General features: G+C 41.8%; 40 protein-coding genes. 24 read left to right on the forward strand and 16 right to left on the reverse strand.

Annotated elements, in window-relative coordinates:
* Both AACS98_RS14780 and AACS98_RS14785 read right to left on the reverse strand, forming a co-directional pair.
* The coding region (locus tag AACS98_RS14780) for a URC4/urg3 family protein (protein ID WP_066381132.1) at positions 1-1185 on the reverse strand (1185 nt) is incomplete at its 3' end.
* Between the two features lie 174 nt (positions 1186-1359).
* Positions 1360-2616, reverse strand: a complete 1257-nt coding sequence (locus AACS98_RS14785) for a GTP cyclohydrolase II (protein WP_066381133.1) — start codon at positions 2614-2616, stop codon at positions 1360-1362.
* Between the two features lie 300 nt (positions 2617-2916).
* Between AACS98_RS14785 and AACS98_RS14790 the strand changes: the two genes are divergently transcribed.
* The 5 genes from AACS98_RS14790 (at position 2917) to AACS98_RS14810 (ending at position 7544) form a co-directional block, all read left to right on the forward strand.
* On the forward strand, positions 2917-3387 hold the full coding sequence (locus AACS98_RS14790; RefSeq protein ID WP_066381134.1) for a tetratricopeptide repeat protein: 471 nt from the start codon (positions 2917-2919) through the stop codon (positions 3385-3387).
* 51 nt (positions 3388-3438) lie between these two features.
* On the forward strand, positions 3439-4500 hold the full coding sequence (locus tag AACS98_RS14795) for an ABC transporter substrate-binding protein (RefSeq protein ID WP_066381136.1): 1062 nt from the start codon (positions 3439-3441) through the stop codon (positions 4498-4500).
* Positions 4497-5252 (forward strand): ABC transporter ATP-binding protein, encoded by a 756-nt coding sequence (locus tag AACS98_RS14800; protein ID WP_066381137.1) that lies wholly within the window; start codon positions 4497-4499, stop codon positions 5250-5252. The genes AACS98_RS14795 and AACS98_RS14800 overlap by 4 nt, the downstream gene beginning before the upstream one ends.
* A 13-nt stretch (positions 5253-5265) precedes the next feature.
* Positions 5266-6099, forward strand: coding sequence for an ABC transporter permease (locus AACS98_RS14805; RefSeq protein WP_066381139.1), 834 nt, complete (start codon positions 5266-5268; stop codon positions 6097-6099).
* A gap of 89 nt (positions 6100-6188) precedes the next feature.
* Positions 6189-7544 (forward strand): FAD-binding oxidoreductase, encoded by a 1356-nt coding sequence (locus AACS98_RS14810; RefSeq protein ID WP_084386917.1) that lies wholly within the window; start codon positions 6189-6191, stop codon positions 7542-7544.
* 250 nt (positions 7545-7794) lie between these two features.
* Here the strand turns inward: AACS98_RS14810 and AACS98_RS14815 are convergent, their stop codons facing one another.
* Positions 7795-7932 (reverse strand): hypothetical protein, encoded by a 138-nt coding sequence (locus AACS98_RS14815; RefSeq protein ID WP_156481600.1) that lies wholly within the window; start codon positions 7930-7932, stop codon positions 7795-7797.
* Between the two features lie 48 nt (positions 7933-7980).
* On the opposite strand from AACS98_RS14815, the gene AACS98_RS14820 reads away from it, so the two are divergent.
* From AACS98_RS14820 to AACS98_RS14830, 3 genes are all read left to right on the forward strand, one after another.
* Complete coding sequence (locus AACS98_RS14820) at positions 7981-8718, forward strand: hypothetical protein (RefSeq protein ID WP_197480134.1); 738 nt, start codon at positions 7981-7983, stop codon at positions 8716-8718.
* Positions 8719-8828: 110 nt separating this feature from the next.
* On the forward strand, positions 8829-9596 hold the full coding sequence (locus AACS98_RS14825; protein ID WP_066381142.1) for a DUF1350 family protein: 768 nt from the start codon (positions 8829-8831) through the stop codon (positions 9594-9596).
* Between the two features lie 131 nt (positions 9597-9727).
* Positions 9728-10864 carry a PP2C family protein-serine/threonine phosphatase gene (locus tag AACS98_RS14830; protein ID WP_066381143.1) on the forward strand — a complete coding sequence of 379 codons (1137 nt, stop codon included), beginning with the start codon at positions 9728-9730 and terminating at the stop codon, positions 10862-10864.
* Here the strand turns inward: AACS98_RS14830 and AACS98_RS14835 are convergent, their stop codons facing one another.
* The 4 genes from AACS98_RS14835 to AACS98_RS14850 all read right to left on the reverse strand — a co-directional run bounded on the left by AACS98_RS14835 (position 10865) and on the right by AACS98_RS14850 (position 13215).
* The gene (locus AACS98_RS14835; RefSeq protein ID WP_066381144.1) at positions 10865-11191 is read right to left on the reverse strand and encodes an STAS domain-containing protein; all 327 of its coding nucleotides are present in this window, start codon (positions 11189-11191) and stop codon (positions 10865-10867) included.
* 359 nt (positions 11192-11550) lie between these two features.
* Positions 11551-12225, reverse strand: coding sequence for a nucleotide exchange factor GrpE (gene grpE, locus AACS98_RS14840; protein ID WP_066381146.1), 675 nt, complete (start codon positions 12223-12225; stop codon positions 11551-11553).
* Positions 12226-12311: 86 nt separating this feature from the next.
* The gene (locus AACS98_RS14845; protein ID WP_066381148.1) at positions 12312-12803 is read right to left on the reverse strand and encodes a Dps family protein; all 492 of its coding nucleotides are present in this window, start codon (positions 12801-12803) and stop codon (positions 12312-12314) included.
* Between the two features lie 148 nt (positions 12804-12951).
* Positions 12952-13215 (reverse strand): ParB N-terminal domain-containing protein, encoded by a 264-nt coding sequence (locus AACS98_RS14850; protein ID WP_066381150.1) that lies wholly within the window; start codon positions 13213-13215, stop codon positions 12952-12954.
* 113 nt (positions 13216-13328) lie between these two features.
* On the opposite strand from AACS98_RS14850, the gene AACS98_RS14855 reads away from it, so the two are divergent.
* Positions 13329-14990, forward strand: coding sequence for a SpoIID/LytB domain-containing protein (locus tag AACS98_RS14855; protein ID WP_066381151.1), 1662 nt, complete (start codon positions 13329-13331; stop codon positions 14988-14990).
* 62 nt (positions 14991-15052) lie between these two features.
* Here the strand turns inward: AACS98_RS14855 and AACS98_RS14860 are convergent, their stop codons facing one another.
* The gene (locus AACS98_RS14860) at positions 15053-15352 is read right to left on the reverse strand and encodes a ferredoxin (protein ID WP_066381153.1); all 300 of its coding nucleotides are present in this window, start codon (positions 15350-15352) and stop codon (positions 15053-15055) included.
* Between the two features lie 435 nt (positions 15353-15787).
* Positions 15788-16087, reverse strand: coding sequence for a ferredoxin (locus tag AACS98_RS14865; RefSeq protein WP_066381155.1), 300 nt, complete (start codon positions 16085-16087; stop codon positions 15788-15790).
* Between the two features lie 361 nt (positions 16088-16448).
* Here AACS98_RS14865 and AACS98_RS14870 point away from each other — a divergent pair, with 361 nt between their 5' ends.
* Together AACS98_RS14870 and map are read left to right on the forward strand one after the other, a co-directional pair.
* Positions 16449-17438 (forward strand): Gfo/Idh/MocA family protein, encoded by a 990-nt coding sequence (locus tag AACS98_RS14870; RefSeq protein ID WP_066381157.1) that lies wholly within the window; start codon positions 16449-16451, stop codon positions 17436-17438.
* Positions 17439-17444: 6 nt separating this feature from the next.
* Positions 17445-18209, forward strand: coding sequence for a type I methionyl aminopeptidase (gene map / locus AACS98_RS14875; RefSeq protein ID WP_066381161.1), 765 nt, complete (start codon positions 17445-17447; stop codon positions 18207-18209).
* A 53-nt stretch (positions 18210-18262) separates the two neighbouring features.
* On the opposite strand, the gene AACS98_RS14880 is transcribed toward map, so the two are convergent.
* A complete protein-coding gene (locus AACS98_RS14880) occupies positions 18263-19618 on the reverse strand; it encodes a pentapeptide repeat-containing protein (RefSeq protein WP_066381163.1) in 1356 nt (451 codons plus the stop codon).
* A gap of 357 nt (positions 19619-19975) precedes the next feature.
* Here AACS98_RS14880 and AACS98_RS14885 point away from each other — a divergent pair, with 357 nt between their 5' ends.
* The 5 genes from AACS98_RS14885 (at position 19976) to AACS98_RS14905 (ending at position 25503) form a co-directional block, all read left to right on the forward strand.
* A complete protein-coding gene (locus AACS98_RS14885) occupies positions 19976-20719 on the forward strand; it encodes a tetratricopeptide repeat protein (protein WP_066381165.1) in 744 nt (247 codons plus the stop codon).
* Between the two features lie 51 nt (positions 20720-20770).
* On the forward strand, positions 20771-21646 hold the full coding sequence (locus tag AACS98_RS14890) for an SDR family oxidoreductase (RefSeq protein ID WP_066381167.1): 876 nt from the start codon (positions 20771-20773) through the stop codon (positions 21644-21646).
* A 180-nt stretch (positions 21647-21826) separates the two neighbouring features.
* Positions 21827-22054, forward strand: a complete 228-nt coding sequence (locus AACS98_RS14895; protein WP_157087522.1) for a hypothetical protein — start codon at positions 21827-21829, stop codon at positions 22052-22054.
* Between the two features lie 102 nt (positions 22055-22156).
* Positions 22157-24670, forward strand: coding sequence for a tetratricopeptide repeat protein (locus AACS98_RS14900; protein ID WP_066381171.1), 2514 nt, complete (start codon positions 22157-22159; stop codon positions 24668-24670).
* 263 nt (positions 24671-24933) lie between these two features.
* On the forward strand, positions 24934-25503 hold the full coding sequence (locus AACS98_RS14905; RefSeq protein WP_066381173.1) for a Uma2 family endonuclease: 570 nt from the start codon (positions 24934-24936) through the stop codon (positions 25501-25503).
* A 347-nt stretch (positions 25504-25850) separates the two neighbouring features.
* Here AACS98_RS14905 and gcvP read toward each other — a convergent pair whose 3' ends face one another.
* Together gcvP and gcvH are read right to left on the reverse strand one after the other, a co-directional pair.
* A complete protein-coding gene (gene gcvP, locus AACS98_RS14910; protein ID WP_232317158.1) occupies positions 25851-28688 on the reverse strand; it encodes an aminomethyl-transferring glycine dehydrogenase in 2838 nt (945 codons plus the stop codon).
* A 353-nt stretch (positions 28689-29041) separates the two neighbouring features.
* Positions 29042-29434: a glycine cleavage system protein GcvH gene (gene gcvH / locus AACS98_RS14915; protein WP_066381177.1), complete on the reverse strand. Its 393-nt coding sequence runs from the start codon at positions 29432-29434 to the stop codon at positions 29042-29044.
* A 717-nt stretch (positions 29435-30151) separates the two neighbouring features.
* Between gcvH and crtA the strand changes: the two genes are divergently transcribed.
* From crtA to hpsJ-A, 3 genes are read left to right on the forward strand one after another with little or no spacing between them, the layout of a single operon-like run.
* Positions 30152-31006 carry a cyanoexosortase A gene (crtA, locus tag AACS98_RS14920; RefSeq protein WP_066381179.1) on the forward strand — a complete coding sequence of 285 codons (855 nt, stop codon included), beginning with the start codon at positions 30152-30154 and terminating at the stop codon, positions 31004-31006.
* A 9-nt stretch (positions 31007-31015) separates the two neighbouring features.
* Positions 31016-31699 (forward strand): cyanoexosortase A system-associated protein, encoded by a 684-nt coding sequence (locus AACS98_RS14925; protein WP_066381183.1) that lies wholly within the window; start codon positions 31016-31018, stop codon positions 31697-31699.
* Between the two features lie 14 nt (positions 31700-31713).
* On the forward strand, positions 31714-32454 hold the full coding sequence (gene hpsJ-A, locus AACS98_RS14930) for an HpsJ-like protein, cyanoexosortase A-associated (protein ID WP_066381184.1): 741 nt from the start codon (positions 31714-31716) through the stop codon (positions 32452-32454).
* Between the two features lie 55 nt (positions 32455-32509).
* On the opposite strand, the gene AACS98_RS14935 is transcribed toward hpsJ-A, so the two are convergent.
* Entirely contained in the window at positions 32510-33772 is a 1263-nt protein-coding gene (locus tag AACS98_RS14935) for a bifunctional sterol desaturase/short chain dehydrogenase (protein WP_066381185.1), read from the reverse strand.
* Between the two features lie 577 nt (positions 33773-34349).
* Here AACS98_RS14935 and AACS98_RS14940 point away from each other — a divergent pair.
* The gene (locus AACS98_RS14940; RefSeq protein ID WP_066381187.1) at positions 34350-37433 is read left to right on the forward strand and encodes a sensor domain-containing protein; all 3084 of its coding nucleotides are present in this window, start codon (positions 34350-34352) and stop codon (positions 37431-37433) included.
* A 235-nt stretch (positions 37434-37668) separates the two neighbouring features.
* Here the strand turns inward: AACS98_RS14940 and AACS98_RS14945 are convergent, their stop codons facing one another.
* The gene (locus AACS98_RS14945; RefSeq protein ID WP_066381188.1) at positions 37669-39027 is read right to left on the reverse strand and encodes a lipid-A-disaccharide synthase-related protein; all 1359 of its coding nucleotides are present in this window, start codon (positions 39025-39027) and stop codon (positions 37669-37671) included.
* A gap of 308 nt (positions 39028-39335) precedes the next feature.
* On the opposite strand from AACS98_RS14945, the gene AACS98_RS14950 reads away from it, so the two are divergent.
* Positions 39336-41336 (forward strand): BamA/TamA family outer membrane protein, encoded by a 2001-nt coding sequence (locus AACS98_RS14950; RefSeq protein ID WP_066381190.1) that lies wholly within the window; start codon positions 39336-39338, stop codon positions 41334-41336.
* 6 nt (positions 41337-41342) lie between these two features.
* On the opposite strand, the gene crtH is transcribed toward AACS98_RS14950, so the two are convergent.
* The gene (crtH, locus tag AACS98_RS14955) at positions 41343-42863 is read right to left on the reverse strand and encodes a carotenoid isomerase (RefSeq protein ID WP_066381192.1); all 1521 of its coding nucleotides are present in this window, start codon (positions 42861-42863) and stop codon (positions 41343-41345) included.
* A 351-nt stretch (positions 42864-43214) separates the two neighbouring features.
* Here crtH and upp point away from each other — a divergent pair, with 351 nt between their 5' ends.
* The 3 genes from upp (at position 43215) to AACS98_RS14970 (ending at position 44704) form a co-directional block, all read left to right on the forward strand.
* Positions 43215-43865, forward strand: coding sequence for a uracil phosphoribosyltransferase (upp, locus tag AACS98_RS14960; protein WP_066381194.1), 651 nt, complete (start codon positions 43215-43217; stop codon positions 43863-43865).
* A 74-nt stretch (positions 43866-43939) separates the two neighbouring features.
* A complete protein-coding gene (locus AACS98_RS14965) occupies positions 43940-44287 on the forward strand; it encodes a hypothetical protein (RefSeq protein WP_066381195.1) in 348 nt (115 codons plus the stop codon).
* A 138-nt stretch (positions 44288-44425) separates the two neighbouring features.
* Positions 44426-44704 carry a YggT family protein gene (locus AACS98_RS14970; protein ID WP_066381196.1) on the forward strand — a complete coding sequence of 93 codons (279 nt, stop codon included), beginning with the start codon at positions 44426-44428 and terminating at the stop codon, positions 44702-44704.
* A gap of 206 nt (positions 44705-44910) precedes the next feature.
* Here AACS98_RS14970 and AACS98_RS14975 read toward each other — a convergent pair.
* A partial coding sequence (locus AACS98_RS14975; protein ID WP_066381198.1) for a hypothetical protein occupies positions 44911-45282 on the reverse strand: 372 nt, incomplete at its 5' end.

Raw genomic sequence — 45282 nt, forward strand, 5'->3', positions numbered from 1 at the left:
AATTGGCGGTTTACCTCCTGTTCTTAGTTCAGCCGCAATTTTTCTTCCTGCTGTCCATGTTCCGCCTTGCAGGATTTTGGCTAGGGGTAATTCTTCGGGACTCATGCCTAATTTTTCCCTGATTGTGTTGGCTATTTTATCTAATAAAATTACAGTTAAAGCTCGCCATTCGATAATAATTTCTGAGTCTACTGCATAAGTCGTCTGTAAAATCTCTGGATTTTTGACAATAATTAATCCTAAATCTAGACATAAACCTCCATTCCGATATTCTGGTAATCCTGTCAAAGCATCTAAATTAGTGATAGTTAAACCCAATTCTTGTAATGGTTCTAATAAAGAATATGTTAACCATTGGGAAAGTTTATGAAATGGTACTAAACCATCATCACTAATAGCAGAATGAAACCACACATCACCAAGATTTACCCCAGCCATTGTTAATCTTCCCGGCCAAATATTACTAAATCCCTCTAAAACAGCATTTAACACAGTGGTTGCTGCTAACTGTCCATTTTGGGATTTGCTCACTAAATAATTTACTAAATTCCCCGGTCGGTGGTTGCTTTTACCAAAGAAATGTGGTAATGAGACTAAGACTTGACCTAATTTTGATAATAATTGCGATCGCCCGGCAATTCCCACCAATGGATTTTCAGTATTGACTTGAAAACCTGAAGCTAGTTCTGCTGCTGTCAATGTTTGTAATCTCATAGCATCGACTTGAGGTAAACCATTACTGGCAAAATCCCCCCGACAAAACATTTGCAAACTAGCAATCGCCAACCCTTCCGAACGTCCCAAACTCAGCCCCGTTTCCTGTTCTTGATAACGCCAAGTCTCACCAGCACCAGCATCCAATAACACGCTAATAATTGCCAAGTCAAATTTAGCAATCGCTTTTTCCCTAGGAGTTAATCCAGCCAACTGTGCGTCTAACTTAGCTAAACGTGGTACACCCTGCGCCTCAAAATGTCGCCAACGGCTATGAAAAGGAATTTGCAAATCAGGGTACTCATTGCGTATGACTGCAATCACATAGTCTGCTACCCGTTCCAACTGCGTTAAATCACAAGCGAAATAACGAGACTTACCCGCATTCACCATAGTAAATATTTGCTGGCAACGCTCCCGAATAGCCACTGGGGAACGAAGATATGCAATTAATGTTGTTTCTGTTTCCACTCGTCAACTCCTGATAGGTGAGGGGGTAAGGGAGCAGGGGAGCAGGGGGAGCAGGGGGAGCAGGGGAGCAGAGGAGATTTTTCCCCAGAAACTCTTGAATTTTGAATTTTGAATTTTGTAGGCGCAGCCTTCCCGCAGGGTATTTTGAATTGATTTGTCCCCAATCCCCAGTACCTAATCTAAAGAACGCCCCTTTACCTCGGCTAAACCATCGGCTTCTAAAACATCGCCTGTGGTGTAGTAACCCGCGGCTTTTTTCGCCTCGATTTCTACCCGTGCATCTTGGGGAACTAAATCATCTGGTATCGGTACACGTTCCACAATTTCAATACCTGCCTCAGTAATAGCGTTGTATTTCATATTACTCATAGACACCATGCGGTCGATGCGAGTAATACCCAACCAATGCAACACATCGGGCATGAGTTCTTGGAAGCGCATATCTTGGACACCGGCAACGCATTCGGTACGGGCAAAATAGGCATCGGCGCGATCGCCTCCTTCCTGTCGCTTGCGGGCATTGTATACTAAGAATTTGGTGACTTCTCCCAAGGCGCGTCCTTCTTTGCGACAATAGACAATTACACCTACACCACCAGCTTGGGCTGTTTGTACACAGACTTCAATCCCATGTACTAAATACGGGCGACAGGTACAAATATCTGAGCCGAACACATCAGAACCGTTACATTCATCGTGAACGCGCACCGCTACAGGTTTGTTTGGGTCGGTAATGGCGGCGATATCCCCGACAATATAAACAGTTAAACCCCCTATTGGTGGTAGAAATACTTCTAAATCTGAGCGTGTCACCAATTCTGGGAACATTCCCCCAGTTTGCTCAAATAAGGCTCGGCGTAAGTCTCCTTCACTAATACCAAAGCGTTTGGCAACTCCTGGTAAATACCACACAGGCTCAATGGCGGCTTTGGTAACGACTAAATCACCTCCTGGCTTCATAATTTTGCCATCTACTTGCAAGCGTCCTTGACTGACTGCTGCTTGCAGTTCTGGCATATTAATGTGAGCTTTTGTGATGGCTATCGTTGGGCGGATATCGTAGCCTTGTTGATAATAAGATGTAAATACTTCGGGTGCGATCGCACCGAATGGATCTAAAGAAACTATTTTATCAGGGTCAGCCCAACTGGGATGCGGGCCTATCTGCTCAACTGGTGATGTATTGGTAAAATCAGGACGATGATCTGATTGTAAAGCTCCACTCGCCACCGCTAAAGCACGATACACCGCATAACTCCCCGAATGAGTGCCAATCACATTACGATGTGCTGCCTTCGTCAACGTCGCAATAATCGGGCCTCGCTGCATCGGCTCGGCTGCTCCCCACTGAATAGGGATAGGCTTAGGCCCGAAGCGGCTAGGATGAGATGTCAGAACAATATGCCGGGAAACACTGTTTTGCTTTGGCATAATTACTGGTTTTTGTGATGTTTTAATGAACTAATAGTTACCGAGCATTTATCATCTAGCTACAGATAGTTTTTAGTTTTGCAAGATTGGTATTTTCATCATCCATTATGGACAAGTTTATATACTTAAGTACGTTTTTATAGTATTACTTAATACAAAAACTCACAAATCAAGTGTCAAATTGAGGATTTTGGATACAAAATTTTTACGATGATTTTAAAAATCAATTAACCATTTTTGAGAAAAACTTGATACCTTAATACAAGGAGACAATTACTTAAATTTGCCAATTGAAAATTCATGGATTCTTTATTAATCAACTCCTTACTTGAAGATTTGAAAAATCCTGATGCTTTAGTCCGGGAGCAAGCAACAAAGAAACTCTGGCGGATTTGGTTTCAGCAAAAGGGAGTTTACGGGCTGGAAAAAATTGACAAGAGCCAAAAATTACTGGATGCAGGTAATACCAATGAAGCCGAAGAAATTCTGAGCGAATTAATTAAAGAACAACCTGATTTTGCTGAGGCTTGGAATCGTCGAGCTTTTCTCTATTACAGCCTAGGCGAGTATAAAAAATCTCTAGCCGACTGTCAGATGGTGATTCAGATTAACTCAGTACATTTTGGAGCGTTGCATGGCATGGGTTTATGTTACGCCGCTCTCGGCAAGTACAGCCAAGCCATCAAAGCCTTCAAACGAGCTTTAGAAATTCAGCCATACTCTTTAGTAAATCAAAAATTAATTTTAGAATGTACATTCAGACTCAGCTAGCACAGCATAGAGTTCTGATTATTACCTCACTAGAGGGCATTCTATTATTGTATGAATCTGTCACCATTTCTATCAACAGCTATTCCAGGCCTTAGCCGCCGTCGGTTTCTTCAGTATAGTGCTATTGGTTTAAGTAGTAGTCTGTTTGCTGCTTGTACCGAGAATAACCAAGCATCTACATCTAACTCTGGGTTAGATCAAGTCACCCTTGGGACAAACTGGTTAGCCCAAGCCGAACACGGGGGATTTTATCAAGCCATTGCTACAGGTATTTATAAAAACCACGGTTTAGATGTTACCATCAAAATGGGGGGGCCACAAGTACCGAATGGTACACAGCTGTTGATAGGCGGTGCGGTAGATTTTTTCATGGGTTACGGCATTGATGCAATCAACGCTGTAGCACAGGGAATACCTAAAATTACAGTAGCAGCAATTTTTCAAAAAGATCCCCAGTGTCTCATCGCCCATCCCAACACAGCTAAAACTCTTGCTGATCTTCAAGGCAAACCTATTTATGTGTCTGCGGCTGCTAATGTAACTTATTGGCCTTTATTGAAGGTTAAATATGGTTTTACAGACGAACAGAAGCGTCCCTATAACTTTAATCCGGCTCCGTTTTTAACCGATAAAACCTCTGCCCAACAAGGTTATATTACTTCTGAACCCTTTACCATAGAAAAGCAAGGCGGTTTTAAACCAACAGTATTTTTATTAGCAGATTATGGTTATTCAACTTATGCTACTACTATTGAAACCAAGAAAGAATTAATAGCAAAAAACCCTGATTTAGTTCAGAGATTTGTTGATGCGTCTATTAAAGGTTGGTACAGTTATTTTGAAAATCCCCAACCAGGAAATCAATTAATTAAAAAAGATAATCCCGAAATGTCAGACGAGCAATTAGCTTATGGTCTGGCAAAACTCAAAGAATATGGGATGATTATATCTGGAGAAGCCGAAACTCAAGGTATTGGTGCCATGACTGAGCAGAGATGGCGATCGCTCTTTGATAGCATGGTTAATGTCGGGCTTTATCAACCTAATCTCAACTATCAAGCCGCTTTTACCTTACAATTTGTCAATAAAGGCGTAGACTATTACCAGTCATGAGTAACCATCAAGCTATTACACTGACTCAGGTAAGCAAAGTTTACAGCAACGGTACTGTCGCCCTGCAAGACTTAAATTTAAACATTGCCAAATCGCAATTTGTCAGCTTGGTGGGTGCTTCCGGTTGCGGTAAAAGTACAGTCTTGCGGTTAATAGCTGGACTGGGGCGCGTCAGTTCCGGTACTATTGACTGGGGCATCACACCAGCACAACGCCAACTCGCGTATGTTTTTCAAGATGCTGCCCTGATGCCTTGGGCTACTGTGCAAGAGAATGTCCGTCTACCTTTAAAATTAGGGGGAATGTCGCCGCAAAATTCCCAGACTTTAGTACAGCAAGCGTTAAAACTTGTAGGTTTAGAAAAGTTTGAACATAGCTACCCCCGTGAGTTATCCGGTGGCATGAAAATGCGCGTCTCCATTGCCAGGGCTTTGGTAACTCAGCCAAATATCTTATTAATGGATGAACCATTTGGAGCGTTAGACGAAATTACCCGTAGTAAACTCAATAGTGATTTACTCAATTTGTGGTTACAACATCGTTGGACAGTGGTGTTTGTCACCCATAATATTTATGAAGCGGTATATTTATCAAATCGAGTGTTAGTCATGGGGACAAATCCCGGACGTTTGGTAGCAGATATCAAGATTGATGCAGCTTATCCTCGTGGTGAAGATTTTCGCACATCTTTATTGTATAACGAATATTGTCGGCAGGTTTCCCAGCATTTAGCGGCCGCTATGAGATTTTGAACCACTAATAACAATGAAAATGTTGTTTGTTCGTTCTGCTAACTCAAAAAAGAAATATCAAAAATTCATCTCGGCGGAGGTTTTCGCGCCGCTATTAGTTGGTATTTTAGCAATATTTCTCTGGGATGTTTTTGTGCGGGTGACACAATTACCACCTTATATTTTACCTAGTCCTTTATTAGTATTTCAAACCCTGATAGCTGACTGGAATCAACTTTTTCCTTCACTATTAATTACACTGCAAATTACAATTACTGCTTTGATAGCGGCGGTAATTTCTGGGTTATTCACTGCTATTTTATTCACTCAAAGTAAATGGATTGAACGTAGTTTATTTCCCTATGCAGTCATTTTACAAACAACTCCGATAGTAGCGATCGCACCCCTAATTATTCTCTGGTTGAAAAATAATACCTTTGCCGCCCTCGTCGTCTGTGCTTGGATAGTCGCCTTTTTCCCGATTGTCTCTAACACTACCCTAGGTTTAAAAAGCGTAGACCGTAATTTACTCAACTTGTTTCAACTTTACAAAGCCTCTCCTTGGCAAACACTCATCTATCTGCGCCTACCCAGTGCCATGCCATACTTCTTAGGAGGGTTGAAAATTAGCGGTGGTTTAGCTTTAATTGGGGCTGTTGTCGCTGAATTTGTCGCCGGTACTGGGGGCGCAAAGTCTGGGATAGCTTACCAGATACTTATCTCTAGCTATAACCTGCAAATACCCCGGATGTTTGCGGCTTTATCACTGACTACGGGTTTAGGTGTACTGATATTTATCGGCTTGAGTAGCTTATCTGAGTTTATATTAAGGAAATGGCACGATAGTGCTGTCAACTATGAAAATTAAGATTTTAAAACGCAGAGGCACGCAGAGGAAACGCGGAGGCACGCGGAGTCTTTGTCTACCTCTGCGTTAAAAAACAAGGATATAAGATGATGACAATTAAAAATTTGGATGCCTTAATTCATTCTTTGGCAGATATAGAAGTTATTACTGATGCTAGCCAAGTTGCTAAGTTATCTCAGGATTATCATACGTTTAGCCCTGTTCTAGTGCCTCTGTTGGCGGGGAAAGTCGGGGATTTGGTGGTGCGCCCCGCTAATGAGGAGGAGGTATTAAAGGTTGCTGCTATGTGTGCGAGATACCGTATACCTGTGACTGTTAGGGGTGCGGGAACGGGCAATTATGGGCAATGTGTACCTCTACATGGGGGTGTCATTTTAGATATGACGAAAATGCAAGATATTCTCTGGGTAAAACCAGGGGTGGCGCGGGTAGAAGCTGGGGTAAAATTGGCTGCTTTAGATAAACAGGCGCGGGAAATCGGTTGGGAGATGCGTATGGCTCCTTCTACCTACCGCACAGCTACTATTGCGGGGTTTGTGGCTGGGGGCAGTGGTGGTATTGGCTCAATTCAGTATGGATTGTTAGGCGATCGCGGTAATATATTAGCATTGCGAGTTGTCACCCTCGAAGATGAACCCCGTGTGATTGAGTTACGCGGTGATGATGTCCAAAAGGTCAATCATGCTTGGGGTATTAATGGGATTATTACACAAGTTGAAATTCCCTTGGCAGCTGCTTATCCTTGGGCGGAGGTAATTGTCACTTTTGATGACTTTATGAATGCCGCTAAGTTTGGGCAGAGTCTCGGTAATGCTGATGGGATGATTAAAAAATTAATTAGCGTGTTTGCATCCCCCATTCCCCAATACTTCCACGCCCTACATTCACATATCCCTGAAGGTAGTCACTCGGCTTTTTTGCTCTTGGCTGAATCTAGCTTAGAATTATTACCAGGGTTGGTGCAGCAATTTGGCGGACAAATTACCTACCAAAAACTAGCCCACGAAGCTGGTAAAGGTGTCAGTTTAGCCGAATTTACTTGGAATCACACCACTTTACACGCCCGCAGTGTAGATACTTCTATTACTTACTTACAAAGTGTCATTCCCCCAGACAAAGGTTTGCCATTAGTCGAACATTTGTATCATTACTTCGGCGATGAGGTGATGATGCACTTGGAATTTATGCGGATGAATGGTGTTGTAGTTGTTGGTGCTTTGCAATTGGTACGCTACACCACAGCACAACGTCTGAATGAAATTATTCGCTATCACGAAGCAAAAGGTGTGTTTATTGCTAATCCCCATACTTATATTATTGAAGATGGCGGCAGAAAAGTTATTGACCCTGAACAGTTAAAATTTAAGGAAATGGTTGACCCATATCGGTTGATGAATCCTGGTAAAAGTAAGATGTTACAATTTAATATTCCTGATGATAAATAGATTCTGGTAGGGTTTTTAAGAGAGGACTAAAGTCCTTTCTGCGAGACGCTACTTGTAGCTTGCTTCCCCGGAGGGGTACACTACAAACAGCAATTTTTCCGGTGCAGAAAGTAGCATAATTAACATGAAGTGGTTAATTAATGAAAAACTCAATTAGATAAAGTTTATCGATTATTAGCCATTGCGAAATTTGACTGTTATATTATCAATACCTTCGCTCAAATCTGACACCCTAGACGAGTGGGTTTTTTCAACCACGTTCACGGCTACTCGCTGAATTTTTCACAGTAGTAGCCACCGGGTAAGTACCTGATGAGGCTGTCAGGATTTCCGCCCAAATAGGCAAACTCTGTACGTGTATCTCGATTACCGTCTGTGGATGTTTCACAAATTTGGCGCAGGAATTGATTAGACTAAACCATTATTCCGGCTCAACATGGGGAAAGCTGTGCGGATTGATTTACATGGCTTGGAGATTAGTCAAAAGGAACTACAACAATTGACTAATTTACCTGTTAATGCTCAACTAATTATCATCATTAATCCTTTAAAAAATTTAATTAAGGATATTCTCAAAAAACTCAAAGGTTCGGAAGGTGCTACAGTAATTTTTCTGAGCTTTTCTATATTTGTTTTGGGGTATCTGATTTTTGATATTTTCATAAAAATATTCGCCGCTTGGATGACAATACCCTCTTGGTTATTATTAATAATATTATGTTTTTTAGGTGGCGGATTTACTCAAGGTTTTTTGTATTATTGGTGGCGCAGTCGGCTAAAATTTACTAAAAATAATCTGACGCATTCTCTGAAAATTCTTTTAAATGATGTTGTCAGATATAATGCTGTGATTAAAGCAATAGATATTAATGACCAAATCGAAGAGGCTGGTAATGCTGGGGTAAGTATTAAAGAACGAGAAAAAGTGATTGCTGCCTTAAAGTTGACAAGAGATGATTTAATTAGAGCTTTGAAAACCGAAAGAATCTTACGAGAGAATCAAAATTTTATCCTCAAAAATACAGAATTATTTGTGAATAATTTAGCAGCTTTAACCGCGATGCAAGTTACAGAAGAAGCTACAGAACATGGTAGGTTACTCAATGAAGCCTTGCAGATTGCTTTAGATGTACAACAAGAAATGAACAGCTTACAGAGTGAATCTCATTCATGAGGACAATAGTAGATCAGCCAGCACAAAGTCAAGATGTTTTGCCAATCTCTTCCAATCCGCAACTAACAGTTTAATATAAAGAAGTGTAAATCAAGCGATCGCCTACAGGCATGGATTGGAAAGAAATTAGAGGTAACTGGGTACTCATCCCCCCCAAACCCGTCGGTATTATCCATTTCTTGGGAGGTGCGTTTGTCGCTACTGCACCTCACCTGACTTATCGTTGGCTACTCGAACACTTAGCAGCTAAAGGATATGTCATCATTGCTACGCCTTTTGTGAATACTTTAGATCATATTGCGATCGCTCAATCTGTATTACTCAACTTTGATCGCACTATAGAACGACTACACGACTCTGGCGCACTCCGCAAGCTTTACCTTCCCACCTATGGACTCGGACATAGTATGGGGTGTAAACTGCATTTACTCATCGGTAGTCTATTTCCGGTAGAACGAGCAGGTAATATTTTAATATCCTTTAATAACTATGCCGCTAAGGATGCTATTCCCTTAGTGGAACAGTTCAATTCTACCTTGATGATTGAATTTACTCCCTCGCCACTGGAAACTAACAAGTTAGTACAGGAACAGTATAATATTCGTCGCAACTTATTAATCAAGTTTAATAACGATAACCTTGATCAATCAGCAGCTTTAACTAAAATCTTACAAACACGCTTTCCAGAGATGGTGACAACCCAAATCTTACCAGGAACGCACACGACACCGTTAGGTCAAGATATTAAATGGCAAACAGGTACATCTTTCACCCCTTGGGATGCTGTGGGACAATGGTTTAAACAAGAAGTATATCGTGACTTAAACCAACTAAAACGCTCTTTACTGTTGTGGTTGAATCCCCTCTCAGCACTATAAACTGGCAACGGGGAATCAATTTGATGCCATCCACAGATAATTAGACGTAGTTGAGTATTATCAATATTCGTCATAATACTCAACCTATATTTTTATGATTAATTTGTCAGAGATATTTATTAAAACTTTTTATGTTTAAAATCTTAGTTATTGATGATGACTTATCTATCCAAACACTACTCAAAAGAATATTGCAAAAACAGGGTTATGAGGTAGTTGCCGCTAGTAACGGTGAGGAAGGCATTACTCAAGCTATGTCTTATCAACCTGCATTAATCATTTGTGATTGGATTATGCCAGGGTTGAATGGTTTAGAAGTTTGTAACCGAATTAAGACAGATCCTAAATTATCTACGACTTTTTTTATTCTACTCACATCTTTAGATTCGGTAGCTGATCGTGTCAAGGGTTTAGATGCTGGTGCTGATGATTTTATCACTAAACCGATTGAACAACATGAATTGCAAGCCAGAGTTAGAGCCGGATTGAGACTGCATCAATTAAGTCAAGATTTGCAGAGTCAAAAACTTCGCCTCGAAGCAGAATTTAAAGAAGCAGCAGACTATGTGCGATCGCTTTTACCTGAACCCATCCGCACACCTTTTACTATTAACTCCTGCTTTATTCCTTCTCAGCAACTAGGTGGCGATTGTTTTGATTACTACTGGTTAGATGCAGATTCTCTGGCTATATACTTACTAGATGCAGCCGGACATGGACTAAAAGCTACTCTCCCTTCCATTTCCGTGCTAAATTTATTACGTTCCCGTGCGCTGAAAAATCTCAACTATTATCAACCGAGTGATGTCTTGAAAGGTTTAAATGAAACCTTCCAAATGAATTATCAAAATGACAAATACTTTACTATTTGGTATGGAGTTTATAACCGAGTCACACGACAGCTAACTTATGCCAGTGCTGGACATCCACCAGCTATATTAATATCTGGAACATCCCCAACTAGCACGGAAGTTCAAATTTTAAGAACTCCTGGTATGCCAGTAGGTATGTTTCCAGAAGCAAAGTATATTGATGCTGATTGTGATGTACCAAAGTCCAGCAGTCTTTATATTTTTAGTGATGGTGCTTATGAAATCAATCAACCAGATGGCACACTCTGGAGTCTAGACGCTTTTATTCAGATACTCGCCAGTGTACATCATACTGTTGATTATCAACTTGATCATATATTAAATTATCTCAAGGCTTTGAACTCCAAAGGTACATTTGAAGATGATTTATCAATTTTGCAAATCAAATTTGATTAATTAACTTTTAGACAGTATGGCTTGATTAAAGTCATCTTCACTATTAAATATTTCAAAAACTTTATCCATTCCCGTTAGTTCAAATAATATCCTGACTTGCTGATTAATTGAACAGAGAAATAAATCCGTCCCGGCTGCTTTTAAACTTTTGAAAGCCAACACCAACGCCCCCAAAGCAGAACTATCCATGAAAGTTACTTCTTGACAATCAACTAAAATAATTTTCGCTCCACTGTCTAGAAGTTGCGTGATACTCTCGCGCAATTCTAAAGAATTTCCAGCATTAATAATTCCGGCAAGTTTAATGACTTTGACTGGCTGATTCATGGTAGTTTTAACAAAAATCTAGTTAGATGGCAAACTAACGTTGCCAACATTATATAGCAACAAGTATCTTTTAGGGGTAAAAATTCAACTAGATCAAGATTTAGATGGATGATAAAATTTTGTCTATAATTTTAACTAATATCCCACATCTATTACTATTGTAAAATTATATTGACATACAATTTTCATCAGCATCAATAAGTTGTCATGAAAGTAGATGAAGTAAGAGCTATCAACATAACTTAAATTCAAAAAATAATTTTGTATCCTTTGTGCCAAAAACCTATTTTTCCCCACCAGCTATCCTAAAACCTACAAAAAATTAATAGTTGACTTCGCCAAATCCCCACCCCCAATATTTACAAAATAGGACTGACTTTAGCTCTATAAAGTAACTTATCACCTTGTAGGTAGCCTGTATAGCGAACCTTGACTATTTCGCCTGGCTGTGCGCTGCCTTCCAGTAATTGATGCAGTTGGGGATTGTAGGGTAGTTCTGCTCCTACGGGTGCGATCGCCTGCACTCCCCAGGCTTGTAATAATTTTTCTAAAGGTTTTTGTACTAAGGGTAAAATTTTGACGGCTGTTAGTTCCGGGTTCTCTTGCGCTTTGACTGCTGCTGTCGGCCATTGTAACAATAAAGACTCCAGTAGTTGCAAGCTCGATTGCTGGAATTCTTGCAGTAATCTTTCTCGCTGCTGCTGGAGTTGTAATTGCGATCGCTCGTATTCTTGTTTTAAATCAGCGATTTCTTGGGGACTGGGAACTGAGGAGTGATGATTTTGTCCTGCTGGTACGCTTGATACTTGATACTCAGGACTCAACACTAAAAAACTGGCTACTAATTCGCTCAAAGGTATCTGTAAGACTTGCGATAGCTTCAGTAATACATCCAACCGCATCTGCTCTAGTTTCCCCTGTCGTAGCCGCAATATTTGCCGTTCAGAAACACCAGCAGCACGACTCAGGGCTTTAAAACTAGAAATACCTACCTGCTGCATTAAGTTTTGCAGCTTTTGATTGTAATCGGACATAGGAGATTGGGAATTGGGGAATGGGAACTAGGTATTCAGAATAAATTCTATCTTGTCTGCCTCATCCCCCTAATTTCCCCTACTCCCTATTCTTCCAATAAACTTCTCAACATCCAAGCGGTTTTTTCATGTACTTGCATCCGTTGAGTTAATAAGTCGGCGGTGGGTTCGTCGTTCACTTCGTCAACCACAGGAAAAATTGAGCGTGCAGTGCGAACTACCGATTCTTGTCCTTCCACTAGCAAGCGAATCATGTCTTTAGCTTTAGGTACACCCGGAGTTTCGGGAATGGAACTGAGTTTGACATATTCGCTGTAAGTTCCTGGCGCGGGATAACCCAAGGCTCTAATTCTCTCAGCAATTAAGTCAACAGCTAAGGCTAATTCTGTATACTGGGTCTCAAACATCAGATGTAGTGTTTGGAACATTGGCCCGGTAACGTTCCAGTGGAAATTATGAGTTTTGAGATAAAGTGTATACGTGTCAGCTAGCAACCGAGACAAACCCTCAGCAATTTTCGCCCTGCTGTCTTCATCTATGCCAATATTGATATTTTTAATTGTGGCTTCAGGTGACATGATTTTTCTCCTAATTGAGTAATGATGGATTGGGGATTGGAAGGAAATAGCAGGAATTAGGTGTGAGATTCAGATTAACCCTTAAAGATTCAGATCAGGATCTGAATATTTCCCCAACCCCCACCCAAGAGTCCCTATTCCCCATGCCTTATGCCAAGTGCATCTTCAATACGCTCCGTGGAGCTTTGCGAATTCTGGCTACAATGGTTTCTTTACCTAAACGTTGGCAAGCTTCATATCTATGGCAACCAGAAAAGCCATAATACTGTCCATCTATTTCTAGGACATCTATGGGTTCTTGCTGTCCAATGGCTGCTATTGATTCCATCAAGGCTTGCACTTTGTTGGGATCGTTGCTCCGGGGCAACGGCCGCCGAATTTGATTTAATGGAATTTCTTGTACCCTAACCATGAGGAGTCAACCCCCTGCATTCTGTTTTGTCTTCTAAGTAAATCATACTCATTATGACTACGTTTTGCAACTAATCTGAGAGCAAAAACGGTAAGAGTATTATTGGAGCAATCATGCAACACAAGCAACACACTATCAAGCAATTGCCACCAGCCAAAAATACAGTAGGAAAGAAGTTGGCAAAAATTAAATATCCGTTTTACCGTTTTTCCTACACTGTAGTAATGACATTCTGTTTGTTGGGATTGACAGGTGCATCAGCGTCGGAGGACAAGGTTAAGGATTTAGAACTGGAAGTTGGGATTGTACAGCGATTTGGTGGGAAAGCGACGGACAAGTTGCAACTAGAACCGACCACAGGCGATCGCTTAAAATTAGAGTTTCAAGAGGGTGGCAAAGAGCAAATTATTTTTACTCAAAACCCGGTGAAGCTAGAAACAGTGATGCAAGCTGTACCCCAACCAGAAATTGCAGAGGTGTTGGTTTTAGGGACGTATAGCACCTACGAAACTGCTGAAGATAGTGCTAACCAGTGGCGCAAACAGGGGTTAAAGGTAGAAATTGCCCAGCCACATCGTTGGCAAGTTTGGGCGAAACGGGATGTTTACGATACTCATTTACTGCGGCGTTTGTTGTTGCAAAGCGTACAAGCTCAGGGGCATAAAACGGCTTATGTTGACACCCAGGTTTTATCTCAAGTACCGCGAGTTAGTTGGGTAGTAGATGGCAACCGCTACAGCCCCAAAAATGTCGAGGTGAGTACAATCAAAAATTTAATTCGGGTGAAAAAAGGCGAGAAACTCGATAAAAACAGAGTTTATGCCGGCAGAATAGATTTTCAGCCCAATGCCTATGGGACGTATACTTTAGTTAATCAAGTACCTTTAGAAACTTATTTGCGCGGTGTTGTTCCCCACGAAATAGGTACCACAGCCCCGAAAGCTTCCCTAGAAGCACAAGCAATTTTGGCACGGACTTACGCTTTAAGAAATTTACATAGATTTGCGGTTGACAACTACCAGTTGTGTGCAACCACCCATTGTCAAGTTTATTATGGCCTGTCTGGAAGCCATCCCAGAACCGATCAGGCGATCGCTGCCACCAGAGGCCAGGTACTCACCTATAATAATCAGCTAGCGGATGCCCTTTATTCTTCGACTACTGGCGGTGTAACTGCTTACTTTAGTGATGTGTGGAACGGAGAGGATCGTCCTTATTTACGCCCTGTAGTCGATAAACCCCATAATTCCTGGGACTTATCAAAGCAGAGTCTCGCAGACGAAAAAAACTTTCGAGAGTTTATTAACTTGAGACAAGGATTTAACGAAAGCACCTGGAATGTGTTTCGCTGGTCTAAAGAAACACCTTTAAATGAGATTATCGAACATTTGCAGAAATTTTTACGCGCTAAAAACCGCCCTTATGCCAACTTTCAGACTATTGAATCTATGGCTATTACTAAGCGTAGTCCCAGTGGACGCATTCTCGAACTGGCGGTAAAAACTGAGCTTGGCATATTTACACTACAAAAAGACGAAGTGCGTAGTGCCTTTGCTGCACCTACCAGTACATTTTTTTATATCGAGCCACTCAACAAAGGTAAATCAGAGTTATGGGGATTCGCTTTTATTGGCGGTGGTTTAGGACACGGTGTAGGCTTAAGTCAGACTGGCGCGCAAAATTTAGCCAAGTTAGGTTGGTCTACTGACAGAATTTTGCAGTTTTATTATCCTGGAACGCAAATTAAACTGCTGAATGAGGAAATTAAATTTTGAAGAATCCCCGCCCTTTAAGGGCGGAGATTGTCAATCTGGTTAATTATTGAGATGTCTCACTCTTAGTAGAGTTCTTCTTCTTTGTGAGTTTCAATCACGACATCAGAGGTGGGAGATGCCACACAGGTGAGTACATATCCAGCTTCGATCTGATCGTTGTCTAAGAAAGATTGCTGGGATTGGTCAACTGTACCAGAGACGATTTTACCTGCACAGGTAGAACAAGCACCAGCACGGCAGGAGGCTGGCAGATCAATACCTTGTTCCTCCGCAGCATCTAAAATGAATTCGTCATCGGCTACTTCGATGGTCTTGTTGAGATTTTCAGCTTCGTTGATCAGTGTAACTTTGTAAGTTGCCATTGTAGTAATCCTCTCTTTGTGAAAACGGCAGTAACTAATTTTTTCCGTAGTATAGCTAGCGGCTATTCTGGCGGAGTGAGCCGTTGTTTCAAATTTGCTTTCATCCTGATACTACGAGAAAAATTAAATCATGTAACAGAAAATCCACCATCATTAGTAATGAGATTGAGTTACTGAATAACAATAAGTTTTTTTTATGGTTATAGTGATTCTCGAATGCTGTTATGGAAAAAACTAATATTGAGAAATTGACACCAGTTTTTTTCGATATTTTCTCCTGCTTTCGCCCCGAAAATTACCCTTTCGACAGTTTCACCAGATTCAGGAGCTTCAGAAGTTCAGGGTAGTAGCTAGTGAATCCTTTGCTCAATATCATTAAAATTGGATGTGGAGTCAGAATTCCTGACTCCGGTCATTGATGAAGATGTCTAACTCTTAGTAGAGTTCTTCTTCTTTGTGAGTGTAAATTGTAACATCAGAAGTGGGAGATGCTACACAGGTAAGTATATATCCAGCTTCGATCTGATCGTCGCCTAAGAAAGATTGCTGGGATTGGTCAATGGTACCAGACACGATTTTACCTGCACAGGTAGAACAAGCACCAGCACGGCAGGAGAAAGGCAGATCATAACCTTGCTCTTCAGCAGCATCTAAAATGAATTCATCGTCGGCTACATCAATGGTGGTGGTTGTACCTTCTTCTTCGTTGATCAGTGTAACTTTGTAAGTTGCCATTTTAGTAATCCTCTCTTTGTGCAAACGGCAGTAACTAATTTTTCGCAAGGCATAGCTAGCGGCTATTCTTGCATGATGAGCCGTTGTTTCAAATTTGCTTTAATTCTGATACTACGAGAAAAATTAAATTATGTAACTCGAAATCCATCACGATTAGTAATGAGATTTAGTTATGAGATAATAATAAGTTTTTTTTATATAGTGGGAGAATCTCAAGTGTTACTATAATAAAAACATATAATTTAAAATAATAACATAATTTTTTTAGATAATTTCTCTGGTGTTCGCGCCAGAGGTTTACCGTTGAGGCAGCTTCAGAAGCTTCAAGAGGTGAGGATTTAGGTATAATTCAGAGGCAGCTTTGGGAAAAACAACAGTGCGTGTGGGTTTAGTTGGTACTGGATATGCAGCAAAACTACGAGCAGAGTCTTTAGTACAAGATGAGCGATCGCATTTAGTGGCTGTGGTGGGTAATACACCGGAAAAAACCCAGAGTTTTGCTCAAAACTACCAGGCTGAGGTGGTGGCTAATTGGCAAGATTTAGTACAACGAGCAGACTTAGATTTGGTAATCATCTCCACAATTAACAGTGAGCATGGAGCGATCGCTCGTGCTGCACTTTTAGCAGGGAAACACGTAGTTGTAGAATATCCCTTATCCGTAGATGTCGCAGAAGCAGAAGCCCTAATTGCTTTAGCAAAAACACAGCAAAAATTACTCCACGTTGAACATATTGAACTGTTAGGCGGCTTGCATCAAGCTTTAAAGCAAAACTTAGACAAAGTTGGTAATTTATTTTACGTACGATACAGCACCATCAACCCCCAAAATCCTGCACCCCGCAAATGGACATATCATCATGAAATGTTCGGTTTTCCCTTGATTGGGGCGTTATCTCGCTTACATCGACTCACAGATTTATTTGGTGAAGTTTTCTCAGTTAACTGTCATCAAAGATACTGGGAAACCGAACCAGACTATTACCAAACTTGCTTTTGTACAACTCAACTGTGCTTTAAAAGTGGTTTGTTAGCACAGGTGATTTATGGCAAAGGCGAAAGTTTATGGCAGTATGAACGAAAATTTGAAGTTCATGGTGAAAATGGTGGTTTAATTTTTGATGGGGATACAGGATTTTTTATCCAGGCTGGAGAAACCACACCCATAGAAGTAGGAACTCGTCGCGGCTTATTCGCCAAAGATACTACGATGGTGTTAGATCATCTCTATGATGGTACGCCGTTATATGTCACTCCAGAGGAAAGTTTATATACTTTAAAAGTTGCTGATGCTGCCCAAAGAGCCGCACAGACTGGTTTAACGATATTTTGTGACAGATACTTTCAATAAAAGTTCATGACAACCGAGCCAATCGTTATTTTATCCCAACGAGAAATAGACAAAATGCGGCAAGCAGGAAGCTTGGCAGCTAAACTATTACAGCATCTTGAGCCAATGGTTAAGCCAGGGGTGACAACTCTGGAACTCAACGATGAGGCGGAACGTTGGACACAAGCACAGGGAGCAAAAAGCGCGCCTTTAGGTTACAGGGGTTTTCCTAAGTCAATTTGTACCAGTATCAATGAAGTCATCTGTCATGGCATTCCCAATGCTAAACAGGTTCTCAAAGAAGGCGATATTATTAACATTGATGTGACACCAATTGTGGACGGCTACCACGGTGACACATCTAAGACTTTTATTGTGGGTGATGCTGCGCCAAAGGTACAAAAACTGGTAGAAGTTACCGAAAAGTGTCTTTACTTAGGTATTTCCGAGGTAAAACCAGGGGCGCGAGTTGGTGATATTGGCGCAGCTATTCAAGAGTATGCAGAAGCACAGGGTTTTTCTGTGGTGCGTGATTTTGTCGGACATGGTATTAACCGTATTTTTCATACAGCCCCGGATATTCCCCACTATGGAACAAGGGGGAAAGGTAAGCGTTTGCGTCCGGGTATGGTGTTTACTATTGAGCCGATGATTAATGAAGGTACTTATGAGGTGGAGATGTTGAGTGATGGTTGGACAGCAGTAACGCGCGATCGCAAATTATCGGCTCAGTTTGAGCATACTGTGGTTGTTACTGAGGATGGTGTGGAAATTTTGACGCAAGTTAATTGATTAAACGCGGAGGGGCGCGGAGTTTTTTTGAGGAGATTTGTTTGGTGTTGTGATTATCTTCCTAGTTGATTGGGAATTCCTTCACAACCTCCGGGAATTGTGCCTCTGGTTTTTTCTCCGCCCCACGCACAGCAGTATTGACGCGCAGATTCTGACATTCTTTGTACGTTGCTAAAGTCGGCATTTTCGACGACAGCCCCGGTAAATTCCCCGGTTTGGTAATCTGGGGGTTGGTTGCGGCTGCGGGGTGATGCTTTCTCTGGTGAGCCATAAAATAGGCGTACTCCATTTAGGTCAGCACCACTGAGGTTAGCATCGTATAAGATGGTGCGGGAAAGGTTGGCTTTGATTAAGTCACAACCACTGAGGTTAGCCCGGACAAGGTTGGCTTCGCTGAGGTCTGTCCAGCGTAAATCTGTGTTTGATAGGTCGGCGGCGGCTAGCATGACTCCTAAATCTATGACGCGCACACCTTCTAAACGGTCTTCTTCGTAACCGCCTATACCGTTGAGTATGGCTCTACCTAAACGGCGATCGCGTTTTAAGGGTGTGAGTAATTTGGAACGGGAAAGGAAGCGGATGATTTTGGCTTTCCCACTACCATCTACACTACTAAAAATTGCGGCTGTGCGTCCTTCAGCGATCGCTCTTTCTTGTGGCCAGTCTTCTAATAGTCCTTCTTCATCTAATACTAAGTCAGATATGCCTTGGAAGTAAGAATCTATGGTTTGTTGTTGGGTAATGATGTTTTGCTGAACTGTTAACAGGTTTTGCTGTATTGTTAAGTCTTTGGAGATGACATACTGTCGCCACGCTACGTAAACCGCAATTATGGCGATCAGAATTTGACCTAATGCCCCAAACCATTCCGCTAGTGTCCCCGACGCTTCCCAGTTGACTCGTTTTCCCCATATTAGTAAGCGATCGCCTAACCCGCTAAACTTTAATGTGCCGATCAGTGCTACTATCAGTCCCAGCAAGGCGACAAATACGCTTCTATCTTGAGTAGTAAACCAGGCATTAATTACATATTGTAGCCAAGGCGCAAGTATCGCCAAAGATAACAGTAACGCCAAGATTGTCCCGATTGCGCCGATAATCCAGTTATTGAGAATAATACCCAGAAAAGTCAAGGCGATCGCCACTACAGTAATCAATAAAGCCCTGGGCTTGACTGTTAATTGAAATTTCGGGCTTTGTGAGAAACTAGAACGGGCTTGTTGTAAAGCTGCTGTATTCTGCGGCGATTGTAAAGACGAAATTGCAGCTAGGGCTTGTTGGGCGGCTAGTGTTCCAGGCGTTAGCTGATTTTCTGATGTTTTTGCACCATCAAAGTCATTTGCTTGGGAATCATCTTCAGGGATAGATTCTGGAGTTGGTGGTTTGGAGGAATTAGATTCAATCGTCATGTCTTCTATTTTGCCCCAGTGGGATTAATTAATACACGGGGAGTGGGGAGCAGGGGGAGCAGGGGAGCGGAGGAGCAGAGGAGCAGGGGAGAAAAACTAATAACTAATGACCAATGACCAATGACTAATAACTAATGACTTTTTCCAGTATTTTCACTACTTTTTAGTTTGAGTCTATTGTAAAAATTTGATTTCATCAAGACAATATGGTACATTTTGACGACAAACAGTTTTTTAACATTAGCGGAGTTAACTGTTAAATTATGCACAAAACTATCTAATAACATTCGTGAGAACAGATACGATTTCATCAAATGGGTAGTTTTAACATTGCTGTATGAGTTCTATGGGTGCAGAATGATTTGGCGACACTGCTTAGTTGCCTGTAGTTTTATTCCTTTTTTTGTATTGGGATGTAGTGATGGGGTAAACTCATCAACCGAAAATACAAAGAAAGTAGTAAAGGAAATTAATGTTTCCCAGGTGTTTACAGAGGTAAAGGATGGCCAAAAAGCAGAGGATTTATTTCTGCAAGGGAATCTTTTATTTGACAAGCAACGTTATCAAGATGCGATCGCAGTCTATGATCAAGCTATTGCCATCAAATCAGAGAGTGCAGATATTTGGATTAATCGGGGTAATGCCTTAGCATCGTTGCAAAAATATAAAGATGCTCTCTCATCTTATGATCAAGCGATCGCTCTCCAGCCAGATAAGGATGAAGCTTGGTATAACCGAGGTAATGTGTTAATCACTCTGCAAGATTATCAAGGTGCTATCATAGCTTATAATCAAGCAATTAACCTAGAACCCAAAAAGCCCGCAGCTTGGATTAATCGCGGGATTGCGTTGACAAAATTGCAACGCTACCAAGATGCGTTAAACTCTTATGAGCAAGCGATCGCTCTCCAACCAGATAAACCCGATGCCTATTACAATAAGGCTTGTACCTATGCCTTACAAAATAATGTTGGATTAGCTATCACCCACTTAAAAAAAGCTATTCAACTTAACCCCAAAAAGTACCAACAGTTAGCAAAAACTGATCCAGATTTTAATCAGTTGCGTAGTCATAAGCAATTTCAAGAGTTGATGCAATAAAACCAGGGATTAGGGGTTAGAGTTGGTGACTCGGTGATTTTAAATATCGATATGAAAAAACTTTTAATCACGGGAGCTAGTGGTTTTTTAGGGTGGCATCTGTGCCAACTAGCTCAACAAAATTGGCAAGTTTACGCAACTTATGACTCTAATTATATAGAAATTCCTGGGATTAAAACAATTAAATTAAACTTAACAAATTTTAGGGAACTGCAACAGATATTTAGAGAGATTAAACCAGATGGAGTGATTCATACAGCCGCGCGATCGCAACCCAACTTTTGTCAAATTCATCCCGAAGAATCACATCTAATTAATGTGACAGCATCCTGTAATCTTGCCGGACTTTGTGCAGATTATACCATACCTTGTGCATTTACATCAACCGACTTAGTTTTTGATGGTTTAAATGCACCTTATCAAGAAACAGATGCAGTCTGTCCTGTAAGTATTTATGGTGAACAAAAAGTCTTAGCAGAAACAGGGATGTTAGAAAGATATCCCATGACAGCAGTATGTAGAATGCCCTTAATGTTTGGCAATGCTACCCCCACAGCCACAAGTTTTATTCAGCCATTTATTGAAATTTTAAAAGCAGGAAAAGAACTTAAATTATTTATCGATGAATTTCGCACACCAGCCAGTGCCAAAACTGCGGCGCAGGGGTTGTTAATGGCATTAGAAAAAGTGAATGGAATTATTCACTTAGGCGGAAAAGAAAGAATGTCTCGTTATGAATTTGGGCAGCTTTTAGTTGAAGTTTTGCAACTTCCTGACACTGGACTTAAAGCTTGTCGTCAACAAGATGTAAAAATGGCAGCACCAAGACCAGCAGACGTTTCTTTAGATAGTTCAAAGGCGTTTGCATTGGGGTATAAACCTCTGTCTATCAGAGAAGAATTGCAAGCAATTAGAAGTGATTTATAACATACTTTAGATTTGACCCCTCCCCCAGCCCCTCCCCTGCAAGGAGAGGGGAGTAATTTTCTTGTTCCCCCCTTCCCGCGTCGGGAAGGGGGGTTAGGGGGGTTAGGTTCTTCTGCTTACTTTTTATTGCGGCTAATGTCGTTTACCGTTCCTATGGCAACAGTTTTGACTAACCCAGTCATGGCGAAGATCACAGTTGCAATTCCTCCCATCAATAAGGAACTTAAAATTGCTGTAGCCAGAATGATTTCTGTCGGACTGTACCCGTCACGCATCCAAGCAGAGGGATTTTCAATAGCTGGAGGAGATGGGGGAATTAACCGAGAGGTTTGGGTAGATGGTTGGGAGTTGGTAGAAGTGCTTAGAAGATTATTCATGGCGAACTTAGTGAAAAACTTGACTGTGTAAATCGTATTTCTGCCCGCCAATACAGTAAATTCCTAAGAAATAGAGATAAAGTAGAAACAAGTAGAAGATAAGTAGAAGTAAGCAAAATTTTTCAGGCTGTTTATGCAATGGGATGAGTTTTTAAGACAAGAATCTGCCACTCATGAGTTATCCCCAAAGCAAACAGAAGCCTTTTTAGTGAGGTTGCAGGTTGAAAACTCAAGTAAAAGTGAGAAAGAAATTGCCAAAAAAATCGGAATTGAGCATAATGCTTTTAAAAAGCTGATGACTGAGGTGTATGCTAAATTCTCCGAAAAGTGTTCTGATTTAAAAAACCCTAAAAGCAGAAGAAAGTTTGCAACATTAAAGGCTTACCTGACAGCAAAATATAACGGTGTTCCTCATACCCAGCCTATAAAACAAATTCATCACAATATTCCTGCGGCTGTTCCTTGGGAAAGATTTGTGGGAAGGGAGGCGGAACTGGAAAAACTGCACGAGATGATACAACAATCTCAGCAAGTGGCGATTGTGGCGGTGGCGGGTATGGGCGGTGTGGGGAAAACTGAACTCGCAACCCAGTATGCTCAACAGAACTTATCAAATTATCCTGGTGGGGTTTGCTGGTTATCCGCACAGGGTATTGATGTGAAGATTCAAATTCTCAGATTTGCGGAATCGAAATTTAAATTTATCGCACCGGAAGATTGGGAATTAGCGGATAGGGTGAAATATTGCTGGGATAGGTGGGATGCGGGAGATGTTTTGCTGGTGTTTGATGATGTCACAGACTACATAACCCAGGTCAAGCCTTATCTATCTTCGGTATCATCAAGGTTTAAAGTGTTGCTCACAACTCGCTTGGGGTTTGATAGAACTCTGTCACAATTAAGCCTGGGTGTTCTCAACCCATTGGCGGCGATGAAATTATTAAAGTTGCTGGTGGAGAGAGACAGACTAAAAAATGAGCCTTGGGTGGCGAGAAAAATTTGTAAATTCTTGGGATATTTGCCTTTAGCTTTAGAGTTGGTGGGACGATATCTGGATACAATGCCAGATTTATCACTGCAAACTCTGTTGAAACGCCTAGAGAAAAAGCGGCTGGAACATGAAGCAATGGTTAAGGCTAACCCGTTGATGCGTTATGAATACGGTGTGGCTGAAGCTTTTGATTTGAGTTGGGAACAATTAGATGAGAATGCCAAAAATCTTGGTTATTGGCTAAGTTTATATGCTTTGGCTGACATTCCTTTATTCATGGAGGAAATAGCAGATGATGAACAGCAAGAAATTCGGGAGAAAGCCATTGCTGATTTGCGAAAACTACATTTATTACAACGCCCAAGTCAAGGAATTTATCGTTTACATCCACTAATTCGGCAATATTTCCAAATGAAGTTGAATGAGTCCAGCCAGGCGGATGAGGTGAAGACAGTTTTTGCTGCACAGATGGTAGAAGTAGCGAAGCAAATCCCCCAACAGCCTATCCGTGGTTTGATTCAACAACTCACTCCCCTGATTCCTCATTTGGCGGAAGTCGCTAATCACCTGACAGACTATATTAGGGATAAAGATTTAATTACGTTTTTTACTGGATTAGGCTCGTTTTATCAAGGACAAGAATTGTATAAGGAAGCAGAACCCTGGTTGCTTCAGTGTCTAGAAATCGTTAAAAATCGTCTTGGTTCAGAACATCTTGATGTCACTACCAGCCAAAACAATCTGGCAGTTATTTTTGAATCGACAGGACGCTACAATGAAGCCGAAATCCTATATCAGCAAGTTTTGGAACTCAGGAAACGCCTATTAGGAGCAGAACATCCCCGCGTTGCTACAAGCCTGAGCAATCTGGCAAAACTCTACAGTGCAACAGGACGCTACAGGGAAGCTGAAACTTTGTATAAGCAAGCTTTGGAACTCAGGCAACGCTTGCTGGGAAAAGAACATCCCGATGTTGCTACTAGCCTCAACAATCTGGCAGCAATCTATGAATCGATAGGACGCTACAGGGAAGCTGAACCTTTGTATCAGCAAGCTTTGGAACTCAGGCAACGCTTGCTGGGACTAGAAAATCCTGATGTCGCTATTAGCTTAAACAATCTAGCGGCACTCTACTGTGTGACGGGACGCTACAGGGAAGCTGAACCTTTGTATCAGCAAGCTTTGGAACTATGGAAACGCCTGTTAGGAGAAGAACATCCTAATGTTTCTATGAGCTTGAACAATCTAGCAGAACTCTACCGTTTGATGGAACGCTACAGGGAAGCTGAACTTTTGTATCAGCAAGCGTTGGAACTATGGAAACACCTGTTAGGAGAAGAACATCGCAATGTCGCTCTTACCTTAAACAATCTAGCAGAACTATATCGTTTGACAGGACGCGAAAGTGAAGCTGAACATCTGTTGCAGCAAGCTTTGGCACTTAGGCAACGCCTGTTAGGAGCAGAACATCCCGATGTTGCACAAAGCCTGAACAATCTGGCACTACTCTATAAACTGACAGGACGCTACAAAGAAGCTGAACCCCTTTATCAGCAAGCTTTAGTAATTTGTGAGCGAACTCTGGGTATAGCCCATCCCCATACAATGACAGTCCGAGGAAATTATGCACAATTTTTAAGAGAAGCATATCGTTAGCGGAATATTTAAAAATAAAAATTTTAAGGTTTACCCACGAGGCAAGAGAGACGCAGAGAGTAACGAGAAAGTTATTTGTTGAGTTGTCTGTAATTTGATTTAATTCAGAAACACTTTTGCGTTTTTTTGTGCTTCCCAGAGGTGCTTATCAGGAGCATCTTCGTAGACATCGCCCATTCATTTCAATGATAAAAACCGATTACAGATAATTTCTCAGCCTTGCTTACTCCATAATTAAAATATAACAGACAGTGGAGGTGGTAATGACTGTGCAGTTATTAAGACGGAAATTCACAGTTGAGCAATACCACAAAATGGTTGAGTCGGGAATTCTCACAGAGGATGAGCGAGTAGAATTAATCCGGGGAGAGATTATCGAAATGTCACCCATTGGGACAAAACACGCTGCTTGTGTAAATCGTCTGATTAATTTGTTGGCGCAGTTGTTGGGTAAACGGGTGATAGTTTCTGCTCAAAATCCTGTGACTTTAAACAATAATTCAGAACCTCAGCCAGATGTCGTTTTACTCAAACCCCGTGATGATTTTTATGCAACTGCACACCCCCAACCTCAAGATATTTTCTTACTAATTGAAGTAGCTGATTCAACTGTTTTATATGACCGGGAAGAGAAAATCCCTTTATATGCAGAAGCTAATATAATTGAAGTTTGTTTAGTAGATATTAACGCCCAAGTTGTCGAAGTTTATCAACAACCAACAGCCACAGGATATCAAAATATTAAAACTTTTTCTGGCGGTCAAATTTTATCAATTCCCGGCTTTCCCGATGTCAATATTAGCGTTAATGAGATATTTGGTATTGAATTTTGAATTTTGTAGGCGTAAGCCTTGCCTACGGTGGCGTAAGCCTTGCCGCAGGCTATGCGTGAATTCTGAACCCAACAACGTGACCTCTCCCCAACCCCTCTCCGACACGGAGAGGGGCTTAAAATATTGTGTAATCTCTACAAAAAATTTAGCTTTTATAGCCTCTCTCCTGGTAGGGGAGAGGTTTGGAGAGGGGTTTTTTCCAACTGTCGAACTCACGTTAAAATATGGTGCGATCGCCTAAAATTTTCAGTTTGTAGAGAGGGCTTTAGTCCTGATGCGTGTTTGCGTAGTCAAAGCAAGGACTAAAGTCCTTACTACAAACAAATTTGTGAATTTGGAATTGCTAGTTAGCTATAAGCCTCCATTGGTAGACAAGAACAGACAAAATTCCTGTCACCAAAAGCTGCGTCAATTCTCCCAACAATAGGCCAGAATTTATGTTCGCGTGTCCACGGTGCAGGATAGGCGGCTTGTTCACGGGAATAGGGATGAGTCCATTCGCCACTGATGAGACTTTCGGCGGTGTGGGGTGCGTTTTTCAAGAGGTTATCTTGAGCATCCATTTTACCTGATTCAATGGCGGCGATTTCTTGCCGAATCGCGATCAACGCATCACAAAAACGGTCTAATTCTTCTTTAGATTCGCTTTCTGTGGGTTCAACCATAATTGTACCCGCTACAGGCCAGGAGACTGTCGGCGCGTGAAAACCGTAGTCCATCAGGCGTTTAGCGATATCATCAATTTCGATGTTGGCGGATTTTTTGAGCGATCGCAAATCTAAAATACACTCATGGGCAACTAAACCATTCTGCCCTTTGTACAACACCGGATAGTAACTTTCCAATTTCTTGGCGATGTAATTAGCATTGAGAATTGCCACCTTAGTAGCTTGCGTCAACCCAGCCGCCCCCATCATCACAATATACATCCAAGAAATCACCAAAATACTCGCACTACCCCAAGGTGCAGCCGCCACAGCACCAAATTCGGAATTGGGTTGTTTCTCCCCAGTCCCCAATACCGGATGTCCTGGTAAAAATGGTACCAGATGGGCAGCAACACCAATAGGCCCCATACCAGGGCCGCCGCCACCGTGGGGAATACAAAAAGTTTTGTGTAAGTTCAAATGACAAACATCTGCGCCAATATCCCCAGGACGACAAATACCCACTTGGGCGTTCATATTTGCCCCATCCATGTATACTTGTCCGCCGTGACTATGAACTACAGCGCAAATTTCCTGAATGGCTGCCTCAAATACCCCATGAGTTGAGGGATAAGTCACCATCAACGCCGCCAGTTCATGACTGTGTTTTTCTGCCTTGGCTTTTAAGTCATCAACATCAATATTACCATCAGCATCACAGGCAACAGCTACTACCTTCATCCCACACATTACCGCACTGGCTGGGTTTGTACCGTGGGCTGAGGTGGGAATTAAACAAACATTGCGGTGGGCTTCTCCCCGGCTTTCGTGATAATGACGAATAACTAACAGCCCTGCATATTCCCCTTGCGAACCCGCATTAGGTTGCAGCGAAACTCCCGCAAAACCTGTAATTTCTGCTAACCAAGTCTCTAGTTGTTGGAAAAGAATTTGATAACCCAGTGTTTGTGATGGTGGTGCAAAGGGGTGTATCTTGCCAAATTCTGCCCATGTCACCGGAATCATTTCGGCAGTGGCGTTTAACTTCATCGTACAAGAACCCAAGGGAATCATTGATGTAGTCAAAGACAAGTCCTTGGTTTCTAACTTGTGCAGATAACGCAGTAACTCTGTTTCAGAATGATAGCGGTTGAAGACGGGGTGAGTTAGGTAGACGCTAATACGAGGGAGGAGGAGGTGGGGAGATGAGGAAGATGATAATTCTTCTGCGGTGAATGGTAAGTCATCTTGACCAGCGAAAATTTGCCAGAGGTCGATAATATCTTCTAGGGTGGTAGTTTCATCTAGGGAGATACCGACAGCCGTATCATCGAAAATTCGCAAGTTAATATTTCGGGCTTGGCAACCTGCTTTAATCGCTTCTAGATTTTGTTTAACTAATTCTACCCGCAGGGTGTCAAAGAAATAATCGGAACTAATTTTGTAACCCAGTCGCTTTAAACCATCTGCCAAAGTTACAGTTAGCTGGTGGATATTCTCGGCAATATTTTTTAATCCCTCTGGGCCATGATAGACGGCGTACATACCCGCCATTACTGCTAGTAACACCTGTGCTGTACAAATATTACTGGTGGCTTTTTCCCGACGGATGTGTTGTTCGCGGGTTTGTAAGGCGAGACGTAAGGCGGGTTTACCGTGAACATCTTTAGATACACCCACAATACGCCCTGGAACTTGCCGTTTATACTCTTCCTTGGTAGCAAAGTATGCCGCATGGGGGCCGCCAAAGCCCAAGGGAATACCGAAGCGTTGGGTGCTACCAACCGCAATATCAGCCCCAAATTCACCGGGGGGTGTGAGTAAAGTTAAACTTAAGGGGTCTGCGGCGACTGTGACTAATGCACCTTGAGTATGGGCTTGTTCAATAAAGGCGCGGTAGTCGTAGATAGTGCCATCACTGGCGGGGTATTGTAGAATTGCCCCAAAAATTGCTTGAGTAAAATCAAAGGTTTGATGGTCGCCGATGATAATTTCAATCCCCAAGGGTGCGGCACGGGTGAGCAACACGTCAATGGTTTGGGGATGACAGTCCCGTGATACAAAATAGGCGTTAGCTTTATTTTTGCATACACCGTAACTCATACTCATCGCTTCGGCGGCGGCTGTGGCTTCATCTAATAAGGAAGCGTTGGCAATTTCCAACCCGGTTAATTCAATAATCATAGTTTGGAAATTCAGCAGTGCCTCTAGCCGTCCTTGGGCAATTTCTGGCTGATAAGGGGTGTAAGCGGTGTACCAACCGGGGTTTTCTAGGATATTTCGCTGGATGACAGGGGGGGTGATAGCATCGTAATAACCCATGCCTATGTATGAGCGAAACACCTGATTTTTAGCAGCAATTTGTTTTAATTTTGCTAATGCGGCGTACTCAGTTTGTGCGGCTGGTAACTGTAGCGATTGATTGAGACGGATGGCTGTGGGTACTGTTTGATCAATGAGGTCATCTAGGCTGGAGAAACCTAATACCTCAAGCATTTGCTGGATATCTTCAGCACTAGGGCCTATATGTCTTTGTATAAAATTACTTAAAGTTTGATTTTTTTTGTCTAGGGAGTGGCGATGCCTGCGGCGGGCGTAGCCATCGCCTTCCTTGGCATATAGCTCATCACTAGACTGAGAAATAGAGGTAAACAATACCACAAACTTAAACTCCAGACGCTACTAATTCATATTTTGCAATAAATACATGGGACAAGTCGGAGTAGTTTATCGATTTATTCACATTTCATCTAGTGGGGAATAGGGAATGTTGACTGTTGACTGTTGACTGTTGACTGTTGACTGGGTAAAAGTTCTTCTCCCTCCGCTTCCCCTGCTCCCCTGCTCCCCTAATCAAGAGCTTCCTCATCTCCCCCTACTCCCCTTACTCCCTACTCTCCTTCCACCTCGGCGCGATACTCATCCGCCGTCAACGCATCATTGACTTCATCAGGATCATTGACGCGTACTTTAATAAACCAACCTTCGCCATAGGTATCATCTGCAACTGCTTCAGGGGATGCAATTAAAGCTTCGTTGCGTTCTATAACTGTGCCGGTAACTGGTGCATTCAAGTCTTCGACGGCTTTGACTGATTCAATTGAGCCAAATGTCTCTCCTTTGGTAATCAAGTCGCCAATCTCTGGCAGTTCTAAAAATACCACATCGCCCAATTGATCTACGGCAAACTCGGTAATGCCTATAGTGGCAATTTCCCCGTCTAGCCGTACATATTCATGCGTATCCAAATATTTCAAATCTTGAGGGTATTCAAATGACGACATTTCTGTTCCTCTGCAATATCAAAAATTTATCGCCCTAAAACTGAGGTGATATTCAGTCATTAACTGTAGATTGAGTATCTTACAACACACCCAAGAAATCAAGATAAAAATTGGCGGGGATATGGGGCGATATTTTAGGAATTGTGATTTTTGATGGTTGGCTTACCCCACAGGTACTTCTAGATTGAACTGGTTACATCACTCAAATGTCAGACTATGGCGGGTATTTGCTGGCAGTATCTACAGGAAAACTGCTTCTGAGCCAAGACTAAAACTTAGGGCGCAAAGCAATATATCTAGCCTATTGTACTTGACACGAGCTAGGGGTTTCCGCAGCCTACTAGCTCCTGACACTTGAATTCTACTGTGTATTCTTGGTCTTTAAAATTGGACTCCAGGATTTTACCGAAATTTCACTGATGCGTTCATCAGATTATGGTTATCTAGAAGATGCTACATAAATTTCAAATAATCCCATCTATAGATAGAGGATTGAATTGATGTAGTTAAGCCAGTAGTCTACTTTTCCTGCCATTACGGCTGGATTCTATCTGGTAGGCTTACTTTGTTCAGTTCCAGTGTGTTCCATCCAGTTGATAATTTACCCCTGTAATTTGGCGGGTGTTCAGCTTCCAGTATCGGAGGCGATCGCATGACATTTTATGCCAAAAATCTGACGACATCAAAGTTGTAACCAACAGCTACCGTGAGGTTGAAATGGAACACACAAAACCAAGAACAAAAATATCAATTAAAAATCCCGAATTCTTACTAATAGGAATCGGTGCCAGCTTAATAGCCATTCACCTCAGCTTATTTTGGAGGGAGAAAGATTCTGTCAGCGTTTGTCTATTTATTTTGTTTTGTGCAAATATCTGGTCTCTGCTGCAAGAAAAACGCCATAGCTTAAATTTAGAAAGTGGTTTTCTTGCTAGCACTTTAGGTTTTTTACTGATTGCATTTGTATTTATCAATAGTATATATAAGATAAATTTTACTGTTTTATTGGCACTCTCCCCTTTTATATCTGCTGTGGGATTGATTTTGCTAGCTTCTGGTTTTCAAGGATTAAAGCATTACTGGCTAGAATTATTGACAATATCCTTTTTTAGCCTACGCACCTTCATACCTTTAATTCAAAGTATTGATATATCGATTATTACAGCTAAATTTGCTGCTATATTGCTTTGGTACACAGGTTTTGATATCAGTATTTCTGGAGTTATTCTTAGTTTACCTACAGGGTCAGTAAAAGTATATAGTGGCTGCTCCGGTATGGTTCTTATATTAGATACTTTGAGTTTAGCAGTGCTTTTTTTGTGCATGTTTGAGCTAAGTTTAAAGCAAAAAATTATCGTACCATTGCTAGCTGCTACCCTCGCATTTATTATCAATGCAATACGTGTTTGCCTTATGGCTATTTTAGTAGCACAAGGTGATCAACAAGCATTTAATTACTGGCATGAAGGTGATGGTTCTCTATTGTTTTCGACGATTACTGCTTTTATTTTTTGTTGTTTCTGTTGGTTTATACTTAGCAGGAATCAAGTCAAAAATCAAAAATGTAAATAACTAAAGGCAATGTACTGGAAAAATTTTCGGGTTCACTTTTTAAATTTAACCTTTAGCGCAGGAATATTAGTTTCTGGATTACTGATTATATTTCCAAATTTTGGGCAACCGCAGAACAGAGCTTTTACTTTTCCTGAAGCAGTACCTTTACCACAATGGCGATTTAAATCTTCTCATACAACAGAACCACCTGTAGAAAAGTATCAACAACTGTTATCTCAAAGGAGTTATCAATATACAAATAATGGTCTAACCTTGTCCATAGAAATGCGTTATTTGCAAAATTTGTATCATGGAGATATTGATGCTTTAATTACAAAATACACCGCTATCAAGCCCTCAAGCATCCTGCGTTACCATAAAAGATTAGGCTATTACGGTGTAGGGGTAGATAAACAACAAGCCTATCTGAGTGCGTGTATTAACCCACAAGGCGGTAGCACCTTCACTCATGCACAGTATAGACATAACCTTTATTTTAATGGCATTAGTTTTGACCGATTACTGCCCGTATTGCAAGGGCATGAAGCACTCATAGATAAGCGTTGTCTTTGGTCACATTTGTCTATACCTTTACACAATTCTTCGCCAGAAAATACTTATGAAATTTTAGAGCAGGCTTGGTTTGCTTGGTATAATTGGTGGCAACCTAGATTTCCTAAGCCTGGAATTATATCCAATACAAATCTTTAAAAATTCTGAAATGTATGACTGATTTTGAGTTTTCCAAAGCCTTAGAAACAGAGTTTTCCAAATTAAAAAATTCTGTAGAATCTCTCAATTCTTCATTAGAATTTATCAGCCTGTTGCGAACCATTGGTTATGGGATGCTGCTACTGGCGTTTGTTGATTTAGTTGAGGCATTCGTTCCACCCAACTTTATGAACCCTGGTTGGGAATTTCAAACAATGGGGAGAATAGTAGAACGGGTTGCCGTACCTTTAATTGGGCTAGTATTTGTTTTTTCAGGGAAACTAGAAAAGCGATCTGCATGGGAAAGACGCTTTTTAGCATTGTTGTCTTACTTAACTTTGTTAGTGGGATTATTGTATATCTTGCTAGTGCCGTTAGGAGTGGTGAACACGATTAGGCTATATAACAATAATACTAATCAAATTACTAACCAATATAATCAGCAATTGTCCCAAGCTAATCAACTAGAAAAAAGACTGAGTGAAGCTACACCTCAAGAAATAGAAAATCTGCTGAGAAGTCAAGGTGGTTCATTAAATGGTAGAAACCCTGAAGAATTCAAAAACCAAATTGCTTCAAGTTTGACTCAAGCCAAACAGCAACTAAAAACGCAAGTGGAAACCACTAAATCTGCTGGTCGGCTGAGTTTATTTAGGAGTTCTGTAAAATGGAACTTAGGCGCGTTAATTTCTGCGGCATTGTTTATTACTTTTTGGCGGCGAACAGCTTGGGCTAGGAAAAATACCAGAGTTTAGATAATTAAGTGATAAAAGTTCAGGGATGTGCTTCCTGAACTTTTAATTCACCAGTCTAAGATGCAAGATTTTGGTTTTTCACAGTCTTGCTAAAGATGCGATAGTATAACCAAGTGCTAACTTCCTTGACAGGAAACAGCACATAAGTTAAAGGATTGATTGTCACAATAATATTGCGAAAATCGCGGCGGGCTAAAAATAAAATCATAGCAGCTACTTGCTGTGCTGACATCACGCCGTAAGGATTAAGTTGACTTTTAAAAGGCCCTAAAATTAATTTGCGAATTACACAATCACCATCCAAGCGTTTGAGAGTGACTAAATTACCCAAGGTGCGTTTACTCAGTTCATAAAGTGGACTCAAAGCTGGGGATACTTCAGCCTCAGAAGTATTTACCCAAATTTCCTTTGTGGCTTTTGCTTGTGGCCCTGTTACAGTGGTCAAAAATATATCCATTAACCGCAAGGCTGAAAAAGTATTCACTTCATAGGAGGAGTTAATGGCTTGTGATGTGCGGTTGGTGTAAACATTAACACCGTGATTAATAATCAAAATGTCTACTTTCGCTAAACTTTCTTGGAGTTCGGCTTCATTACCCAACTGCCAAGAAATCACTTTGAGCTTTGCATCTGTGGGTAATTTATCTGGGTTAGTAGTTATTGCCACAACTTTAGCATTATGCTTGAGTAGTTCCACCGTTAATGCTTGCCCCAAAGCACCTGATGCACCTGTGATGGCGATGGTTTTACCTTTAAGAGAAAGTGCTGTTCCCAGTATTTTATCTACCAAGGAAAATACTCCACTGTAGTAAGCGTTAACATCATCAAAATGGTGTCGCCAATGGTAAGTCCGATTTACAAACCACACAGAAGGAATTGTCTGTAAAGGCCCTGGTAAGTGATTATAGTCTGTGTCAATGATACCCTGGAAATAACGCCGGGAGGCACCGAATAAGAACGTGCCAGCATAGACTACTCCTAACCATAATCCCTGATGCTGCCCAAGTAAGGCAATTACAGTCAATAGGACTACTAACAGACTCGATTCCACAATGTCGTTGTAGAGCTGGGATTCTTGATAAATTTTCAAAGAAACTACCGACAAATCCCGGCGATATGCCATGTGGTGCTTGTTGTGCCATTTGCTTAACCAATTGACTTTGTGACACAACGCATGGTAGCTGTCTCTCAATATCTCAGCTAGCACTAGAGAGAAGAATCCCCAACTAGCAAACTGTAAGCAAGCATTTACTAGCACCCAATTAATTTGTAGCCTTGCCTCAATCTCAGTCAAGCTTTCAGCTAACATCTGCATCATGTCGTTTTATACACCACTTGTCTTAATCTTTGTTTATATTCTCATCAGAATAGATTAAGCCAGAGTTATAAAGCAAACGAAAATTGCAGGTTTTGCTAGTCTGTTGATGATGCGGGTTATGGGAAATTAGAGATTTACCATTTAACCCATAAGTAAAGGTACTGGGCTAGGTTAATCCATCAGATATCAAATAATCCATGATTATACATCGGCAAGATATTAAGAAATATTGCCAAATGTGTAAACTTTCAGTAAAAAATGTAACTTCATCTATCCCAAGAGGTAAAGTTAAGAATAGCTTAATAAATGGCTTTGACCATTAACAGTTAGTGCTTATTGCTGTCTGTACATCCAAGGACACTAATATGCAGTAGATAATCTGTCTAGAAACGCTGAAATATTTAGTGCCTGTAAAAACACGTAGAAATTAGTTGAACTAAATTTCATGTATACAAGTTTCAGATTGTTCAATCATTGTTGTCTTTGTTCCTGGTGTACAAGCACTATAAGCTAACGTGTCAGAGCACCTTTTCAGGTGGAATTTTAGTTAAATATCCTAATTTACATAACTCTGGCAATGCTTTTTACTCGTGGCAAAGTGTATAAAAATCAGCGTAGTATTCCAAAGAAAAATAACAGAGGCTTGATACCGGGAGCAGAAAATGAAACCATTGAAGACAAGGGTGTGAATTTAGGCTCGATGCAAGAATTGAATTCTAATCAAGATTCAATATTCAACTTGCAAGACATACTCATGTTCTTGTCAGACATTAGTGCATTTCCTATGGCTATTGTTTGTCTAGAAAGCCGGGAAATTTTATTTACTAATCAGCTATCAGCACAAGTTTTTGGTGTTGATGTTTGGCAACAATATGAAAATATAGTGTCAATTATTTATGATAATCCTAATTTATATAACTGGTTAAATAGGAATCGCCAAAGCGGCGATAGTCTGCGTAATTTGGCGGTAAAAATCAAAAATGATGGCAATACTTTAGCTGCAAAAATATCGGCGAAAGCGATTAATTACCAAGGTAAATTAGCTGCCTTATTTGTGTTTACAGATATTGGTGAGCCTCTGGAAGTGCAGCAAAGAAATCAGGAGGCGATCGCTACCCCCGTTACATCAGAAAATTCTCCCTCTGCCTGTGAAATTAATTACCAGCAATTTCAACAACGCTTGCAGCTAATGGAACGGGCGTTAGCTGCAAGCAGTAATGGGATTGTGTTGACAGACGCTACTCAAGCACATCATCCGATCATTTACGTCAATCTAGCTTTTGAGTCAATCACTGGCTACTCTAGCAATGAAGTAATTGGCCGCAACTGTCGTTTTTTACAAGGAAATGATACAGATCAACCAGCACTTCAAGAATTGCGTAGTGCCTTGCAAGAGCAAAGAGAATGTTATGTCATTTTAAAAAATTATCGTAAAAATGGTGATTTGTTTTGGAATGAACTCTACATTTCACCAGTGTTTGATGACTGTGGGCGTTTAACTAACTTTATTGGCGTACAAAACGATATTACGCAACACATACAAGCTGTAGAAGCATTACAGGAACGAGAAGAACAATATCGTTGCATTGTGGAAACAGCTACTGAAGGTATTTGGCTACTGGATCAAAATCACAAAACTACCTTTGTTAACCAACAAATGGCAGCGATGTTAGGCTACACCGTGGAAGAGATGCTAGGTAAAACGCTATTTTCCTTTGTGGATACCGCCGGCTTAGAACTTGTTCACAAATTCCTAGAACGCCGCCATCAAGGTATTGATGAAACCCACGATTTTAAATTCCGTTGTCAAGATGGCTCAGACTTATGGACAAGGATTTCTTGTACACCATTGTTTGACGAGCAAGGAAATTATAACGGAGCGTTGGGCATGGTGACAAACATCAGCGATGTCTACGACGAGCTTCGCTTACGCAAACGGGCAGAAGCCGCACTACAAGAAAGCAAACAACGTCTTGATGATCTTTTAAACTCTCTGGAAGATATCGTTTGGTCAATTGCAGCAGATACTTTTGAGACACTTTACATCAATCCCGCAGTTTATCAGATGTATGGTCGTTCCCCGTCGGAATTTATGGAAAACGCAAATCTTTGGTTTGAAATTATTCACCCAGAGGATCAACCATTGGTGAGCCAAGCAATTCCACCTTTGCTGTTAAATGGTAGTCAAGACGTAGAATATCGGATTATTAAACCTGATGGCGAAATACGCTGGGTGCGTACCCGTAGTCATGTAATTTACGACGCTAATGGTAAACCTATCCGCATTGAAGGCATCGCTACAGATATTAGTGATCTCAAATTTATGGAGGCAAAGTTAGTAGGTCATGCCTTCTATGATCATCTCACTGGACTGCCCAACCGAGTGTCATTTATGCACACCCTAGAGGAAGCGATCGCCCAAATTCAACAACACCCAGAGCAACTATTTGCCGTCCTATTTTTGGATCTTGATCGTTTTAAGGTCGTTAATGATAGTTTAGGACATTTAGTTGGCGATCAACTCCTGGTGAGCTTTGCTGAACGTCTCCAAAGCTGCTTACGTCCTGAAGATACCATTGCTCGCCTAGGTGGTGACGAATTTACCATCTTATTGTCTCATATTCAATCCATCGAAGAAGCCACCGGCATCGCTGAACATATTCATCAGGTATTGAAATCACCATTTAACTTAAATGGCTATGAAGTATTTACTACTACCAGTATTGGCATTGCCTTAAGTACAACTGGGTACACCCAACCCTCAGATTGGCTACGTGATGCTGATACTGCTCTTTACTCTGCTAAAGAACAAGGTAAAGCTTGGCACATGGTTTTTGATAATACCATGTATAACCGGGCTGTTGCACTTTTGCAATTAGAGACTGACTTACGCTGGGCAATTGAGCGTCAGGAATTAAGAGTTGCCTATCAACCCATTGTCTCAGTTGCCACCGGGAAAATCACGGGATTTGAAGCCTTAGTCCGTTGGCAACATCCAGAAAAGGGGTTAATTTCCCCCACCGAGTTTATTCCCGTAGCCGAAGAAACAGGACTGATTATCCCGATTGGTAATTTTGTCCTACGGGAATCTTGTCAACAATTAAGACAGTGGCAGTTAGAATTTCCTGACATTCCACCTTTAACCATGAGTGTCAACCTTTCCGGTAAACAATTTTCTCAAACCTGTTTAGTTGAGCAAATTGTGCAGATTTTACAAGAAGTTAACCTAGAACCGAGTAGCTTAAAACTGGAAATTACCGAAAGTGCCATTATGGCAAGCCCAGAACAAGCGGCTATCATTCTTCAACAATTTAAAGCTTTAGGAATCAAATTGTGCATTGATGACTTTGGCACTGGTTACTCATCTTTAGCTTATTTACATAATTTTCCCCTTGACATTTTAAAAATTGACCGTTCTTTTATTAATCGTATTGATCGGGATGGTGAGAGGTTGGCAATTGTTAAAGCCATAGTCACCTTAGCATCTAACTTGGAAATGACTGTGGTGGCTGAAGGACTAGAAACAATCAGCCAGTTGGTACAGTTGAGGTTATTAAAATGTGACGAAGCACAGGGATATCTGTTTTCTCCAGCTTTAAGTAGTGAAAAGATTAACTTATTATTGGCGGGAAAACGACGATTTTATCCAGACGCTGAGTAAGAGAGTTGAGGGGAGATGAGGGAGGTAAATCAATTCAAAATTCAAAATTCAAAATTCAAAATTCAAAATTCAAAATTCAAAATCCAAAATTCAAAATCCAAAATTCAAGAGTTTCTGGGGAAACATCTCCTCCGCTCCTCTGCTCCTCTGCTCCTCTGCTCCTCTGCTCCTCTGCTCCTCTGCTCCTCCGCTTCCTCCGCTCCTCCGCTTCCTCATCCCCAATCCCTTTGAGTAACTAGAATCTGTCTAGCAAACATTCAGCAATTCGGCGTGCTGCGCCTGGTTTACCCATCCTACGTTTACCATTTTCGGCAATGATGTACAGTCTGTCGGGGTTGGTAAAGAGCGATCGCACTTCTTGGGCAACTTGTGCGGCATCCTCGACTAAAATCAAAGATAAACCTAAGAGTCGGCTTTGGGCTTCGGCGAAAGCGGGGTTAAATTGTGGCCCCTCTCCGGGAATAGCGATCGCAGGTTTGCCTAAACCGATAAACTGTTCTGTAGCTGTTCCTGCCATTGCGATCGCCACATCGCCCCAGTGTAAACATTCGTTATATGCTTGTTGTGTCAAAATTAAATAGGCGTTTCTTTGCTGGAAGATTACAGCATTATCATCGGGTAGAGGAAGCGGTGATACTGTGTCGAGTCGCCAACCTTGAGACTGCACACTTTTAGCGAGGATATCAGTATCTAATCCCGGTGCGATCGCTCCTAAAAATACCACCCTACCAGAATTCGGTACATAAGAATCTCGTTCCTGAAAACTCGCCATCAATGCAGACACCGCCACCATAATCATTTCCCAATTTTGATAAGCTTCCGGCGCACGCGAACCCGGAAGGAGAGTAATCACCAAAGGTCTAGCTATTTCTTGTTTTTGGGCATCAAGACTATAAAATTGTTGAGTAGTTAACCTCGGTTCTAAACCATCCATCATCGGGTTTCCCATATCAAAAGCCGGAATTGCCCACTGACTTAATATTTTTGTTGTCAACCCATCCCTAGGAAACACCGCCCGACAACGGCGACGACTCATTAACCACCTTTCCCAAGGATGGTAAATCGAACCAGAAAAATTTTCCCAACGGGCTGCTGTTGATTTCCTGGGTAAAATTCCCACCTCATCCCTCACATAATATTCTGACTTCGCCGTACCCACAAAACCATAGTTAGCACCACTAACAAAAGCAAACAATAACGGTACAATATCCCCCACCGCCAAAATCGCCGGCTTGTTACCTAATTTTTTTTGAGAACTCACCCAACGGCGCACCGCTTGAATTTGACTCCCAGTCAGTTGAATTAAACCACCGCGTACATCCCGCGCCAACTGTCGCCCATCCATATATATAAACCCGCCAGAGGGCATAGTTCGCACAGCACCAATCAGGGGAATATCTAACTGTTGATAAGCCCGTCCTTCACCCACCAAAGGTAAAGCAAAAATATCTGGTGGGTGGGATTGTTGTAACAATTCTTGCAAAATGCGGACAGCAATTACATCTTCCCCATGACCATTACTTAATACCAACAACTGCAACCGAGAACTAGGGGTGGGCGTATTGGCTAGGGATAAGCGGGAGATATCACTCATTTCAAAATTGTTGATGGTTGATAGTTGATGGTTGATTGGGAAATTTTAACGCTAACAGGTGTGACTGTCATTCGTGGCTAGGGAAACATTACCCTAGTTAAAGGCTGATAAGAAACAAAATCTCAAAATTAACGGTCTGTTTAGGTAATTCGTAATTTACGCCCTGTGTAACTTTATCTCAAACCTAACCCCCAACTCCTTCCCTGCAAGGGAAGGGGAGCAAGGATCAAAGCCTCTCTCCCGGTGGGGGAGAGGTTTGGAGAGGGGTCAAAATAATTAAGTTTTACATTCCGAAATAAGTTAAAATTATGCGTGTTTCTTCTACTACAATTCTGACTTTAGCTACTTTGGCGGCTGGTAATGTAACTCAACAAGCCATAGCTGCACCTGCTACAACCTCAACTCAGGCAGAGAACAAGCAAAATTTAGTAGTGCCAGTAGTGGAAGAAAACACCGCACCGATAACAACTATAGCTGTACCAGAAACCGAGATTACTCCCCAATTTTCTCAATCTACAGTCATAGCGCAAAAACCTATAGTTCTTTCTCCTGTACCTCCGGTTACGGTATCAGCCCCCAAACCTACCACAGCAGAAAGCGGTTTAGTGGTGATAGCTACCGATGTGCAGATAGTAGGCGCAACACCGGAATTACAGCAAATCATTCGCCAAGTAATTAAAACCCAAACTGGGGGAGAAACCAGCCAAAGCCAGTTACAAAAAGATGTCGAGGCGATTTTGCAGACTGGTTTATTCGTGAATGCAAACGTTAATAGCCGCACTACTGCATCAGGATTGAATGTAGTATATCAAGTGCAACCAGTGATAGTGCGATCGCTCCAACTCAACGAAGCTAAAGCCCTTACCTACCAAATAGCCCTCAAACCCTTTCAATCACAAATCGGAAAACCCATCAGCCCCGCAGGACTCAAGCAAGCAGTTGCACAAGTAAATAAATGGTACGCTGACAATGGTTATAACTTAGCGCGGGTACTATCAATTAAACCTAACGCTGAAGGTATCCTCACCGTCAACGTTGCCGAAGGCTTAGTTAATGATATTCAATTCCGCTTTTTTGACGAAGACGGTAAAACCATTACAGGACGTACAAAAACCGAATTTTTAAAACAACAACTGCAACTGAAAACCGGGCAAGTCTTCCAAGAAAATCTTGTCAGACAAGACGTTCAGAAATTATACCGAACCGGCTTATTCCAAAGTATCAATGTTAGCTTTGAAGGCGATGCAAGTAACCTAGATGTAATTTACGAACTCAAAGAAAATGGAGCGCGTGCGATTAACTTAGGTGGTAGTTACAACGGTGATGTAGGATTAATCGGGACTTTAAACTATCAAGACCAAAATATTGGCGGCAGGAATGATACTTTAAATGTCAACGTCGGCTTAAGTAGCCGTGATTTACAATTTGATAGTAAATTTATTAGTCCGTATCGTGCAAATAACCCGAACCGTCTAGGGTACAGCGTGAAAATCTTCCGTAACCGAGAACTGTCACAAACCTTTGATGATGAGATTAAATTAGCTAACGGTGATAAAGTGCGGGAAGGTAAGATTGGTGGAAGTATTAGCTTACAAAGACCGATGGATGATTGGGATACTTCCCTAGGGTTGAATTATACCCGTACCAGCATCCGCGATCGCCAAGGTAATATTAGCCCCACCGATAGCAAAGGAAACCCCCTTTCCGCCAGTGGTACAGGCGTTGATGATTTAGCTACAGTATCATTTACCGCCACCAAAGACCAACGCAATAACCCCATCAACCCCACCCAAGGTTCCGTACTGCGTCTGAGTACAGAACAATCTGTACCTATAGGACAAGGTAACATTTCCATGAATCGCCTCACCGCCGATTATACCCGGTACGTCCCAGTACAACTATTCAACACTGAACAACCCCAAGTATTTGCCTTAAACGTGCAAGCTGGTACCGTTCTAGGCAACTTACCACCTTACGAAACCTTTAAATTAGGCGGTTCTAACTCTGTACGTGGTTACAACGCTGGAGACGTAGGAAATGGACGCAGCTACGTACTAGCCTCCGCAGAATATCGCTTTCCCATCTTACCCATTGTTGGCGGAGTAGTATTTGCTGACTTTGCCTCAGACTTAGGTTCAGGAGACACCGTTGTAGGAGATCCCGCAGGAGTACGCAACAAACCCGGTACAGGCTTCGGTTACGGCGCAGGAGTCCGACTAAACTCCCCCTTGGGCTTAATACGTGCCGACTACGGCATCAATGACCAAGGAGAAAGTAGAGTACACTTAGGCATAGGTCAACGGTTTTAAACCACCTCAAAAACCCAAATCAACAGCAATGCGATGGGCGCAAGCAAACCCAGAAAAAGCCACAGCATTCAAACCCTGACCGGGAAACGTACTATCCCCCACACAATAAAGCCCAGAAATAGATGTACGATTAAAAGGCATACCCAACAACCCCCATAACTTGCGCCGGGGTATAGGCCCGTAACTCCCATCAACACGCCCCAAAAAACGGCGATGGGTGCGCGGTGTTCCCACCTCCAGATAATCTAAACCCCCATCTAACCCTGGAAAAATCTGTTCTAGTCGGTCAATAATGCGCCAAGCTGCCGCTTCTTTCTTAACTTCGTACTCCTGAGCAGACATTCCTTGCCAATCATCAATCCAGTGGGGAGTGAAAGCGTGAATGATATGATAACCCTCTGGAGCTAAATTTGGGTCAAGCAAAGTAGGAATAGAGACAAACAGCGTTCCTTCCGGTGCCATCATCTTATGCCAATCTTCCAAAATAATATGATGGCATTCTGTCCCAGTCGGCAAAACTGACTGTTTTACCCCTAAATGCAGACTCAAAAAACTCGGAGATTTTTCATAACGTTGCTGCCAATTTTTCTCATTACGGGGCATCTTTTCTACGGGTAGCAATTTTTCAAAAGTATCCCAACGCGTAGCATTCGACACTATACGCTTACCGTAATAAGTTGTACCATTAGCTAACTGCACACCAACAGCCCGCCCGTTTTCGGTGAGGATTTTTGTAACCTTAGCTTGGTATTTAATCGTACCCCCAGCTTTTTCTAAACCCTGGACTAATTTTTGGGCAATTTGTCCGACTCCGCCTTTGGGATAGTTGACACCGCCGTAATGTCTGTCAGAAAATACCATTCCCGCATTAATCATCGGTGTCATATCTGCTGGCACTACAGACCAGCAGTAACATTCCATATCGATAAATTTTAATAGTTGGGGGTCTTGAATGTAACGCCGGGCGACATCACCAGCATTCAGAGGTAGGTACTTAGCTAAACCGAGACAAGCCAAAGGATGCTGCAAAAATACCCGCAGCAAATACCGAGGTTCTTCTAGTGATAGTAAATCTATCTGGTTGAGACAGTTGAAAACACGCCAACATTCGTTATAAAAGCGACGAATGCCTGTGGACTCATGAGGAAAGTAAGCAATAAGATTTTGCAAAAATTTGTCATAATCTCGCTCAACTTTCAAATTTAGACCTTGCGGTAGGTGATAATGAATCTGTACAGGGTCAGGGATGGTTTCTAAGCTAGTATTCACGGCACTCAGGGCGCGAGTTAGTAAGTTTGTCGTGCCTTTGTTTCCGAATCCGAATATCATCGATGCTCCTACATCGAAGCGATAGCCTTGGCTCTCAAAGCTCCCAGCACTACCCCCTGGGATTAAATAGCTTTCCAATACCAGGACTTGCGCGCCTTTGGCTGCTAGTTGGGTTGCTGTCACCAAGCCACCAATGCCAGATCCAATCACAATCACATCAAATACAGAAGATGGGGGAGTGCTGAAATTGGTGAACATAGGGACAGGAAATACAAAATATTAATTAAGAAAATCGTATTCTATATTACTTTGGTTTAGGTCTATTCTAGGTTTTCTGAATATAAAGAGAGATTTTTTGCAGGTTTCCCATTGTTCAGCACACAAAAAAGAGGGACAAGCCTGCTACCGCCGGCTAATCCCGTCTGCCGATCCTTAAAGAGAGGAGAACACTGATTAACAATATACCCTTGGTTGAGAATGCCTGTCAACTATTAATGCAAATCTTTTGCAATAAATTTTGTAAGTGCTGATTTTACCTGTTAGCATAACGCAGGAAAGAGTATGATGATGTTTCAGTTCTTGTAGAATAAAAGGCGGCTATTTTTAGCTATGGCGGTACAACTGCGCGTTTACGTTCCACCCCATCCTTTAATCAAGCACTGGCTAGCAGTTGCCCGTGATACTGCTACACCCTCAGTGTTATTTCGTAGTGCCATGACCGAGTTAGGGCGGTGGCTAACTTATGAAGCTGCGCGGGAATGGTTGCCGACGCAAGATATTATGGTACAAAGTCCTTTGGATAGTAGCCCTGGTACGGTGATTAATCCAGAGATACCTGTGGCAGTGGTGCCGATTTTACGGGCGGGGTTAGGGTTATTAGAAGGGGCGCAAACTATACTACCCTTAGCATCGATTTATCATCTGGGCTTGGTGCGAAATGAAGAAACCCTAGAAGCTTCTTGTTACCTGAATAAATTGCCAGAAAAGTTTGACCCCCAAACCAGAGTTTTAATTACTGATCCGATGTTAGCTACAGGTGGGTCAATTATGACGGCAATGGCAGAATTGACAAAGCGGGGTGTTGATCCAGCTTTAATCAGGATTGTGTGTGTAGTAGCGGCACCACCAGCTTTACAAAAATTGAGTAATGCTTATCCAGACTTGGTGATATACACTGCCACAATTGACGAAACGGTGAATAGCAAAGGGTATATTGTACCCGGACTAGGAGATGCAGGCGATCGCATCTTTGGGACATAAGTTAGTATGCAGCTAAGGGAGGACAATAGCTTAATGGATGTACAGGTTGCAAAGTTGCTTTAAGGGGTAAAGTTATGAGTCAGCGTGATGGTTTCGCCAGTGGTTTTTTCGCTGGGGCAATCTTTGGGGGCGTAGTCGGGGGCATTTTGGGGGCTGTGATTGCCTCTCGCCGTGATGAAGAAGTAGAAGAGGGTACACAACTGATTAATGGCCCCGCAGAAAATCAGAAAGTTGCCAGCAAACGCCGTCAGATGATATCTTCCGAAGGTGAAGATATGGAAATGGAAACTGCCAGGCGATCGCTCGAAGATAAAATTGCCCAGTTGAATGCCACAATTGATGAAGTCAGAAAACATCTAGGCAATGTCAACGGCGGTTCCACTCAATCTGTAAATGACCGTTCCCTCAGCCAAGATTCTTAAATCGGTTGCAGTTACACCACTCCCCACTCCCCACTCATGTCGGTTAACACGGTAACTCTCCGCATACGTCATGACTGGGACTAAATTAAAATCTATAGTAAGACCGCTTTAAACACTTAACAGGAAACTCACCAATCCATGTATTTACTGATTAATACGTTAGTTGCTTTCATTTCTATTTACAACACCTTGCTCATTATCAGGGTGCTGCTGACTTGGTTCCCCAATATCGACTGGTATAACCAACCATTTGCCGCTTTAAGCCAAATCACAGACCCCTACCTGAATTTATTCCGTTCTATTATTCCTCCCTTGGGCGGTATGGATTTTTCACCCATTCTCGCCTTTATAGCACTCAGCTTAGTCGGTGATCTCTTGAGAAGCCTAACTAGCTTGCCATTTGTACAAGGTTTTTAAGTCATATCTTGCACCATTCTCAATCAGCTTAAGGTGGGCATTGCTAACAACTTAAAACTAAGGCTTTGAGCCACTTCCCAGCGATGCCCACCCTACAAACATGATCATCAAGGAACAGGTGCAAGATGTGTGTTAACTTCTACCTCAAATAGCCTTTGTAGAGACGTGAAGATTCCACAACGTCTCTACAATTTTTGCTTTTTTTCCTACTTACGGATTTTAGCACTAAATCCAGAAGCTTTAAACTGCTTCAGCTTGAGCGGTACAGGCTGATTAGCAGGTACAGAAATTCTTAATTCAAAATCACTCACCCCTGGTGGAACTTCGGCAATAGAACCTAGACGGGTGCGATTTTGTAATACAGGGTCATTGTTAGCATCATAGACGCGACCATAGATATCTGCATCGTAGACGGTTTTATAAGTGCTGTTATTTGCCTTACCAGTGACAATAAAGCAATTAGCCGCACCACTACCGCTACTGGTAACAGCACCTTGTGCCAATTCTGGGGGACACTCCTTATATGATATGTCAGATAGTTTAATCTGAGTCAAAGCTACAGCCACAGGAGTCCATAC

Origin of the sequence: Anabaena sp. CA = ATCC 33047 (assembly GCF_963870205.1) — a bacterium.
Lineage (GTDB): Bacteria > Cyanobacteriota > Cyanobacteriia > Cyanobacteriales > Nostocaceae > Trichormus.

Excerpts from the sequence above, each read along its gene's own strand:
- AACS98_RS14785 (WP_066381133.1), bottom strand. The coding sequence starts at position 2,616 with ATGCCAAAGCAAAACAGTGTTTCCCGGCATATTGTTCTGACATCTCAT.
- AACS98_RS14790 (WP_066381134.1), top strand. The coding sequence starts at position 2,917 with ATGGATTCTTTATTAATCAACTCCTTACTTGAAGATTTGAAAAATCCT.
- AACS98_RS14795 (WP_066381136.1), top strand. The coding sequence starts at position 3,439 with ATGAATCTGTCACCATTTCTATCAACAGCTATTCCAGGCCTTAGCCGC.
- AACS98_RS14800 (WP_066381137.1), top strand. The coding sequence starts at position 4,497 with ATGAGTAACCATCAAGCTATTACACTGACTCAGGTAAGCAAAGTTTAC.
- AACS98_RS14805 (WP_066381139.1), top strand. The coding sequence starts at position 5,266 with ATGAAAATGTTGTTTGTTCGTTCTGCTAACTCAAAAAAGAAATATCAA.
- AACS98_RS14810 (WP_084386917.1), top strand. The coding sequence starts at position 6,189 with ATGACAATTAAAAATTTGGATGCCTTAATTCATTCTTTGGCAGATATA.
- AACS98_RS14820 (WP_197480134.1), top strand. The coding sequence starts at position 7,981 with ATGGGGAAAGCTGTGCGGATTGATTTACATGGCTTGGAGATTAGTCAA.
- AACS98_RS14825 (WP_066381142.1), top strand. The coding sequence starts at position 8,829 with ATGGATTGGAAAGAAATTAGAGGTAACTGGGTACTCATCCCCCCCAAA.
- AACS98_RS14830 (WP_066381143.1), top strand. The coding sequence starts at position 9,728 with ATGTTTAAAATCTTAGTTATTGATGATGACTTATCTATCCAAACACTA.
- AACS98_RS14835 (WP_066381144.1), bottom strand. The coding sequence starts at position 11,191 with ATGAATCAGCCAGTCAAAGTCATTAAACTTGCCGGAATTATTAATGCT.
- grpE (WP_066381146.1), bottom strand. The coding sequence starts at position 12,225 with ATGTCCGATTACAATCAAAAGCTGCAAAACTTAATGCAGCAGGTAGGT.
- AACS98_RS14845 (WP_066381148.1), bottom strand. The coding sequence starts at position 12,803 with ATGTCACCTGAAGCCACAATTAAAAATATCAATATTGGCATAGATGAA.
- AACS98_RS14850 (WP_066381150.1), bottom strand. The coding sequence starts at position 13,215 with ATGGTTAGGGTACAAGAAATTCCATTAAATCAAATTCGGCGGCCGTTG.
- AACS98_RS14855 (WP_066381151.1), top strand. The coding sequence starts at position 13,329 with ATGCAACACAAGCAACACACTATCAAGCAATTGCCACCAGCCAAAAAT.
- AACS98_RS14860 (WP_066381153.1), bottom strand. The coding sequence starts at position 15,352 with ATGGCAACTTACAAAGTTACACTGATCAACGAAGCTGAAAATCTCAAC.
- AACS98_RS14865 (WP_066381155.1), bottom strand. The coding sequence starts at position 16,087 with ATGGCAACTTACAAAGTTACACTGATCAACGAAGAAGAAGGTACAACC.
- map (WP_066381161.1), top strand. The coding sequence starts at position 17,445 with ATGACAACCGAGCCAATCGTTATTTTATCCCAACGAGAAATAGACAAA.
- AACS98_RS14880 (WP_066381163.1), bottom strand. The coding sequence starts at position 19,618 with ATGACGATTGAATCTAATTCCTCCAAACCACCAACTCCAGAATCTATC.
- AACS98_RS14885 (WP_066381165.1), top strand. The coding sequence starts at position 19,976 with ATGATTTGGCGACACTGCTTAGTTGCCTGTAGTTTTATTCCTTTTTTT.
- AACS98_RS14890 (WP_066381167.1), top strand. The coding sequence starts at position 20,771 with ATGAAAAAACTTTTAATCACGGGAGCTAGTGGTTTTTTAGGGTGGCAT.
- AACS98_RS14895 (WP_157087522.1), top strand. The coding sequence starts at position 21,827 with ATGGCGAAGATCACAGTTGCAATTCCTCCCATCAATAAGGAACTTAAA.
- AACS98_RS14900 (WP_066381171.1), top strand. The coding sequence starts at position 22,157 with ATGCAATGGGATGAGTTTTTAAGACAAGAATCTGCCACTCATGAGTTA.
- AACS98_RS14905 (WP_066381173.1), top strand. The coding sequence starts at position 24,934 with ATGACTGTGCAGTTATTAAGACGGAAATTCACAGTTGAGCAATACCAC.
- gcvH (WP_066381177.1), bottom strand. The coding sequence starts at position 29,434 with ATGTCGTCATTTGAATACCCTCAAGATTTGAAATATTTGGATACGCAT.
- crtA (WP_066381179.1), top strand. The coding sequence starts at position 30,152 with ATGGAACACACAAAACCAAGAACAAAAATATCAATTAAAAATCCCGAA.
- AACS98_RS14925 (WP_066381183.1), top strand. The coding sequence starts at position 31,016 with ATGTACTGGAAAAATTTTCGGGTTCACTTTTTAAATTTAACCTTTAGC.
- hpsJ-A (WP_066381184.1), top strand. The coding sequence starts at position 31,714 with ATGACTGATTTTGAGTTTTCCAAAGCCTTAGAAACAGAGTTTTCCAAA.
- AACS98_RS14935 (WP_066381185.1), bottom strand. The coding sequence starts at position 33,772 with ATGATGCAGATGTTAGCTGAAAGCTTGACTGAGATTGAGGCAAGGCTA.
- AACS98_RS14940 (WP_066381187.1), top strand. The coding sequence starts at position 34,350 with ATGCTTTTTACTCGTGGCAAAGTGTATAAAAATCAGCGTAGTATTCCA.
- AACS98_RS14945 (WP_066381188.1), bottom strand. The coding sequence starts at position 39,027 with ATGAGTGATATCTCCCGCTTATCCCTAGCCAATACGCCCACCCCTAGT.
- AACS98_RS14950 (WP_066381190.1), top strand. The coding sequence starts at position 39,336 with ATGCGTGTTTCTTCTACTACAATTCTGACTTTAGCTACTTTGGCGGCT.
- crtH (WP_066381192.1), bottom strand. The coding sequence starts at position 42,863 with ATGTTCACCAATTTCAGCACTCCCCCATCTTCTGTATTTGATGTGATT.
- upp (WP_066381194.1), top strand. The coding sequence starts at position 43,215 with ATGGCGGTACAACTGCGCGTTTACGTTCCACCCCATCCTTTAATCAAG.
- AACS98_RS14965 (WP_066381195.1), top strand. The coding sequence starts at position 43,940 with ATGAGTCAGCGTGATGGTTTCGCCAGTGGTTTTTTCGCTGGGGCAATC.
- AACS98_RS14970 (WP_066381196.1), top strand. The coding sequence starts at position 44,426 with ATGTATTTACTGATTAATACGTTAGTTGCTTTCATTTCTATTTACAAC.